The sequence below is a fragment of the Nocardioides malaquae genome, assembly GCF_015070385.1.
Lineage (GTDB): Bacteria > Actinomycetota > Actinomycetes > Propionibacteriales > Nocardioidaceae > Nocardioides > Nocardioides malaquae.
The window spans coordinates 145,117-200,397 of the sequence record NZ_JADCSA010000004.1; the positions used below are offsets into that span (position 1 = coordinate 145,117).

Consider the following 55,281-nt stretch of genomic DNA (forward strand, 5'->3'; position numbering starts at 1 on the left):
CCGGGCGAGGTCCTCGTCGAGGTGGTCGCGACGGCCGTCAACAAGGCCGACACGTTGCAGCGACGCGGCTTCTACCCGCCCCCGCCGGGCGCCTCCGACGTGCTCGGCCTCGAGTGCAGCGGACGGGTGGCGGCCCTCGGCGAGGGCGTCGAGGGGTGGAGCGTGGGCGACGAGGTCTGCGCGCTGCTCGCCGGTGGCGGCTATGCCAGCCAGGTCGTGGTGCCCGTCGGCCAGCTGATGCCGGTGCCCGCGGGTGTCGAACTGGTGCACGCCGCGGCGCTGCCCGAGGTGGCCTGCACGGTGTGGTCGAACGTCTGGATGACCGCCCACCTCTCCAGCGACGAGTCGTTCCTGGTGCACGGCGGCGGAGGCGGCATCGGCACGTTCGCGATCCAGCTGGCCTCCGCGATGGGTCACCGGGTCTTCACCACCGCGGGCTCGGCCGAGAAGCTCGCGGTCTGCGCCGAGCTGGGCGCCGACGTCACCATCAACTACCGCGAGCAGGACTTCGTCGAGGTGGTGCGCGAGGTCACCGACGGTCGCGGGGTCGACGTCGTGCTCGACAACATGGGCGCCAAGTACCTCGCCTCGAACGTCTCCGCGCTCGCCGACGACGGCCGTCTGGTCATCATCGGCATGCAGGGCGGCGTCAAGGCCGAGCTCGACATCGCCAAGCTGCTGACCAAGCGGGCGTCGGTGATCGCCACCTCGCTGCGCGCCCGGCCCCTCGACCAGAAGGCGGCGATCTGCGCCGACGTGGTCGCGCACGTCTGGCCGCTGGTCGCCGACGGTCAGGTGCAGCCGGTCGTGCACGAGGTCATGGCCCTCGAGGACGTGGCGAGGGCGCACGAGATCGTCGACTCCAGCGCCCACGTGGGCAAGGTCGTGCTGACGCTCTGAGCTGACGGCCCGGGTGACGCTGCGGCCGGTCCGGGCGTGCGGCAGCCCCCGATAGGCTGGGGCGCATGACTCAGCTCCCCTCCGAGACCCCGCAGCAGCCCGACGCCGAGACCGCAGCCCCGTCCGACGAGGTCGTGACCGAGGTCCAGGTCGAGGTGCCCGAGGGCCACGTGCTGGTGATCGGCCCGGACGGCGAGCCCGTCGGCACCGTCCCGGCCGCCGTCGTCGAGCAGGCCCGTGAGGACGCCGGCGACGAGGGCGACACCCAGGTCACCGACCTGGTCGAGCAGCCGGCCAAGGTCATGCGGATCGGCTCGATGATCAAGCAGCTGCTCGAGGAGGTGAAGGCGGCCCCCCTCGACGAGGCGAGCCGCGCCCGCCTGCGCGACATCCATCAGGCCTCCATCAAGGAGCTCGAGTCGGGCCTCGCCCCCGAGCTGATCGAGGAGCTCGAGCGCATCGCGCTGCCCTTCACCGACGACGCGACCCCGTCGGAGGGTGAGCTGCGCATCGCCCAGGCCCAGCTGGTCGGCTGGCTCGAGGGACTCTTCCACGGCATCCAGACCGCGATCTACGCCCAGCAGATGGTCAGCCGCGCCCAGCTGGAGCAGATGCGGCGCGCGCTGCCGGGGATGACGCAGGCGCCGCAGCAGGGACACCCCGGCGTGCAGGACGCAGCTGAGCCGCAGGCGCCGGGCGGCCAGGACCACCAGGGCTCCGGCGGGATGTACCTCTGAGCGAAGGGCGTCAGCGGCGGTTGAGGCGGCCCACGACGACGAGGCCGAGCAGGCCGAGCAGCACGGCCGCCGCTCCGGGAGCCGCCAGCCGGGTGAACTCCTCCGGCGGGTCGGACTCCACAGGCGTGAGCACCGCCTTCTCCGGGTCCGGCGCCGGCAGGCGCTCGCCGACGCCGAGCAGCGCCTGGACGCGCTCGAGGTCGCGCTGACGCAGGCGGCGGGTGCCGTCGCAGGGGGTGGTGGTGTGGTCGGGCCCGGTCAGGAAGAGCCACCGCTCTCCCTTCGCCACCGGGCCGAGCGCGCAGCTGCCGCTCCCGTCGGGGTTGGTGACGGTGAGCCGGGCGCTGTCGAGCTCGCCCTTGAAGAGCCTCTGGGCCAGCACCTGGAACTGCTCCGCCCCCTCGTCGGTGGTGGTGCTCGCCTGCACGACGCCCACGTGCACGATGGCGGCGGACTTGGTCAGCTTCTTCAGGTCCTTGGTCTCACAGGAGCATCCCTCGGCAGCCGAGGCGCCCACCGACGACAGCCCCCACGTGAGCGGCACGACCAACAGGAGCGCCACCAGCAGACGGACGGCTCGAGCGATCATGGGGGCGAGCCTAACGGAGGAGTCAGAGACCGAAGATCCGGGCGAGCGTGCGCGCCACCCCGTCCTCGTCGTGGCGGGGGGCGGTGCGTCGCGTCGCGACCCGCACCGACGGGTGGGCGTTCTCCATCGCGTAGGCCGTGCCGGCCCAGTCGAGCAGCGCCAGGTCGTTGGGCATGTCGCCGAAGGCGACCACCTCGCTGCGCTCGACGCCAAGCTCGGCACAGAGGTCGGCGAGCGTGGTGGCCTTGGTGACTCCGGCGCCGCTCATCTCCACCAGGGTGCCGACCGACGACCAGGTGGTGGTGACCGAGTGGCCGACCACCTCCTCGGCCAGCTGCCAGAACTCCTCCGGCCCCTGCTCCTCGTGACGGGCCAGGAGCTTGACGACCCGGTCGTCGACGAGATCCTCGAGCGGGGCGACCGGCACACCGGGCACCGCGCTCGTGTGCAACCGCGGCATGAAGTCAGGCTCGCGGGCGAACCCGGTGGTGCGCTCGAGGGCGAAGGTCGTGCCCGGCGCGGCTGCCCGCAGCAGCTCGCCCACGCGTACGAGGACGTCCGGCGCGATCGTACGCGCGCGGCGTACGGAGTGGGTCGCCACGTCGTAGACGACGCCCCCGTTGCTGAGGATCGCCAACCCGTGACCGCCGACGGACTCCCACAGCGACTCCATCCAGCGGATGGGGCGACCGGTGACGAAGACGACCGGCACGCCCTGCTCCTCGACGGCCAGCAGCACCTCGCGGGTGTACGCACTCACCTCGCCGCGGGCGTCGAGCAGCGTGCCGTCGAGGTCGGTCGCGACCAGCCGCGGCAGCACGTCCGGGGGCGGTGACTCGTCGGGCCGCACCGCGCTCAGCCCCGCGGGAACCAGCGGTCGAGCTCGACGGCCACACCGTCGTCGTGAACGGTCGCGGTCACGGCGTCGGCGGCCACCTGGACCTCCTCGATGGCCTGACCCATCGCGACCCCGCGTCCGGCCCACGCCAGCATCTCGAGGTCGTTGCGCCCGTCGCCGATCGCCAGCACGTCGGCCGGGTCGACACCGAGCTTGTCGCAGACGTGCTGCAGGCCCGACGCCTTGGAGATGCCCTCGGGCGCGAAGTCGATCCAGGCGCTCCAGCCGACCACGTAGTCGGTGCCGTGCAGTCCGAGCTTGGCCGCGGTCTCCATGAAGTCCTCGGCGGTCGACTCCGGGTCGCGCACCACGACACGGTTGACGGGCTGGCCGACGATCTCCTCGATGGGGGTGACGACCTGCTCGCCGGTCAGCTCCCCCTCGGGGAAGAGGCGGTTGACCAGGTAGCCGCCGATCGCCCGCTCCTCGGCCGCGACCAGGGCGTCGGGGTGGTGCTCCAGGATCGCCCGCACCGCCGGCGCCGCGTCGAAGGTCTCCTCGTGCACGACCTCGAAGGGCGGGTAGCGGAAGAGCACCGAGCCGTTGGCGGCGACCACCCAGAGGCGGTCGTCGTAGTCGGGCGTGGGGTCCTCGGGCGACCCCTCGAGCGGCAGGTCGAGCAGGTCGGCGATCGTGGTCATGCCGTGTGGGGAGCGACCGCTGGCCAGCACGATGTGGGCGCCGGCGTCACGGGCGCGGTGGATCGCGTCGTAGACCGCGGGGGTGATGGTCTCGTAGGGCAGCTCCTGGCCGTCGACCCAGGCCAGCAGGGTGCCGTCGATGTCGAGCGCGACGACCTTGGGCTGCCACCCGGGGGCAGGCTCGACCCCGGGGCGCAGCGACGACGGGCCGGGCGCCCCGGCCCCCATCGGGTCAGGCAACGGGGTTCACCGGCTCGAGGAGCTCGCAGCCCATCCACTTCTGCAGCGCCTTCGGCACCCGCACCGAGCCGTCGGCCTGCTGGTGGGTCTCCAGCACCGCGACGATGGCGCGGGTGATGGCGGTGAGCGTGCCGTTGAGGGTGGCGACCGGCGTGGTGGCCCCCTCGGCGTCGCGGGTGCGGATGTCGAGGCGGCGCGACTGGAAGTCGGTGCAGTTGGAGGTCGAGGTGAGCTCGCGGTACTTGCCCTGCGTCGGAATCCACGCCTCGAGGTCGAACTTGCGGGTGGCGCTCAGGCCGAGGTCGCCGGCGGCGATGTCGACCACCTGGTAGGCCACCTCGAGCTTGTCCATGAACTCGCGTTCCCAGGCGAGCAGACGCTGGTGCTCGGCCTCGGCCTCCTCGAGGGTGGTGTGCACGAACATCTCGACCTTGTCGAACCAGTGCACCCGGATGATGCCCTTGGTGTCCTTGCCGTGCGAGCCGGCCTCCTTGCGGAAGCAGGGGCTGAACGCGGCGTAGCGGCGCGGCAGCGACTCCGGCGGGAGGATCTCGCCCGAGTGGTAGGCAGCCATCGCGACCTCGGACGTACCGACGAGGTAGAGGTCCTCGCCCTCGATCCGGTAGACGTCGTCGGCGGCCTGGCCCAGGAAGCCGGTGCCCTCCATCGCCTCGGGCTTGACCAGCGACGGCGCGATCACCTGGGTGAAGCCGGCCTCGCGGGCCAGCTCCATCGCCATGTTGACCAGCGCCAGCTCGAGCTGGGCGCCGACACCGGTGAGGAAGTAGAAGCGGGAGCCGGAGACCTTGGCGCCGCGGTCGAGGTCGATCGCGCCGAGGATCTTGCCGAGCTGGATGTGGTCGCGAGGCTCGAAGCCCTCGGCCGCGAAGTCGCGCGGGGTGCCGACGGTCTCGATGACGACCGAGTCGTCCTCGCCGCCCTCGGGCACGGACGCGTGGGTCATGTTGGGGAATCGCTTGAGCAGCTCGACCCAGGTGGCCTCGGCCTGCTTCTGGGCCTCCTCGGCGGCCTTGACGTCGGCGGCGAGCGTCTTGGTGCGCGCCAGCAGCTCGGACTTCTCGTCGCCGGTCGCCTTCGGGATGAGCTTGCCGAGCTGCTTCTGCTCGGCACGCGCCGCCTCGAACGTGGCGATCGCCTCGCGTCGCGCGGTGTCCGCGGCCAGCGCCTCGTCGACGATCTCCACCGAGGCTCCGCGCCGGGCAAGGGAGTCGCGGACGGCGTCGGGAGTGTCGCGGAGCAGGCGCGGATCGATCATGGTTAAAGGCTAGCCGTTGGGCATACTCGACCGCGTGCTGGATCGAACCCGACCGAAGCTCCTGACCGCCGCCGGTCTGTGCGCCCTGCTCTTCGCGGCGCTCGCGCTCGCGGTGAACGGCGAGCGTACGCCCCTGACCGCCGTCGACGACCTCGGCATGGAGGCCGCGGGCTGGGTCGAGCAGCACTCGTTCCTCACCACCGTGCTGCTGCTGGTCGAGGACGCCTTCAACACCATCGGCATGACGGTGCTGACCGTGCTGCTGGCCGCCACGCTGTGGTGGAAGAAGCACCCACGGGCCGCGGCGATCACCGTCGTGGTCATGCTGGTGACCTCCCTGCTCACCACGGGACTCAAGCTCTGGCTCAGCCGGGCGCGACCCGACTGGCAGGAGGCCGTCGGGCTGCACGACTCGATGAGCTTCCCCTCGGGCCACGCGTCGTCGATCACCGCCTTCACGGGTCTGCTGGCGGTGCTGGCGGTGATCTTCGTGCGCAAGCAGACGATGCGACGTCTCGCGGTTTCGGGCCTGGCACTGCTGTGGCTGCTCGTGGTCGCCGACCGGGTGCTGCTCGGGCGCCACTACCCCACCGACGTCATCGCCGGCAGCCTGTTGGCCCTGTCGGTGCTCTTCGTGGCCCTGGTCTGGTTCGACCCGCGCCCGCGCAGCATCGCCGCCACCTCCGAGCCGATGCCGGAGGTCTACACCTCCGCCAAGCGGCTCGCGGTGGTGCTCAACCCGATCAAGGTCGAGGACGTCGGCGCCTTCCGCAACCTCGTCACCAACCTGGCCCGTGACGCCGGCTGGCAGGCACCCAGCTGGCACCTGACGACCGTCGAGGACCCGGGCACCGGCATGGCTGCCGCTGCGGCCGCCGAGGGCGTCGACCTCGTGCTGGTCTGCGGGGGCGACGGCACGGTGCGCGAGGTCTGCGCCGAGCTCGCCGGCACCGGCATCCCGGTCGGGATCATTCCCGCGGGCACCGGCAACCTGCTGGCGCGCAACCTCGAGATCCCGCTCTACATCCGCTCCGCGATCGACGTCGGCCTCAACGGTCAGGACCGCGCCATCGACATGGTCGAGGTGACCGGCGACGGCATCGAGTCGAGCCACTTCATGGTGATGGCCGGCATGGGCTTCGACGCCGCGATCATGGAGGGCGTCAACGACGAGATCAAGAAGCGGATCGGCTGGGTGGCCTACATCCTGGCCGGGCTGCGTTCGCTGATGTTCCCCGCCGTGAAGGTGGAGATCTCCGTCGACGGCGGCGAGCCCACCACGCACCGCGCGCGTACGGTCGTGGTCGGCAACGTCGGCTACCTCCAGGCCGGCATGCCGCTGCTGCCCGACGCCACGATCGACGACGGCCAGATCGACGTGGTCATCCTGCACCCCAAGCAGTTCTTCTCCTGGGTGCCGCTGGCCTTGCGTGTGGTCACCAAGAGCCAGCGCACCGACTCCACCATCGACCGGCTCACCGGCTCCCAGGTGACGATCCGCGCGGCCACCGCCACCCCGCGCCAGCTCGACGGCGACTCGATCGGCGCCGGCAAGGAGCTGACGATGACCTGCGTGCCGGGCCGGCTGCTGGTGCGCGTCCCGCGCTGACGCCCTGACCCTTGCGTCATCGGAGAGTTTCGGTCACCAGGTGACTGCAATCCTCCGATGACGCAACGCACCCGGGGCTCAGCCGCGGGCGTGGGTGACCGCCTCCTCCTCCTCGGGCGAGAGGGGGCCGTCGCTCGACCAGGCGCTGATCGTCTTGGCATACGTACGCGCCTCGCTGCGGCCGTGGATCGACGTGAGCACGACGCCGTCACCGGAGTCGTCGAGGAGCGCGACCGACCACGACAGGTGGCCGCCCACGTCGCCGAAGGCGTCGTAACGGACCACCGACAGGTGGCGCAGGGCGCCCACCGAGGCGGCCTGCAGGGCCGCGACCTCGCGACGCAGACCCACCACGTCCTCGGGCAGCGGCGCGGCCCCCGACGGCGCCCGGAGGCCGGTGGTGCGGCGCAGGGCGACGACGGCGAAGATCACCGCGACGATGGCGAGGAGCAGGGCGGGAACGGCGAGGTAGGACACAGGCGCAGCCTAGTGGCGGACGACGCGGACATCCGGGACGGCGATGCCGTGGGCATCCGTGGTGGCGACGCCGTGGGAAAGTGGGTCTCGTGAGTGCCACCGACAAGACCGGACGCATCGCCTACCAGGGCGAGCCCGGCGCCAACTCCCACATCGTCTGCGCCCAGCACTACCCCACGATGGCGGCGGTGCCCTGCGCCTCCTTCGAGGACGTCTTCGCCGCCGTGGAGAGCGGTGACGCCGACCTGGCGATGATCCCGATCGACAACTCGCTGGCCGGTCGGGTGGCCGACATCCACCACTTCCTGCCGGCCTCGAGCCTGCACATCGTGGCCGAGCACTTCCTGCGGATCACCTTCAACCTGATGGCGCTCCCCGGTGCCGACGAGTCGACGATCCGCACGGTGCACAGCCACGTGCACGCGCTGGGCCAGTGCCGCAACGTCATCCGCGAGCTCGGCGCCGCCGCGGTGATCTCCGGCGACACCGCCGGCGCCGCCCGCGAGGTCTCCGAATCGGGCGACATCACCCAGGCCGCGTTGGCCCCGCCGATGGCCGCCGAGATCTACGGCCTCGAGGTGCTGCGCACCGAGGTCGAGGACGAGGACCACAACACGACCCGTTTCGTGGTGCTCTCGCGTGACTACGTGCAGGCGCCCCGGGGCAACGGACCGGTCGTCACCAGCTTCATCTTCAACGTGCGCAACCTGCCGGCCGCGCTCTACAAGGCGCTCGGCGGCTTCGCCACCAACGGGGTCAACATGACCAAGCTGGAGAGCTACATGGTGGGCGGGGAGTTCGCGGCCACCCAGTTCCTGGCGGAGGTCGACGGCCACCCCGAGGACCCGGCCCTGGCCCGGGCGCTCGAGGAGCTGGCCTTCTTCACCACCGACATCAAGGTGCTCGGGGTCTACCCCGCGGCACCGGAACGGGCCCGCCGGGGCTGAGCACCTGGCTCAGCTCCGACGGGCCCGTCGGTGGTGGTCGTCAGCCCTGGCGGACGGCCGCGAGGCTGCGACGCCTCTTCTTCTTGTTCTTGCCCTTCTTGCCGCCGGCGGCCTTGCAGCTGCCGACACCGACGTCGTCGATGAACCAGCCGAAGGCGTAGACGTTGCGGGTGGCGTCGCTGGAGATCCGGAAGCGGACGAAGACCTTCTTGCCGCGCGCCCGCTTGGGGAACTTCTTCACGACGGTGCGGTAGCCACCGCTCTCACCGGCGAAGGCCCGCTTGCCCTTCAGCTTCGCGGAGCTGCCCTTGACGATGCGCTGCGGGTACTTGCCGTTGTAGAGGTCGAACCACTTCTTGCCGTTCATCGAGTACTCGATGCGACCGCCGTCGAAGTTGCGACCGCGGTAGTTGTCGAAGAAGTAGGCGTGGGAGAAGCGCAGGAAGGAGCTCTTGTGCTTCGGGACCTTCACCTTCTTCTTGGTGCGGATGAAGTAGTCACGCGGCTTGCCGTTCCTGGAGTCGGGGAACCAGTTGCCGGGACGGTCGAAGCCCCAGATGTTCTTGGTGCCCGAGGTGGCGTAGGTGGCGTCGTAACGCAGCGGGTTGGGGTTGGCCGGCGCGAACCAGGGACGCTGCGTCCTCCACTTCTTGCCACCCTTCTCCAGGTTGTCGCGGAAGGTGAAGCGGGCCTTCTTGCAGGTGCGCATGTCCTTGGCGTTGCGGCGCGGCACGTCCATCTTGGTGGCCTTGACCGCCCGGTCGACCTGGGCACAGTCGGCGGCGGTGATGCCCTTGGTGCCGGTCAGGTTGCGGCAGGCCTGCCGCAGGCCGCGGGCCAGGTCCTGGTAGTCGCTGGCTGAGGTGAGGAGGCCGGTGTTGACCTCGTAGAAGAGGGCGGCGGTCTTGCTCGCGCCGATCCCGGTCACCGTCTGGCCGTTGAACGATCCGCCGTCGACCATGAGCTGGGCGGCCTTGTTGCCCACGCCGCTGTTGATGTGGACGCCGCCGTTGTCGCCGGTGCCGGCGTAGTACTTCGAGTCCGTCATCGAGGCGGGGTCACCGAAGGAGTTGGGGTTGGCCATGTCGCGGATCGCACCGATGGGCAGGGACTCGCCCAGCTTCCAGCGGTCGCCGGCCGTGTCGTTGGGCGAGGCGGTGGCCAGGTCGACCAGCTCACCGAAGATGTCGGAGATCGACTCGTTGATCGCACCCGACTGGTAGTAGTAGTAGAGCCGCGACGAACGCTCGGTGACGCCGTGGCTGAGCTCGTGGGCGACCACGTCGTCGGCCACCGCGAAGCCCGGACCGTAGGTCATCTGACGGCCGTCCCAGAATGCGTTCTCGAAGGGGCACGGCTCGCTCGCCGGGCAGAAGCGCACGGTGGAGACCAGCGGCATGCCGCGGCCGTCGATGGAGTCACGGTTGAACTGGGTCTTGAACCAGTCGTAGGTGGCGCCGGAGAACGTGTAGGCCTGCACCACGTCGGCGTTGTGGCCGGACGTGGAGCCGCCCTCGGTGAGCACCGGGCTCTCGCAGGGGTACTGCCGCTCCGCGTTGCCGGCGTCGCAGACGCGGCGCGACTTGGCGGCGTGGATCTCGTCGAAGGAGGCCACGACGGCACCGACCTGGCCGTCGATGAAGACCTGCTGACGCACGTGGTCGGCGTAGGAGACCTCCACCGCGTGCACGGTGTGGGCGCCGGGCTTCACCGGACCGCCCAGGATGCGGGAGTCGAAGACCTTCAGGCCCTCGTAGGTGGAGCGCACCTCGCTGGGCTTCACGCCCTCGCCGCGCGCCACGTACGCCCGTGCGGAGCGCACGGCCTGCTTCTCGCCGACGACGGTGCGACCGACCACGGGGGTGCCGCTCTCGGGCAGTGTCTCGCCCGAGGCGGAGACGACGCGGTTGGCGTCGTCGAGCTGCACGGCCAGCTCACCACCGAGCACCTCGACCCCGTCGAGCACCTGCTGCAGCCGGACCGTGGTGTTGCCGGTGGGCAGCTCCTCGGCGCGACCCGACGCGAAGGTCGAGCGGGAGCCGAGGCCGAAGTCGGCGGCGTGGGCGCCGACGAAGGCGCGGGCGGCCTCCTGCGGCGACGAGGAGGCGGTGACGCCAGCCGGCTGGGCGAGCGGCTTGCCCGCCTCGGTGGCGACGAAGGTGACGGCGCCCGTGGTGGCGCTGCGGCTGACGTCGGCGCGGCCGCCGAAACCCTCAGCGGCGCTGGCGGAGCCCGCCGACACGGCGACGACGGCGCTGGAGGCGGCCAGAGCGAGGATCGTCCCCGCGGCTGCCGCCCTTCTCATCAGAACTGGGCGCATGGCAATCCTCTTCCCGAGAGTTCGTGGTCCGGACCGGGTTGCATCGTAGGCCTCATCGCCGACGACTGCATCTGTGAGACTGCTCCGGTGAATCTCTACCTGCGCCTGGCCTGGCTGCTGCTGCACACCCGCCGGCGCCCCCGCACCCTGCTGTGGGGCACCACGGTCTCGTCCTTCCGCGTCCTGCCCAGCGACCTCGACGCGCTCGGTCACATGAACAACGCGAAGTACCTGATGTTCATGGACTTGGGCCGGTTGGACCAGATGTTCCGCACCGGGTTGTGGAAGTTCTCGACCGCCCGCGGCTGGTACTCGGTGGTGGCCACCCAGACGATCCGCTACCGGCGTTCACTCAAGCCCTGGCAGAAGTTCGAGCTGCACACCCGGGTGATCGGCTTCGACGAGAAGGCGATGTACATCGAGTCACGCTTCCTCCAGCGCGGCGAGCTGGCCGCCCACGCGGTCGCCCAGGTGCGCTTCCTGCGCAAGCGCGGGGGCGACGTGGCTCCCGAGGAGGTGCGCGAGGTGATGCCCGAGGCTCCGGAGCTGGTGCTTCCCGAGTGGGTCGACAGCTGGGCCCGCGCGGTGCGCAGCGCGGACTGACCGGCGTCGAGGACAGTCGGCGGGGTTCGGCAGACTGCACCCCGTGCCTGCCGAGACCCTGCCCGGACGCCTGCTGCTGAAGCCGCGCGCGCTGGGCGTGCTGCTCGCGGCGCTGGCCTTCCAGCAGTCCACGATGCCGACGCTGATGGCGCGTGAGTGGTACCTGCAGGGAGTTGTCTCCGGCCTGGCCGTCGGACTCTCCTACGGCGCCGGGTCACTGCTGATGCGGCTGGTCTGGGCGCTCAACCGGGTGCTCGACGTGCACCCCCGCCGGCTGACCGCGACCGAGCTGCTCTGGGTGCGCGGGGTCTTCGCCGGGGTGCTGGTCGTGCTGGTCACCCTGACCACGCGCCAGGCGGTGCGGCAGCACCGGTGGACCGCCGAACGGCTCGGGGTGGAGCCCTCGTCGCCGTGGTGGACCGCGCTGGGCATCGCCCTGGTCACCGTCGTGGTGGCGGCCCTGGTGGTGCTGCTCGCCCGCGGCCTCTCCTGGCTGCGCCACTCGGTCACCTGGCTGGGCTCCCGGGTGATGCCGCGCTGGGCCTCGGCCACCCTGGCCACCGTGCTGGTGCTCTGGGTGGTGGCCTACGCCGCGCAGACCTGGGTCTACGCCGGCACGCTGCGGGCGCTCAACGAGGCCTTCACCCTGGCCGACACCCAGCTCGCCCCCGAGCACCCGCGGCCGGAGTCGGAGCGGCGTTCCGGCGGCCCGGCCTCCGCGGTGGCGTGGGAGGAGCTCGGCGTCGAGGGCCGGCGGTTCGTCGCCGAGGGGCCCTCGGTGCCCGACATCGTGCGTCTGGGGCGCCCCGGTGCCCGGGTGGTCGAGCCCGTACGCGCCTTCGTCGGGCGTCGCTCCGAGGCGGACGTACGCCTCCGCGCACGCCTGGCGGTCGAGGAGCTGGAACGCCTCGGGGGCCTGGAGCGCGGCACGCTGCTGGTGGCGGTGCCGACCGGCAAGGGCTGGGTCAACGAGCAGATGGTGCAGCCCCTGGAGCACCTGCTGCACGGTGACGTGGCCACCGTCTCCATGCAGTACTCCCACCTGCCGAGCCCGCTGGCGTTCCTGGCCGAGACCGAGGCCGCGCTCGACGCGGGGCAGGCACTGGTCTCCGCCGTGGAGGAGCGGATCGAGACCCTGCCCGAGGAGGACCGGCCCCGTCTGCTGGTGGCCGGTGAGAGCCTGGGCGCCTACGGGGCCAGCGCCGCCTTCGTGGACTTCGACGACCTGCTGGCCCGCACGGACGGCTCGCTGTGGGTGGGGTCCCCGTCGATGACGCGTCTGCGCCAGGTGGCCGAGGAGCAACGGCGACCCGGGTCGCTGCAGATCCGGCCGGTGCTCGACGACCACCCCGAGGTGCTCTTCGCCAACCGGCCCGACGACCTCACCGGTCGTCCCCGGGCGGTCTTCCTGCAGCAGGCCGACGACGCCATCGTGTGGTGGGACTGGTCAGTGCTGTGGAGGCGCCCCGACTGGCTGGCCGAGCCGTTGGACCCGTCGGTCAACCCGGCGATGGAGTGGTATCCGATGACCACCTTCCTCAACCTGGCGATCGACATGGCCGTCAGCACCGCCTTCGCCGAGGGGCAGGGGCACATGTACGGCACGCAGCCGACCCGGGCGTGGTGGGCAATGCTGCGTCCGGAGGGGTGGGACGAGCGGGCCCTGGCGGCGCTGCTGGAGGAGATGGCGGAGATCGAGCGCCCCCGCTGAGCAGGCCTGCGGAGGGGGGTGACGAGCGCGTCCGGGAGTGCGACGCTGGAGCGATGACGCCCGACCTGCGGGTGCGCCGCGCCGGCGCCGACGACGTCGACGAGGTCGCCACCCTGCTGCACGCCTTCAACGTGGAGTTCGAGACCCCGACGCCCTCGGTCGCGGAGTTCGCGCGCCGCCTCTCCACGCAGGTCCCGCGCGAGGACGTACGTGTCTGGCTCGCCGAGAAAACCGGCGCAGGCACGAGCGAGACGCTCGGCTTCTCGCTGGTGACACTGCGCCCCTCCCCCTACTACGACGTCGGCGTCGCGACCCTCGAGGAGCTGTACGTCCGTCCGCACCGCCGCGGCGCCGGAGCCGGCACGGCGCTGCTCGGCGCCCTCCTGGCCTGGGCCGAGGAGGAGCAGGTCGGCGAGATCCAGATCAACGTCGACGAGGTCGACGTCGACGCCCGGCGCTTCTACGAACGTCACGGCTTCAGCCACCTGGAGCCCACCGGCGACGGGGAGACCCGCATGTTTCTCTACCTGCGAGAAATGGGTGGGGGCTCCGCACCGGTGCGGCAGGATCGCTGACATGACGCGACCCGGAGCAGAGACCTACCCCCACGGCCACCACGCGAGCGTCGTGGCGGCCCACGGCGCCCGCACGGCGGCCACCTCCTGCGGCTACCTGCTGGAGCACCTCTCGCCCGGGACCTCCCTGCTCGACGTCGGGTTCGGCCCCGGCAGCATCACCGCCGACCTCGCGGCGATCGTGGCGCCCGCGCCGGTGGTCGGCCTGGAGTCGGCGTCCGGAGCGGTCGACCTGGCGCGGGCCCTCATGGCGGAGCGCGGGGTCGACAACATCACCCTGCGGGAGGGATCGGTCTACGAGCTGCCCTTCGAGGACGGCTCCTTCGACGTCGTGCACTGCCACCAGGTGCTGCAGTACCTCTCCGACCCGCCGGCCGCGCTGCGCGAGATGGCGCGGGTCGCGCGGCGGGTGGTCGCGGCCCGCGAGGTCGACTACGCCACGATGCACTGGGCCCCGCTCAACCCCGGCATGGAGGACTGGCTGGAGAGCTACCGCAGTGCCGCCCGGGAGTCCGGCGGGGAGCCCGACGCGGCCCGGCACCTGCGGGCGTGGGCCAACGCGGCGTCCTACGACCTGCTCGGCGAGGTGCGTCTGGAGGCCTCCACGTGGACGTACGCCACGGCGGAGTCGACCCGGTGGTGGGGCGACGTACAGGCCGCCCGCGTGCTGGAGTCGGAGCAGAACGCCAGCCTGCGCGCGATCGGCGTCGACGACGACCGCCTCGCCCGCATGGCCGCCGACTGGAAGGCCTGGGGCGAGCACCCCGACGCCTGGTTCTCGATGGTGCACGGGGAGCTGCTGCTCCTGAAGTGGTGACGCAGTCGGACGTCATCACCGGCGGTCGCGCGAGCGACCGCCCACGATGACGTCCGGCGACGTCAGACCCCGAGCATCCGGCCGATGATCTCCTTCTGGATCTCGGTGGTGCCGCCGTAGATCGTCTGGATCCGGCTGTCCAGGAAGGCCTTCGCGATCGGGTACTCCATCATGTAGCCGTAGCCACCGTGGAGCTGGACGCCGGCGTCGACGAACTTCTTCTGCAGCTCGGTGGTCCACCACTTCGCCATCGACGCCAGGCTCGCGTCGACGTCACCGGAGTTGAGGCGCAGGATGCAGTCGTTGACGAAGACCCGGGCGATGTGGGCCTCGGTGGCGAGCTCGGCCAGCAGGAAGCGGTTGTGCTGGAAGTTGCCGATGGAGCGACCGAACGCCTTGCGCTCCTTGGCGTAGTCGAGGCAGAGCTCGAGCACGTGCTCCATGGCGGCGACCGCGATGACCGCGATCGAGATCCGCTCCTGGGGCAGGTTCTCCATCAGGTGGATGAAGCCGCCACCGAGCTGGCCGAGGAGGTTCTCCTTCGGCACCACCACGTCGTCGAAGAAGAGCTCGGCGGTGTCCTGCGCCTTGAGGCCCATCTTGTCGAGGTTGCGGCCGCGGGTGAAGCCCTCCATCCCACGCTCGACCACGAGCAGGCTGATGCCCTGGTGGCCGGCGTCGGGATCGGTCTTGGCGACCACGATCACCAGGTCGGAGAGGATGCCGTTGCTGATGAAGGTCTTCGAGCCGTTGAGCACGAAGTGGTCGCCCTTGTCGACGGCATGGGTGGCGATGCCCTGCAGGTCGGAGCCGGCGCCGGGCTCGGTCATCGCGATCGCGGAGATCGTCTCGCCGCTGACCAGTCCGGGCAGCCAGCGCTGCTTCTGCTCCTCGGTGCCCAGTGCGGTGATGTAGGGGACGATGATGTCGCTGTGCAGGCCGAACCCCAGCCCGCTGGCGCCGCACCGGATGATCTCCTCGGCCAGCACGGCGGTGTAGCGGAAGTCCCTCACCCCGGCGCCGCCGTACTCCTCCGGCACGTCGAGGCAGAGCAGCCCGGCGTCCCCGGCCTTGCGCCACACGTCGCGGCCGACCATCCCGGCCTCCTCCCACTCGGCGTGGAAGGGCAGGACCTCCTTGTCGAGGAAGGAGCGCACGGTGGAGCGGAAGTCCTCGTGCTCGGTCTCGTAGATCGACGGCTTGCTGGGCATGGAGACCTCCTGCGGGCTAGGGAGCCCAGCGGCTGACTGTGACAGTAGGGGTGTCACAGTAGATCACGATCGTGTGGCTGTCATCACATGACGCGGCAGCCCTCAGAAATCGCGGTACTCCTCGAGCCGCTTGCGAATGTGACCCGCCAGCTCGACCGACGCCTCGATCTCGGCCTTGCGGATGGCCACCGACTCCACGTTGAAGCCGATCGGCACCTGCAGCCGGTCGGCGAACGCGATGAGTTCCTCCGCCGTGGCGACGCACTGGTCGTAGGACTGCTTCAGGGTGTCGGCGGAGTGGCGCAGGTCGTTCTGCACCCACCGGGGCACGTTGACCCCGAGCCACTCCAGGAACTCCAGGGTCTTCAGGGAGCCGCAGACCGAGAGCGTGAAGACGAGCGGCACGGGCTCCACGCCCGCGTCGCGGCACGCGTAGTGGTAGTCCGAGAGCAGGTCCTTGGCGGCGTTGACGTCGTAGACGACCTGGGTGACGAAGAAGGAGACACCCGCCGACTGCTTGGCCAACAGGCGCGCCTGCTCGTCGCCACGGGCGAGGTGGCGCTCGGGGATGGCGACACCACCCAGCAGCAGGTCGGGCTGCACCTCCTGGCGCAGGGTCTGCGCCTCGGGCAGCGAGACCGCCACCTCCTTGTCGCGCGAGGAGGCGCCGACGAAGACGGTCATCACACGCTCGGGGTCCTGGCTGCCGAGCCACTGGCCCAGGTGCTCGGAGGTGTACTTGCCGACGCATCGGTAGATGACGACCGGCTTCTTCCACCCCTCGAGCTGCTCGGCGAAGTCGGCCGGGTCCAGAGTCGCGGAGTAGGGGAACGGCCGCTCGGCGGGGTTGCGGTCGGACTCGTCGTCGATGTCGTAGAGCACCAGGGCGTCGACGTCGACGGGCTCGAGGCGCTGCATGGTGCGCTCGGCGACCTGGCGGACCGACTCGGCGGGGGTGCCCTGGCGGGGCGGGGTCATGCCGAAGAGGACGATGCCTCCACGGCGCTCGGCGATGCGCTGACGCAGCTCCACGACGACTCCTTCCGGTCCGCTCGGCCACCGGGCGGGCAGCCGGGCCAGTCTCCCACCGCCGGCACGGGGGTGAGGAAACGGCGGCCACCCTCCAAGACGCGCGCGATGCGCCGCCGTGTGACCGACCGGCCCCCTAGGGTGAGGCCCAGGCGCGGAGGGGTCGGGCCGGGGAGGAGTCCAGGATGCTCGAGCAGGTGCAGCTCCGCGACGGCGCCGAGGCCTGGGTCACCGACCTGCGGCGCGAGGATCGCGAGCGGCTCGCCAGCGGCTTCGCCGAGCTCTCCGAGGAGACCAGGCGCGCCCGCTTCCTGACACCGATGAAGCAGCTGAGCGAGTCGATGCTCAACCACCTCGTCGACGACGTGGACGGCATCGACCACGTGGCCCTGGCCCTGACGGTCGAGACCGCGCCCGACGTCTTCGACCCGGTGGCGATCGCCCGGATGGTGCGCTACGACGACGCGCCGGACGCCGCCGACGTCGCGGTCACCGTCAAGGACTCCCACCAGGGCCGCGGCATCGCCTCCGCCCTGCTCGACGTGCTGGTGCGCCACCGCCCCGAGGGGGTCGTACGCCTGGTCACCGAGGTGCAGGACGGCAACGAGGCCTCGTTGGCCATGCTGCGCCGGCTGGGTCCCACCGAGACCACGCCCAACGGCTTCGGCGCCCATGACGTGACGGTGCACCTGGCCGCCGCCGAGCAGGAGACACCGGCCGCACCGAGCGCCACGCCCACCGTGCCGCTGGTGCGCCCGGCCCGCGACCAGCCACGTCACCAGCAGCTGCACACCCGCGACCTGCTCTGCCCCTGGCTGAGCTGACCTCGCCGAGCGGGGGCGCGCGCCGCCGCCCCCTCCGTTAGTGTGCCGGCATGACGTGGGACACCTTCGGATCGACGGCCTTCATGGTGGGGCTGCCGCTGTTCGCGGCCATCGGCCTCGCCCTGTCCGTGCGAGGCCGAGGCGCGCCCTGGACCACGATCGTCCTGGTCGCCTGGCTGGTGGGCTCCGGGCTGTGGGCGCTCGCGGTGGCGGGTCCGCCGCTCGGGACCGGTCAGGCGGCGTGCGACGCCACCATGGTGGAGATACGCACCTCCGGCGCGCCCGACTGCGCCGACGCCGCACGCCGGCAGTTCACCCTCGCGACCATGGCCTACCTCGCGGTCACGCTGCTCGGCGCGCAGTACCTCGCCCGCCGTCCCCGCCAGGAGGACGGCGAGCCGGGGACGCCCCCGGGCGTCGGCACCGCGGCGATGCGCCAGCAGTTCCACAACAAGTAGCGGCCCGCCGCAAGCTGCGATCCGACGCCCGGGAGGACGTCACGCCAGGCAGCGCGGCCGCTCGGCGGTGAGGTTGCGGCGTACGGTCAGCTCGTCGTCGCGCAGGGTGACGACCGCGCGCACCGGTCCGGCGAGCGTGCGTACGTCCTTGGTCGCCGCCCGCAGCACCCACGGCGCCTTCGAGTCGACGGCGATCGCCCGGCCGTCCATGCGGAGCTCGACGTGGTCGATCGCACCCCGACCGTCGACGTCGGCCCGCACGACGCTGCCGAGCAGGCGGCAGGAGACCGCCATGCTCACGCTGCGGCCCTTGCGGCGCAGCGCGTCGAGGCGGATCTCCTCGACCGTGGTGCGGCGGGTCTTGGCCAGGGTCGCCACGACGTGGTCGGCGGCGGCGACCATGCCGGCGGCCGACGGGTGCAGGGGGGCGCCGTCGAAGTAGGTGGCCACGGCGCGGATCCACTGGTCGCGCGGCGCGGCGCAGGCGGTGTGGTCGGCGATGCCCGGGATCGTGCGGTGGTCGACGAAGTCGACGCCGGTGTCGGCCGCCACCTGCTCGATGGTCTCGGAGAGGCGGTTGATCTGGGCCTGCAGGTAGTCGGCCTCGCCCGAGGAGAGTCCGAGGATCTTCTGCGGGCAACCGCCCGGCGGCAGGTAGGTGCCGTAGCCGTGCATGAGGATCTGGGCCCGCGGTGCGCGGGCACGGGTGTCGGCGATCGCCTGCACGAGGTCGCCCTCGAGCTCCACGAACTCCTCGGCCAACGGGTCGGTGCCGGCGGCGGGCAGGCAGTTGCTGGTCAGGCAGCCGAGCGCGAGGCCGACCAACCCGATGTCGTTGCCGCCGAGCATGCCGAAACTCACCAGGGTGGTGTCGCGGGTGAGGGCGTCGAGCTGCGGCGGGTTGGAGCCCTGCGCCTCGTAGAGGTCGGCGACGACGGCACCGCTGCAGCTGGCGTCGACGAAGGAGTTCACGTCGAGCGTCTGGGCAACCAGCGTCGGGAAGTTGCCCTTGCTACGCAGGCAGGCGCCGGAGTCGAGGCGCATCGGGTTGACCAGCGGCCCGGCGACGAACGAGTCGCCGAAGGCGACCATCCGTTCGCCGCCCGGGCGGTCCCACACAGGAGTGAGGGCCTTGGCGCTGGCGGTGCTGGACGTGGCGACGCTGGACGTGACGACGCTGGACGTGACGGAGGCGGCGGTCGGACCGGCCGTGGCCGGTGGGGCGAGGAGTGAGGCGCTGAGGAGGCCGGCAGTGAGGGCCGTGGCGAGTTTCCCGAGAGGTGTCATGCGGCGACCGTAGTAGGTCATATGACCTACGTCACTGTCCGATTGCGACAATCTCGGCGCCGGTCGCCGGCCACCCGAACGCTCCTCAGCGACGGGCGCAGCGCGGTCGCGTCACCCGGAGGCCACGGGTGACCTTCAGCTCCGCGTCGCGCAGCACCACGCGTACGCGCAGGGCACCGCGGTGCCGCTTGACCTTCGCCGCCTTGACCGTCAGGACGTAGGGCGCCCGGACGTCGCGCGCCAACCACCGCCCGCCGACCCACAGCGACGCCCTGGTCACCGCGCCCTGGCCGCCACGCACCCGGACGCGGAGCCGGCGCCCCTCCCGCAGGCACGACGAGGACGCCCGCACCGTGGCCGCCTTCTGCTTGAGCGCCGCCCGGCGCTCCGCCCTCGTGGGCGGCTGCGGCGGACCCTCGGGCCGCACCTCACCCAGACGCTGGGTGAGGTAGTCGGCCGTGGCGCGCATGCCTGCCGTGGAGGGGTGCATCAGGATGCCGTCGCCGTAGGTCTCCAACCCGCGGATCCACTGCTCCTCCGGAGCCGCGCAGACCGTGTGCTCCACAGCGCCGGGGATGTCGCGCTGGTCGACGAACGCCACTCCCCGCTCGCCGGCGATGCGCTCGAGCAGGTCGGAGAGCCGGTCGATCTGGCTCTGCAGGTAGTCGGCGCGGTCGCCGGGCAACGGCAGCACGTCGGGGCAGCCCCCCGGCGGCAGGTAGGTGCCGTAACCGACCACGAGCACCTCGGCCTGCGGGGCGCGACGCCGCGTCTCGTCCAGGGCGGCCACCAGGCGGCCCTCGACGGCCGCGAAGGCCTCGGCGAGCGGGTCGTCGCCCGGAGCCGGCACGCAGTCACCGACCACGCAGGCGCCCGCCAGCTGCACCAGGCCGATGTCGTTGCCGCCCATGGTGCCGAAGGTGACCAGGGTGGTGTCCCGGCTGAGCGCGTCGAGCTGCGGGGCATTCGTGTAGTCGCCCTGGGGCTGCGGCTCGGTGAAGTGAACGGTCGTGGCGCCGCCGCAGCTGGCGTCGACGAACGAGCGCGCCTCGAGGCCCTGGGCGACGAGCGTGGGGAAGTTCTTCTCGCTGCGCATGCAGCCCACGTCGGTGCGCACCGGCTGGATCCCCGGGCCGGAGACGAAGGAGTCGCCGAAGGCGACGACTCGCTCACCGCCGGGGCCGTGGTCCCAGACCGGCACGTGCTCGGGGTCCGAAGCGGCAGCGGGGACCGAGGCCGGAGCGACCCCGGAGCCGGTGAGTGCCTGGGTGGGAAGTGCCTGGGCAGGGGCGGCCAGCAGGGCACCCACGAGCGGCACGATCGCCGCGGCGGAGAGGAGGGAGGTCGTACGGCGCATGCGCGCATCCAACCACACAGTGACCTGGGTCACACCGCAGCAGGAGCAACCCCGTCGGCAGTGACCTCCCACGACCGGTCGCCGTCGCTCACCACGATCCTCAACCCCTCCGCACCCGGCAGCGCGAAGAAGGCCGAGGGACCGTACGTCTTCAGTCGCAGGCCGCCGCCGCGGGCGACGGGCTCGCGCAGGGCCCCACGGAAGGAACGACCCTCCACCTCGATCTGCACCTTCAGGTCGCCGCTGCGGGCGGCCTCCCGCAGCGCCGCACTGGCCTGGGGGGCGTCGTCACTGTCGTAGTGGCGGAAGCGCAGGTCGACGAAGATGCCGTCGTTGGGCGGCACGTAGGTGGAGCGGTCGTTGAACTGCACCAGCGTGGAGGTGACGACCTGCAGCACGTAGTCGTTGCCGAGGAGCCGCACCCGGCCCCGGGCCAGGGGCTCGCGGAAGCTCTGGAGTCGAGGATGGGCCTCGCTCTGACCCGCGCGCATCACCTTGGGCCACCCGTCGGGCTCGGGCACCTGGACGTCGCGACTGCCCTCCTCGCCGTCTGCGCCGACGAGCCGTCGCGAGTTGAGGCCCGCCTCGGAGTCGTAGGGCATGATCGTGCCCGGGCTCATCCGCACCTGGCTCGCCCCGGCGCTGGAGGGCACGAAGGAGACCAGCACCCACTCGGGCGCGCGCGTGCCGAGGCCTCGGAAGGGGCCACAGATGCCGTGCGGGGCGATCTCGTCCTGCTCGTCGGCCAGCAACCAGCAGCGGGAGTCGTCGGGCACGGTGAGCACCTGGTTCCAGCTCTTCCACGTGGTCGTCCACAGCGCCGTGGCCTCGGAGAGGGTGGCCTCGACGTCGACGACCTCGTCGCCCAGGTAGGTCAACCCCGACGCCTCGGCGCGCTCCGACTCCTCCGAGCCGCATCCCGCCAGCCCGCCGAAGGCCGCGAGGAGTGCGGCTGCGCCTGCCACGGCCGTACGCACCCGCACACCGACCACCTGCCTCTCGAGGTCGAGAGTAGTGCTCCCCGAGCCCCGGCGTCGCGGGATCGGACGTGGTGACCGGAGTCACGTCCGCAAAAGTGGAATCCGAGATTCGTATTTGACTAGGTTCGTCCCCGTGCAGCTGACCCGTTTCACCGACCTCGGCCTGCGGATCCTTATGCACCTGGCCACCCCGGCCGGCGCCTCCGGCGCGACCACGACCGCCGTCGCCGACCAGGTGGCGGCCAGCCCCACCCACGCGGCGAAGGTCGTGACCCGACTGCAGAACCTCGGCCTGGTCGAGACCCGCCGTGGCCGCGCCGGTGGCCTCACCATCACCGCCGCCGGGCGCACCACCTCGGTCGGCTGGATCGCCCGCCAGCTCGAGGGGCCCGGCGAGGTCATCAACTGCGAGGGCGAGCGCCCGTGCCCCCTGGCCCGCGGCTGCCGCCTGCGCAGCCTGGTGCGCGACGCGCAGGAGGCCTTCTTCACCGTCCTGGACCCGTGGACCATCGACGACCTCGCCGTCGCGCCCACCCAGGACGTCCTGCTCCAGATCGGCGTCGGTGCGCCGCCGGAGCCCACGACCGCCCGGTCCGCCGGACCGAGCTGAACCCACCCGCACCCTCTCGGAGGAACCATGCTGTCGCCCACCTCAGCCGCTGTCATCCAGGCCACCCTGCCCGTCGTCGGGGGCGCCATCGGCGACATCACGCCGCTCTTCTACCGCAGCATGTTCACCGCCCACCCCGAGCTGATCCGCGACCTCTTCAACCGCGGCAACCAGGCCGCCGGTGAGCAGCCCAAGGCCCTGGCCGGCTCCATCGCCAGGTACGCCAGCCTCCTGGTCACCCCGGACGCCCCCAAGCCCCTCGACATGCTGCGCCGCATCGGCCACAAGCACGCCTCCCTGGGCATCCGCGAGGACCAGTACCAGATCGTGCACGACCACCTCTTCGGCGCGATCGTCGAGGTGCTCGGTGACGCCGTCACCCCCGAGGTCGCGGCCGCCTGGGACGAGGTCTACTGGCTGATGGCAGGAGACCTCATCACCCTCGAGAAGGAGCTCTACGCCGCCGCCGGCGTCACGGCCGAGACGGTCTGGCGTGACGTCGTCGTCACCGAGCGCCGCCAGGAGTCCCCCGACACCGTCTCGTACGTCCTCGCGGCTGCCGACGGCAGCGCCCTGCCGCCGTCGAGGCCGGGCCAGTACGTCTCGGTGGCCGTCCGCCTGCCCGACGGCGCCCGGCAGATCCGCCAGTACAGCCTGATCGGTGGTCAGGACACCGGCGTGTGGTCCTTCAGCGTCAAGGCGATCCCCGGCGGCCTGGCCGAGGACGGCACCGAGATCCCCGAGGGCGAGGTCTCCAACTTCCTGCACCGCAGCGTCTTCGAGGGTGACACCCTCAGCGTCTCGCCGCCCTTCGGCGACCTCGTGCTCGACGACTCCGACGACCCGCTCGTCCTGGTCTCCGCGGGCATCGGCACCACCCCGATCCTCGGGATGCTGCACCACCTCAGCCACTCCGGCAGCGACCGCCCGGTCACCGTCGTGCACGCCGACCGCTCCCTGGCTCGCCACGCCCACCGCCAGCAGCTCAAGGCGCTCGTCGACACCTTGCCTGCCGCCACCCTGCACCGCTGGTACGAGGACCTCGGCGAGCGCAGCGACGCCGACCTCAGGCCGGGACGCGTCGACCTCGGCGCCGTCGAGATCGCCGCGGGAGCACGGGCGTACCTCTGCGGCCCGCTGCCCTTCATGGAGTCGGTGCACAGCGCCCTGGTCGGGCGCGGCCTGACCGAGGACCGCATCCACTACGAGGTCTTCGGGCCCGACACCTGGATCGCCTCCTGACCCGAGCCGCCGGCAGCCTCTGCGTCCGCGCAGCGCCCCGTCGCCACCGTGTCCAGCACGTGAGGTGGCGGGGCGGGTGTGGTCACGGGGACTACGCTGCCGTGCACCGATCCACCACCGACCAGGGAGAACCATGCGTGCACTCGGTGCGCTCGCCGTCGCCGCCAGCCTCGTGATCACCGCCGCCTGCAGCGGCAGCGACGACGAGGCTCCGGACGCGGGCCCGGCCCCCGACGCCCTGGCGGAGGCGGTCGCGTCGCTGACCGACGCCAACGTGGGACGTCTCACCTTCCAGGTCGGGGACGACAACGACGCGCTCATCCGCACCACCGGCGCCTACGTCCTCGACGCGCGGCAGACGGAGTGGCAGATGACGCTGTCGAACGGTGAGCGCAGCGTCGTCACCGAGCAGCGACGCCTCGGCGACCGGGCCTGGCTGCGCAGCGCCCGCAACGGCGAGGCGCCGACGAGCTGCTGGCAGGCGTTCGGGGCCCGACGGGCTTCGGAGCGGACCAGCACCCAGTTCGAGCCGCCGGCCGACGCGTCGCCGGACCACCCCCTCCTGCCGCACGTGGCGGTGGCCACCACCGCCGAGGGCGAGAAGTGGGTCTCGCCGGGCAGCGTGGTCGAGGGCACCGCCGACCTCTACTCGGTGGCGGCGACCCTGGGCGAGGTCGTCGGAGAGCTCGACCTCAACCCGGCCACGCTGACGGGACGGGCTGCAGTCTCCTTCCTGCTCGACGACGGCGAGGTGCTCGCGTGGAACACCGACGTGGTCGCGGTGCTGGAGTCACTGGCCGAGGCCGGCGTGGAGCTCACCGACGACATGCAGGAGCTCGTCGAGACCGGCGCGGAGATCCGGATGGCCACCGGGTTCAGCGACCTCGCGGGCGACGTCGAGGTCGAGGCCCCGGGCCCGCGCGACATCTGCAAGGACAAGTGATGCGCGGCGGCGCGGGAGTCCGGGGCGCCGTCGGGGTGCTGGCCGGCGCCGTGCTGCTGCTGACCCCCGCCTGCTCCGACGACACCGGCGACGCTCCCCGTCCCGCCGAGGAGAGTGGCCCCACGGCCGAGGCCACCGGCACCGGCCACTCCGACGCAGCGCTCGTCGACGCGCTGCCCTCCGCCCCCGCGGAGCGTCACGGGTTGGCCGTCTTCGAGTCGTGCATCGACTTCGACGCCCCCGGCAACTGCCTGGGCCAGGAAGAGGGCACCGTGGTGCTCAACCTGAGCGACGGGAAGAACCAGGGCCTGCTCCTCACCGTGGCCCGCGAGCACACCGAGGAGAGCTTCGAGGAGCGAGGGGCCTCCTGCCCCGACGGCGCGATCGACGACCCGGCGCAGGAGCTCGAGTCGGGCGAGGAGATCCCCGGTCGCCAGGGCACCGGCGAGCGCACCCCCTGGGAGCACGGCGGTTGGTCGGGCTGGGTCTGCCGGGCCGACTACACGCAGAGCGACTCCGCCGGCGGTCCCGCCGACTCCTACTCCCTGACCCTGCTCCTGGCGACCGATGGACACCACCAGCTCAGCGTCCGCACCGCGGCCGAGGTGGATGTCGAGCTGTGGGCACGGGAGTACGTGGATCGCCTCGACTGAGGTCGCGTCTCGGTTAGCATCGAGCGACGGAGCCGTGCAGACGGCTGGGTGTCGAGGCGGAGGAGAGTCACGTGGCGACCACACCCCCCGTCCTGGCCGTGCGATGGACGCTGCTCGCCCTGGTCATCGGGCTCGCCGGCTACTTCGGCTGGCACACCCTGCAGGAGGATCCTGCCGACGACGCAGCCGCCGCGGAACGCGTGATCTTCCCGCAGCCCGCCTACACGCCCAAGGGGGCCGAGGCGCTCACCGCCGGTCCCTCGGCGGAGCCGTCCGCCACACCGGAGGCACCCGCCGGCCCGTCGGACGAGGTCTCGCCGACACCCGACGCAGACGGGTCGGACCCCTCGGCGACCTCCGGCGCGATGGACACCGACTCAACGGTGCCCGAGCACCTGCGCGGCGACAACCCGCTGCGTCTCGACGGCGTGATCGGCTCCTACTCGACGGCACCCGGCCCCGTACGCACCCTGGTGCGGCTCACCGACCGCAACGGCTACCTGCGGGGCACCGACGCCGACTTCCGGGTCAAGCACGCCGTCATCACCTGCGAGCGCGTGGCGCACCAGGGGTGGACCTGGGAGCAGCAGGTCAGCGGTGACGTCGCCAACGGCATCGCCGAGGCGACCGTCCAGGAGTTCGCCGACCTGCTGGCAAGCGACTTCTGCCCATCCCTGGGCCTCTGAGGACCGGACCGGGAGCAGACCCCCGGGCCAGGCTCACCAGGTCAGCTCGACCTCGATCTCGTTGTCGTCGCCGAGCTCGACCTCGACCTTGAGCTCGACCTCGTCGGGCACGGCCACGGTGAACCGCTTGCCGTCGCGCTGGAACTCCACCGAGTTGTGCCGCGACAGGCTGTCGGCCAGGGCGCGGAGCCGGTCGGCCGCCGCCTCCCGGGTGAGGCGCTGCTTGTCGTCGATCTCGAACAGGTCCATGGGATCTCCTCCGCAGATGTGGGTCTGCCGCACACCGTAGCGACCGGGGCGGCCGTGGTCGGCGGTGCCCACCCCAGGTGGCTGACAGCGTCAGGGGGCGCCGCCGGTCGGCGACACCCCCTGACGGTGGAGCTCAGGCGCTGGTCAGCGCCCGGTCATCTGGGCCTCCCGCAGAGCCTCACGGATCACGGCGGGCAGCCGGTCCGCCGGGGCGCCCCGGAACCCTTCCGGAGCAGACGGCTCCGGAGCCGGCACCGGGTCGCACTGCTTGTCGCTGCGGTTGGCACCGCGCTTGCGAGTGGGCAGCACGCCGGTGTCGAGGTAGGCGGCGATGGTGTCGTCCACGCACGCGATGCCCGACAGCGAGCCCGAGTGCGTGGTGCCGCCGACGCCCTCGACCAGGAAGGACGACGGGAACTCACGACGGGTCGCGAGGGCGCCCGAGTAGGGCGTGGCGGCGTCCTTGGTCTCCGAGATCAGCAGGATCGGAGCCTTCACCCGCTTGCCCTTCACGTCGATGGCCTTGCGCGAGGCAGCCGGCCAGTCGATGCAGGGGCGGTTGTACCAGGTGTTGTTCCAGGTCAGGAACGGGTGCTTCTTGTGCAACCGCACCGCGTCGGCACGAGTCTTCTTCCAGTCCGGCCACTGCGCGTCGGTGCACTGCACGCCGAGGTAGACCGCGAAGCCGTTGTCGTCGCCCGGACCGCCGTACCAGTCCAGGATCGGCGCACCGTCGCCGTCCTTGACCAGGGCGGCGTAGGCCTCACCGATCTCCACCCAGTAGTTGACGTAGTAGCCGGCCGTCAGCATGGCGTCGTTGAGCTCGTTGGGCCCGAGCTTGCCCTCGGCCTTCGGCTTGCGGTCGAGCTTGCGCAGCTGGCGGTAGTAGCCCTTCCTGATCGCGCGCCAGTCGGAGCCCAGGCCGAAGTGCGCGTCGCGCTTGGCGAGGTAGCGCCAGTAGACGTTCATGTTCTTGTCGAACTGGACGTTCTGCCCCAGGTTCGACTCGTAGAACGCCTTGTCGGCGTCGAGCACGCCGTCCCAGATGAAGCGACCGACCTTCTTCGGGAAGAGCGTCGCGTAGACCTGGCCGAGGTAGGTGCCGTAGGAGAAGCCCAGGTAGTTGAGCTTCTCCTCCCCGACCGCGCGACGCAGGGCGTCGAGGTCCTTGGCGACGTCGACCGTCTTCATGTGGGGCAGCAGGCGCTTCGCCTCCGAGCGGCCGCACGCACGGGCGTACCGGCGGGTGGTGCGCTTCCACCACCGCTCGTCGGCCTTGCGCTTCGGCACGTAGTTGGGCCGGTCGTAGCCGGCGCCACGGTAGTTGGGGTTGCAGCTCAGGGCGGGCTCGGAGCTGCCGACGCCGCGCGGATCGAAGCCGTACCAGTCGTACTTGTGGCCGACGCCGTCGGGGATCGCGCCGGCGAGCAGCGGGTAGATGAGGCCGGAGCCGCCCGGGCCACCGGGGTTGACGGCCAGCATGCCCTTGCGGTCAGGGTCGGTCGCCACCTTGCGGCTGACGGCCATCTTGATCTTGCGGCCCTGCGGCTTCGACCAGTCGAGCGGCACGACCAGCATGCCGCACTCGGCGTCGATCTCCGCCAGCCGCGGGTTGTCGCACGGACCCCACTCCGGCGCCGGCGGGGTGTAGCCGGGGGCGGGTCCACTGCGTCGGTCGGACGCTGCGGGTGAGGTGGGTGAGGTGGGTTCTGCCTGGCTCATGGCGACCGGCGTGAGCAGTGCTGCCGCCGCCACGAACGAAGCCACCCGGATGAGTGGATTTCTCACGTGTCTTCCTCCCGAGAAGAACTGGGGACGTCCCAGCCACTCCGAACCTTGCGTCATGGAGGGGGGGTCCGTCCAGACCCTCAGGCACAGAAATTCCTCCGGCCAGCAAGCCCCTCAGGCGCAGGACGTACGCCCCTCGAGGGCTTCGAGGATCTCGCTCACCGCTGCCTCGGCGGTGCGACCGACGCCGACCAGCGTGGCCGAGGCAGGTCCGGTCCAGTCGCCGTAACCCACGAGGTGGAGCCGCGGCTCGAGCACGCTGCGGGTGCCGTCGGTGTCGACCGTGCCCTCGGCGTTGCGCACCCGCAACGGGCGCAGGTGGTCGAGGGCGGGCCGGAAGCCGGTGCACCAGATGACGGCGTCGGCCGGGGCACGGCGGCCGTCGGCCCAGACCACGTGACCGGGCTCGAAGTGGTCGAACATCGGCTCGGCGACGAGCACTCCGCGCTCACGCGCCGCCCGCACGCTCGGCACCATCACGATGTCGCCGAGGGCACTGACCCCGGTCGGCACCACGTCGGCTCCCTGGGCCAGGGCCTTGGCGCGTCGGGTGGCGACGTCGAAGAGGGCCCGTCCGTCGACGTGGTCGGGCATGAACCGGGGAGGTTCGCGGGTGACCCAGGTGGTCTCCGCGACGGTCGACACCTCCGCGAGGACCTGGGCCGCGGTGTTGCCACCGCCCACCACGACCACGCGCCGGCCCGCGAACTCCGCCGCGTTGCGGTAGGAGACGGAGTGGATCTGCAGGCCGCCGAACTCGGCGGCCCCGGGGCGGATCGGCCAGAAGGGACGGCTCCAGGTGCCGGTGGCCGAGACCACGGCGTCCGCCCGCAGCACGACGTCGGCCGCGCCCACCAGCAGGCGCCCGTCTGCCTCGTCGCGGGTCACGCCGGTGACCCGCACCGGACGGCGCACCTCGAAGGCGTAGCGCTCCTCGTAGGCCGCCAGGTAACGACGCACGTGCTCGGCGGTCGGGAAGCCGTCCTTGCTGACCGGCATCGGCCACCCCGGCAACGAGGAGTGGTCGGAGGGCGAGAAGAGTCGCAGGCTCTCCCACACGTGCGACCAGGCGCCGCCGGCAGCCCGCGCGTCGTCGAGGATCACGAAGTCCTCCAACGCCCGCATCCCGGCGCGACGCAGGTGGTAGCCGGTCGCCAGCGCGGCCTGCCCACCCCCGATCACGACGACCGGGACGTCGAGCACCTCGGCGTCACCGGGGTCGACGGGGGGTGGGGCGACACGCGACGCGCGCCTTCCGCCGGAGGCGTGCTGCTGCACTCCGGCCCGTCTCTTCCCCATCCCCCCATCATGGCCCGTGGACGGTGTCGGCGGGTGGGGAACGACGAGGATCACACCGCCGTACGACGAGCGGTCAGTTCGTGACGGTGGGTCTGCATGAAGTCGCCGCGACGCGGGCAAGGGACAGCCATGACCGAGAACGCTGAGCACACCTCCGACAACCAGACCCCCGACCAGGACCAGGCGCGCGCGGAAGCGCTCCAGCGCGTCGTCGAGCGCGTCAACGCCTGGCAGGAGACCGCTACCGACGGCACCATCGCCGACGAGCTCGACCGCGGGCTGCAAGAGGCGGGGCTGACGCTCACCGACGACCAGCGCGAGCGGCTGGTGGCCCAGATCTCCGACGGCGCCGACGTCGACGTGAGCGACTACAACGAGACCGGGGGCGGCCCGGCCTGACGGGCCCCCACCGTCAGGTGACGCGCCAGCCCGTCGCGGCAGCCCTGCATCATCCGGTGGTGGTTCCAGTGCAGCACCGGGCGGAGGGGCCGCGAGGCGGCGCCGAGCCAACCGGTGGCGACGACCTCCTGGTGGAAGTCCAGCAGCGTCCCCTCCGCCGTGCCGCGCGGCCCCGGGTCGGGCACCAGGTCGAACCGCACCCAGCCCTCCAGGTGGCCCTCGACCGTCACCTCGAGCCGCGGTGCCTCCCGGGTGACCGCGGTCAGCACGAGGTCGAGCGTGTAGGGCAGCCGCGAGCGGCAGAGCACCCGGGCGCTGTCGCCGCCCAGGGCCGCGACCGCCACCACCTCGGGCCACCAGGACGGGTAGCCGGCGAGGTCGGAGAGCGTACGGGCGACCTGGTCCGGGGGCGCGGCGACGTGCCACGCCTCGTGGAAGCGGTGCACGACGGCCATGCGCTTCAGCCTAGGTCGCGCCCGCCTACGTGACTGGCGCTGAATCCTGCCGTCATCGGAGGATTGCGGTCACCTGGTGACTGCAATCCTCCGATGACGCTAGGTCAGGACTCGGCGCTGGCGCGGATGCCCTCGAGCGTCTGCCGCATCCCGGCGCGCAGCTGCGCGGTGAAGGCGTCCTGGCCGCCCATGAAGCCGTCGGTCAGCTCGACCGAGGTTTGCGACAACCCCTCGGGCACCTCGCGGCGCTGGCTGAGGCGGGTGCCCCCGGTCTCGGTGGGCTCGAGGTGGAACGACCACACGACCCAGTTCTCCTCGATCCGGAAGGCGATCTCCTGCTCCGGCACGAGGCGTACGACCTCGCCGGTCGTCTTCCAGACCAGCTCGCCGTGGCTGTTGCGGCTGGTGAACTGCACCCCGACCGCCGGCGCGGTGGCGTCGCCCCGCCACCTGGTCGAGTCGACCTGCGGGCTCCAGTCGCCCATGCGGGTCAGGTCACTGACCAGCGCCCACACGGCGGCCGGCGGGGCGTCGATCTCGACGCTGTCCTCGATGAGCGGCTCGTAGGTCTGGCTCATGGTTCCCTTCCGTGGCGACCCGGGCGGTCGCGACGCGCCCACAGTAGGCGGCGCGCCGCGTCCGTCCCGGATCGTGGTCGAGGTGTCGGAGGATGCTCAGTCGCTCGGCGGGAAGAGCCGCGCCATGCCGTCGATGGACTCCGGGCCGTAGCCCACCGAGCCGACCGGCACCGCGCCGTCGATGGCTTCGATGATGCGGCCGGTCCACACCGGGCCGAAGCCTCCGCACAGCTCGATGAGCTGCACACCGTCGGCCACCATCGCCCGGGCGACGTCGACACCCTGGTCGGCCGACGAGCAGCCCACGACCACGGTGCGGAAGTCTCCCTCCTCGATGACGCTGCGGTGGGTGGCGGGGTCCATGCCCCGGCCGGTGAAGATGAAGCCGAAGTGGTCCAGGGCCATCAGGTGTCCTCCAGTGTCGAGATGCGGGTTGCGAGGTCTGCCAGCGTCTCACTGGCGAGGGCCTCGTCGGGGTCGATGATCAGTCCGTTGCGCCGGGCGAGCTTCTCCACGAGGCGCATGATCGTCACCGAGTCGAGGCCGTAGGCGCTCGCCGGCACGTCCAGCTCGATGTCCTCGGGGTCCATCTCCAAGGTCTCGGCGAGCAGCTCGCGCACGCTCTCCTCGATGCGACCGCGGGTCAGGGTCGGCGTGCCGGTGCTCATGCCGGGGCCCACGTCGCGCGCACGGGCAGGACGCCGGCCTCGGCCCGGGCGGCGCACTCGCCGCGCCGGATCTTGCCGCTGGTCGTCTTCGGCAGCTTGAAGAGCGGCAGGACCAGGACCCGCACGGGGGCGGGCACGGCCTTGGCGACCGCGATGCCCGCGGCCCGGGCCGCCTTCGCGAGGGTCTCCTCGTCGGCGTCGGGCGCCTCGATGGCGACGGTCACGCCCGTACGCCCTCCCACCTCGCTCTGCCACGCGCCGGCGCGCATGTGGGCGAAGAGGGGGTGTGCCGCAGTTGCCTCGGCCTCGAGGTCCTGCGGGTAGTAGTTGGTGCCGGCGATGATCACCAGGTCCTTGGTGCGACCGGTGATGAAGAGGTTGTCCTCGTACAGGAAACCGAGGTCTCCGGTGCGCACGTAGGTCGGACCGTCGGGGTCCGCGCCGACGGGGCGGGCCTCGAAGAGCTCGACCGAGACCTCCGGGCGCTGCCAGTAGCCCTGACCGTTGCTCGGGGAGTGCACCCAGATCTCGCCGACCCTGCCGTCCTCGAGCGGGCGAAGGGTGTCACGGTCGACGACCAAGAGGTGCATGCCGCCGAAGGCGCGACCGTTGCCGACCAGCTCGACCGAGTCGGGCCCCTCCTCGGCCACCGCGACACCTTGGGCGAGGGAGTCACGTCGGAAGCCCAGCATGGGCGCCTCCTCGCCCGAACCGCCACCGGCCACCGCCAGCGTGCACTCGGCCAGGCCGTAACCCGGACGCATGGTGCCGAGCGTGAAGCCGACGCCCGAGAAGGTCTCGACGAAGCGACGGATGGTGGCGCCGCTGACCGGCTCCGAGCCGTTGACGGCCAGGCGCCAGCCCGACAGGTCGAGCCCGGCACGCTCGTCGGCGCCGATGCGGGTCACACACATCTCGTAGGCGAAGTTGGGCGCGGCGGAGAAGACGTCGTCGTAGCGCGAGATCTGCTGCAGCCACACCAGCGGGTTGCGCACGAACGACCACGGCTGGATCAGCACCGTGTTGGCGCCGGAGACCACCGGCAGCACGAAGCCGGTGCACAGCCCCATGTCGTGGAACATCGGCAGCCAGGTGACCACTGTGGTCTGCGGGCCGATGCGACCAGCGTCGGCCATCGCGCTCTGGTTGGAGACCAGGTTGCGGTGCGTGATGACCACGCCGCGCGCGTCGGCGGTCGAGCCGGAGGTGTACTGCAGCATCGCCACCGTCGACGGGGTGACCTGCTCGGGCTCGAGTCCCGCCCCGTTGGGCTGCTCCACGCTCACCCAGGGCACGTCAGGCAGGTCGGCGGTCGCCGCCTCGGCGCCCTGCGCGTCGGAGACCAGCACCGCGACGGGGGCGCAGTCGGTGATGATCGAGGTGAGACGGGCCAGGCCCTTGCCCTTGCTGCCCTTGCCCTCGAGGGCGGGCACCGGCACGGCGACCATGCCGGCGTACAGGCAGCCCAGGAAGCCGACCTGGAAGTCGACCCCGCCCAGCAACGGCACGATGACGCGGTCGCCGGCCTCACCGTGCGTACGCAGCGCTGCCGCGACGAGGCGTGCCTTGCGGTCGAGGTCGGCCATGGTCAGCGTCGCCTCGACGACGCCCTCGGCATCGACCGCGGTGAAGACGGGGCGGTCGGGCTGGCTCGCCAGCCCTCGGGCCACCAGGGAAACCAGGGTCTCGTGGGTGGTGGTGTCGAGGAGGCTCTCGACGACGGTGTCGGTCACGGGTTCACTCCAGAGGTTCGGTTCTTCAACCACAGCTCGAAGGCAGCCAGGTCGGGAAGGATGACGTCGGCGCAGGCGAGGAGCGCCAGGTTCTGTCGGTTGGTCGAGATCGCGACCACCTGCTTGCCGGCCCGGTGGGCGGCGAACATCTCGCAGGCGGTGCCCATGCTGGCCTCCTGGCCCGGGAGCCAGACGACGCAGACGTCGCAGTCGGCGGAGATGTCGACCAGGCGGTGGAAGACGTCGACGAGCTGCACGAGCCCGGGTCCGTGCTCGTCGCGGCGCACCTCGACGCGGTCGGTCAGGGCCCGGTGCTCACCGCGGATCACCGCCTCGTCGGCGGCCAGCCACTCGATCATCAGCATGCCGGGGTCCTGGACGACGGCGTCCGGCTCGTGGCGCCGGATGACCTCGGTGAGGGTGGCCCGGTAGCCCTGGTCGGCCATCTGGTCACCGGTGCGGTCGCCCTGCATGATGCCGGCGAGGAAGTAGGACGTCATCATTCGTCTCCTGCGTGGTAGGCGGGGAGCTCCTGGCCGGGAGGAGCCACGCTGTCGTAGAGCTCGGCGGCCTCGAGGAGGTGCTCGACGACCTCGGTGGGCTTGTGGTCGACGGCCGCGGCCACCCGCTCGACGATCCGGTCGAACTCGGTGGAGCCCTCGTGGTGCACCGCGCCCTGGTTGTCCCGGGCGATGAGCCGCCGGTCGGCGAGCGGCAACGCCACCTCGCCCATCTCGTCGGAGTCGGCCAGCACGGCGCGGATGGAGAGGTTGTTCTGCTCGGGGTGGGTGAGCAGCGGCAGGATCAGCTCTCGCTCGGGCGGGAAGCCGGGCAGCTGCGAGTCGAGCCTCAGGGCGAAGGCCCGCGACATCACGTTGTGACCCCTGGTGGGGCTGAAACGCGTGTACTCGATGTGCAGGGTCTGCGTCTGCTCGTCCCACTCCGCACGCGTACGCCCCGGCGCCGGCGTGCCGTCGGCGCGACGTCGCAGCGGGAAGGCGTCCACGCTCTGGCGCGCCCGGCTCGGGTCACGCCGGTCGAGCCGGAAGGCGGTGCGGTGCATCAGGTAGGGGTCCACGACCGTGACGTCCTCGTCGCTGACGAACAGCGCGGCCACGTGGCGCCCGTCGACGACGTAGCGGGCCTCGTGCCCGGTGAGCTCGGCGATCCGGTCACCGGCGTGGGCGGCCTGCCACGGGCACGCGCCACCCCACTCGGGCCCCTGCTCGGTGAGGCCGATGAACTGGTGGAACTGCACGGCGCTGTTGTAGGGGAACTCCCGCAACGTCTCGGTCAGGACGTCCTGGACGACCTGGAGGTCGGGCCCGGTGGCGGGGCTCATGCGACCGGCTCCAGGTCAGGAGCGGACCCGGGGACCGTCTCGGCCACCGCAGCGGCCGGCAGCGTCGCGAGGCCGTCGGGCTCGAGGATGTCGAGGTGCTTGCTCAGCTCGCGCCGGAAGGTGATGAGCTCGAACTGGGTGAGGCTGCGCTGGGTCTTGAGGAATCGAATTCCTCCGGTGATGTCGGTCTTTCCGGAGCGACGCACCTGGTCGAATGCAGCAATTCTCTCGGGATTCTCGTGCTTGGCCACGATGTAGGCGGCAATCACCTGCGACTGCTGCTCGGCGGTCGGGAAATGGCCCCCGGTTCCGTCGGTCATTCCGGAGATGAAGAGATTGTCGTGCGTGGGCGAGAATGCCAGCAGGTAGAACTCCGGCCGACCATTGGTCCAGTCGAGGTCGGCCGGGTCCATGAAGGGAATGTCGATCGTGAATCCGGTCGCGAAGACCACGGCGTCGAACTCCGCCGAGGTGTCGTCGGCGAAGAGGACCTTCTCACCGTCGAAACCGACGATGTTCTTGCGCACGGTGATGCGTCCGTGCGAGCAGTAGTAGGGCAGCAACGAGTTGACGATCGGCGGCGACTCGAGCGGCTTGTGGTCGGGCTCCGGCAGGCCGTAGCGCGAGGGCGGCCCGACCATGAGACGCAGCATCGCGCGGTAGCCCAGGCGTACGAGCCACAGCGGCAGCGGCATCGACTGGCTGGCCTCACCGACCTGGTCGGCCGGCTTGCCCAGCAGGAACTTCGGGAAGAAGTGGTAGCCGCGGCGCATGCTGATGCTCACGTCCTTGCTGACCTGGGCCAGCTCGACGGCGATGTCGCAGCCCGAGTTGCCCGCGCCCACGACCAGCACCCGCTGGTCGGTGAACTCCTCGGCGCTGTCGTAGTCGCGGCTGTGCAGGATCCGGCCGCTGAAGGTGCCGGCGACCTCGGGGATCGACGGCGACCAGTTGTGGCCGTTGGCGATCACCACGTCGGAGTGCCACTCGCTCGACCCGTCGGCGGTGGTCACCTGCCAACCGCCGTCGACCGGCTCGACGGCGGTCACCTCGGAGTTGAACCGGATCAACCCGATCAGGTCGTTGGCGCGGGCGTAGTCCTCGAGGTAGGCGAGCACCTCGGTGTTGTGCGGATAGACCGGCAGGTCCGACGACATCGGGAAGTCGGAGTAGGCGGTGATCTCGCGTGACGTGATCGTGTGGGTGTTGCGGTAGACCGAGCTGCGCGGGTTGGACCTGTTCCAGATCCCCCCGAGCTCGGAGTGCGACTCGTGCACGACGCACGGAATGCCTCGTTCGGTCAGGCACTTGGCGGCGGCCAGGCCCGAGGGCCCGGCTCCGATGACGGCCACAGACGTGGCTCTGCTCCTGGTTGACACTTCTTCCCCCGTGTTTCGACGGTCCGACTTGTCGGACCACCCTTTTTCGCTGGCTTCAGGCACACCGAGGAAACCCATTCCAACTCGTTGAAATGGGTTCTTCCCCCGTACGACCGTCGCGCGTTGAATTCGGCAGGTCGCGCCGACTCCCCGCTCTGACATGAGCCAAGTTCTGGGGCCCAACAAGTCGGGAAGCAGCCGCGACGGCGACGCCGACGGTAGCAATGCGAGACCGCACCACCAAACCACATAGGGGGGGCTGCGGACCGAATACCCACAAGTGGGTGTGGTGGTTCGAAACCAGTCGAAAGAACGCCCTCTACCCAACTTTCGACAGGTGAATGAATGTTGTTCGAAGTGCTTGGTCAGAATGTGACGAGCACCGCCGGAACACGCCCCGCGACCGTGCACACAACCCCCATATCGGGGTCGGACCGGTCCGTGAGCATGACCTGGGACACGTCACCGACCACGTCACCCGTCACGGCCTCCTCGACCCCGGGCACGACCCACGTTGTCCCCCCGGGTGCGGTCGGCCAGGTCAAGGACCAGCCGGTCGCCGTCGTCAGGGTGGCCAGCCCGACCTTCACGCAGGCCTCCGCGCGGGTCCACGACAACCACTCGGTGGTCGGGTCGTGAGCCGTCGCAGGTGCGGCGTGCCGGGGCGTACGCCCGACCAGTGGCGGAGGGACCCCAGCGACGTGCTCGACGTCCACACCCACGGGGCCGCGGCCCACGGCAGCGGCGACGACGTCGCGCTTGTGCGACCACGAGAGTCCGAGGTCGGCGCGGCCCACGACGTATGGCCGCCCGTGCGGTCGCTCGCACCGGCCACACCGCTGGCGTACGTCCGGCGCGCGCAACGCGCCCTCCGTGAGCGGGAGGCCGTCGTGCACGACCAGCAGCAGGCGCGTCAGCGCCCGGGCCGCCACGAAGGAGCGACGGTCCGCCTCGAAGTGCAGCTGGTCGTGACGGGCCCGGTCCTCGACGCTCAGCAGCTCTTCCGGCGAGGCGAGCTCGGCGACCCGGGCCAGGACGTCCTCTGTGCGCGCCACGCTGAAGAGGAGGTGCGGGGTCGTCAACGGATCGGTGTCACTCGCACGACCACTGCCAGTTGCCCGCGACCTCGTCGAGCCAGGTGGCGAGCGCGGCGTCGCCACCGGTGGAGAGGCAGTGCTCACTGCCCAGGTCAATGTTCGTCAGTCCGGGGCTGTTGTCGTGCAACGGTCGCATCCAGGGCGAGATGTCACCCCTGAGCTCCGTCATGGGGGACAGGTCGAGGATCTCCAGCTTCGTCAGCGCGCCGAACTCCACGGGAATCGTGGTGAGCAGCGTCCGCTCCGCCCTGAACGTCCTGAGCTCCGACAGCTGCCCGATCTCCGGCGGCAGGGAGGTGATGGCGTTCCCCGAGATGGTGAGATCCGACAGTCCGGTGAGGCGGCCGATCTCGGCGGGCACCGGACCGCTCACGTTGTTGTTGGAGTAGTCCAGCCTGCCCAGCGTGGTCTTCTCCCAGACCCACGACGGGATGCTCGTCAGCTCGTTGCGCTCCGCGCGGAGGGACCACAGGTGCGGCAACTCCGCGAGCTGCGGCGGCAACGACGTCAGCTTGTTGCTGCCCACCTCCAGCTCCAGCAACGTCGACACGTTGCCGAGCTCAGCCGGCAGCGCCGTGATGTCGGTGCCCATCACGGTGAGCAACCGCAGCGAACCCAGAGTGCCGATCTCGGGAGGCAGGGCGGTGATCGGGGTGTCGAAGATCTGGATGCTCCTCAGGGTCCCCAGCCGGGCGACCAGTGCTCCCGGCAGGGAGGTGACGCCTGTGTCAGAGAGCCCCAACCGGGACAGCGCGGTCAGGTCGCCGATCTCGGGGGCCAGCGTCGTCACCGCCGGACCCTGGAGCTCGACGTCGATGACGCGTCCACCGCTGCACGTGACCGCCTTCTGGGAGAACACGTCGCCGGGATAGATCCACGTACAGGGGTCCTCGCCTTCCCACGGCAGGGTGGGGTAGGTGTCACGGATCGCGAGCATGGCCCGGCAGTCCGCGGCCGTCAGCGTGCTCGCGCCGCACGAGGCCGACCCCGTCTGGGTGACGACCAGGGTCAAGGTCTTCGTCGCGGTCTTCCCGTTGGCCGCGGTGAACTGGACGGTGAAGGTCGAGGTGCCGGCCGTCGTGGGGGTTCCGGTGAGGCGTCCACCGACGTCCATCGTGAGGCCCGGAGGCAACGAGCCGGACGTACGCGCCCAGACACCCGAGACGTCGCCCTGGGTCTCCAGGTCTGCCGTGTAGGGGGTGCCCACGACCCCGTCGGGCAGGGAACTCGTCGTGATCACCGGGACCACGTCAGGATCGAGGTCGGTGCCCGGCGGACACAGGTTGGGGGTCTGGACGTCGAGGAAGACCTCCCAGCTCACGCTCCCCGCGAGGGAGCCGCCGGTCAGCTTGTCGAGGAGGTCGGAGGTCTGCAGCCCCACCTCGGCGTAGGGGCCGAACCCCAGCACGCACGACGTGCCCGCCGACGACGACCACGAGGCGGTGAACTCTGCCTTCGCGCCCAGCCCGACGTAGGGCCCGGCCAGGCTGTAGGCGTCGAGCTGGACCTCGGCGCCGACGCCGGCGAACACCTTGCCCGCCGCGGTCACGGACGTGACCTCGTTCTCGGACGGGGCGCCGGACTGGTAGAGCGTGGGGCTGAGGTCTCCCGAGGCCTTGTTCTTCACCCCGGCGGCGTCACGGCCCACCCGTTCCTGGACGAGGCTCACCCCGCCTGATCCCTCGACGCCGACCGTGGTGACGAGCGAACCGGACAGGTCGCCCCAGACCGGGACGATGCCGAGGAACCCCCGGAACGTGCGTGACACCTGGGCCAGGTCGAGCTTCTCGATGGTCTCGGCCTGCGCGGTCGCCGACGCCTCCACGGAGACGGTGGTCGAGTTGTTCCAGTCGACCCCCGCCCCGGCGCGATAGCTCTTGACCTGCCCACGCCAGTTCGTGCCGACACCCAGCTCGAGGAAAGGGGCCGCGGCGACGACGCCGCTCACGGTGTAGCCGAGCCCCAGCCCGCTGTCCGAGGACAGGGTGCCGCGCTGCGCCAGGCCCAGGGAGATGGTGGGGGCGGAGATCTCGATGGTGCCGGTCGCCCGGGCCGTACGATCCAGCCGGCTGCCAGTGGCCGGGGGCGCGGCGCAGTCGGGGTCGTCGGGCTCGACGCCGCGCAAGGTGGTGCCTTCGGCCACGTCGGACACGGTCGTGGCGATCGAGCACATCGCGATGCCACCCTCGGTCTCCGGCATCCGCTCCACGACGTCGAGGAGCGTGGCCTCCGACGTCACCGCGCGGAACAGGCCGGAGACGGTGCTCACCGACGTGACGCGGCGCAGTGCGCCGCTCGGGGCGCCGGTCGTCGGCGCGATGCTGATGACCTCGCCACCGGTCAGGGCTGGGGCGCCGTTAGCCAGGAAGGTGACCACGCCGTTGGTGAGGTCGACGCTGCGGACGCTCTCCTGCTCGGCTTCGGTCAGGACCACCACGTCGTCGTGGATCTCCACGTCGAAGGCGTCGATCCGCATGCTCCGGGCCTTGGTGTGCTTCTGCTTCGCACCCTTGGCGCGCACGGCGGTGGCCCTGTACTGGAACGTGCCGATCGTGCTCGCCACGGTGGTGAAGGTGACGCGTCCCTTGCCGTCCTGGACGCCGCGCGCGACCTGGGTCCACGACGCTCCCGACGTCGCGGTCGCTCGACCCGAGAGGGTGACCTTGCGACCGGGACGCGCCGGCGTGAAGCGCGCCGTCATCGTGGCCTGCTGGCTCTGCAGGACCACGCTCGGCACCGTGAGGCGCCCGGACTGGCCGACGACCTTGAACCGCCGCGCGGGCGAGGTGAAGGCCCGCCTCGGCCCGGTTTTCGCGGCCGTGATGCGCAGCTTTCCACCGCGCCTGGCCCTGAACGTGGTGCGGAACGTGCCGTTCTTCCTGCTCGCCGTCGTCGAGACGGTCCTCCACCGCTTCTTCGTCCTGAGCTGCACCGTGACCCGACGGGCCTTCCCCGCCTTCGGCACCCTGCCGGTGACCTTCACCTTCTCGCCGGCGATGGGCGCTCGACCCCACCGGAAGGCGCGGGCCTTGCGTGAGGCACGGGCGGGGGTCGTCGCGGCCTCGCCGGGCAGCGACGGCGCGGCGACCTGGGGCGCTGTGCGCGGGGCGTACGCCTCACTCGTCGCCGCGGGAGTCGCCAGGGCGGCGGGCGTCCCCGACAGCAGGAGCGTCAGGGCGAGGATGATCGAGGCGCGCATGAGGGGCAGAGTAGGGGGTCGATCCGGTGCTGCCCTGGACGTTCCACGGCCTGGGGGAACCAGAACGGCGCCCGCGGCGTCGGAGAGGCATGAGGTTCCACGACGCGGCGAGGATCGCGGCCGGTCTGTCCCTGATGGCGCTCGTGGCGTGCACCAGCTCCTCCACCACCCCGAGCAACGTGGCCGGAGCCGACGGATCCGCGACACCGCCGCTCGAGCTGGCGGTCGGAGAGTGGACGCGCCTGCCCGACAGTCCCCTCTCGCCCCGCCACCTGCCGGTGGCGGCGCATGTCCCCACCGTTGACGGCGATCTGGCCGTCTTCGTGGGCGGACAGGTGAGCGGACCGTGCCCGCCCTGGGCCGACTGCGCCATCCCGCCCGGCCGCCCGGCCCGCGACGGGGCGGCCCTCGACCTCACCACCGGCACCTGGCAACCCATCGCGGACGCACCCCGACCCGTGCCGGGGCACTCACCCACCGCCGTCGTCGACGACACCCTGTACGTCCTCACCGAACGCCGCCTGTTGGCCTGGGAAGCCGCCGGGGACGCCTGGACGGAGGTCGACCTGCCCAGGCGGGTGCTCGGAGCCACGATGGTCGCCGACACCCACGCCGGGCGGTCGCGGTTGGTCATCACCTCGGGCAGCGACGAGAACGGGATCCGCCCGGACCTGGTCCACGACCTCGAGGCGGGCACATGGTCCCGACTGCCGGCCAACCCCCTGCGTCCGTCGTTCGACCGGACCGTGGTGGCGACGCCCGAGGGACTGGTGCTCCTCGCCAAACCGATGGCGCCCGACGGCGGTCCCGAGGACCCGGCGCTGGTCCGGGCCGCCGTGCTGCCTCCCGGCGCCACCGACTGGGAACTCGTCACCTCCGGCGGGGAGCAACTCGGGGGCTGGTCGTGGACGTGGACGGGCACACGGGTCCTCGACCCGACGCCGGGCGGCTCGGACGGCGGCCAGGTCAACAACTATGGCCGCGAGATCCCCTACGGCGGCGCCTTCGACCCGGCCACGCGCGAGTGGATCTCACTGGAGGGGACCCCGAAGGCCTTCACCGGAGGGTGGCCGGTCGAGGCGCCGGGAGGCCGGTTCAACGCCCTGTCGGGGTGGGTCCACGACGACGGAGAGGTCGGGCGAGCCGGCTGGACCCGTCTGCGTCGACCTGAGGGGGCGCCCGAGGAGCCCGGGCGAGGGGTGTGGGTCGGCGCCGTCCTGGTCGTCCACGGGGGTGGCGACTGGGAGGACGTCAAGGGCGTCGACGAGTGGACGCCGGAGAACGTCTGGTCGACCGGGGTGTGGGTCAGGCTTACGGGCTGACGACTTCCCTAGGTTGGGTCCATGACACTGAGACTCGGATTCATCGGCATCGTCACCCACGACATGGCGGCCTCCCTCGCCTTCTACCGTGCGCTCGGCGTGCCCGTCGCCGACGGCCAGGACGACGCACCGCACGTCGATGCAAAGCTCGACGACGGCACCAACCTCGCCTGGGACACCGTCGGCACCATTCGCAGTTTCGACCCCGGTTACGTCGTGCCCACCGGCGGCCACCACATCGCGCTGGCCTTCGACCAGGGGTCACCCGAACGCGTGGACGCCGCGTTCGCCGCACTGGTCACAGCCGGGTACCCCGGTCACGTCCAGCCGTGGGACGCCCCGTGGGGCCAGCGGTACGCCACCGTGCTCGACCCCGACGGCAACTCCGTCGACCTCTACGCTGCGCTCGCCACGGACTGATCCGGGTCCCACGCCAACGCAGACCGACAGAACTCCTGACGCAACCATCTCCCCGCGGCGTACGTCACCCTTCGTAGAGAGGCAGCGATGCTCGACCTCGGGAAGGACATGTGATGACGCGCAGGGACGAACAGGAGTTCGTGGAGTTCGTCTCCGCCCACCAGGGACGCCTGAGACGAGCCGCCTTCCTGATCACGGGTGACTGGGCGGCGGCTGACGACGTCACCCAGGAGGCCCTGGTCCGGCTGTACGTCGCGCTGCCCCGGCTGGGCTATGTGGAGAGCCTTCTGGGGTACGCGCGTCGCACCGTGGTCAACGTGGCCATCGACGCGGCACGCAAGCGCGGCACGCGGGAGCGCTACGAGTCCCGCGAGCCCGTGCCGGCGCCCTCCCCGGACGTGTCGGGCCGGCACGCGGACCGGTCGATGATCCTGACCGCGCTCGGCACGCTCGGGCCACGCCAGCGCGCGGTGGTGGTGCTGCGCTACTTCGAGGACCTCAGCGTCGAGCAGGCAGCGCAGGTCATGGGGTGCTCGCCGGGCACCGTGAAGAGCCAGACCGCACGCGGGCTCGAGACCCTGCGGCGATCGCTGGTCGAGGCGGGTTGGCACCACGAGGTGGAACTGGAAGTGAGTGAGTGATGGTCGATCTGCGCACCCTGTTGGACGACGCCAGCCTCGAGGACGGGCCGCCCGCCGACCCCCTGGACCTCGTCCTGGCCGGTCGCCGCCGCGTACGACGCCGCGGGCTCGCGCGTGGTGCCGCCGCACTTGCGCTGGTGCTCGTCGTCTCCGCCACCGCCCTCGCGTTCCGTCCAGGGGCGACGGACCCCGCCCGCGACCCCGAGCCCGCTGCACCGTCGAGTCCGACGCCCACGCCCGAGCCCTCCGAGACCGCCGAGGTCGACGAGACCCTCACGCCCCCGGGCACACAGCTCCGCCTGGGCGGGATCGCCACCGTGCCGGTGAAGCACATCAGGACCGGTCGCATCGAGATCACCGTCACCGCCGTACGCCGCGGGGACCGCGCCGACCTCCTCGCCCTGCCCGACCTGGACCCCCGCCTTCGGTCGGACGCGTCCAGCGGCGACTTCTGGTACGTCGACGCCGAGGTCACCCACGTGTCAGGAAAGATCGGCGGCTACTACGTCCATCCCGATGTCGAGCCCGTCGTCCGTGGCGGGAAGAGGGCCAACAGCTGGGTCATGGGTCCGGACTTCTCGCCGTGCCCTCTGGGCAGCCTTTCCCGACCCCCGGCGACCGGGGAGAGCGTGGAGACCTGCTTCGTCTACCGCACCGAGCCGGGCTCGGAGGTCGTCGGTCTCCGGTGGGGCCCGTTCGAGTCCGACTACGACATCACGCAGGGCGACCCGGTGACCTGGCGCCAGTGATTCCCCCCAGTTCAGGCGCCGAGCGTCTCCGGGACATACAGGTGGATGGTGCGATTTCACCGCGCGCTGCCCCGAGAAGGGGTTTCATGGCCGACGTGAACTCCGGCTGTCGGATGCCGGGGTCAAGTGCCGGGGGGTTGGTCATGAGCGGCGTACGGCGTGGGTTGACTGCGATGGCGAGCGTCGCCGTGATCGTGGCCTCGACGATCAGCCCGACTGCCGCAGCGGACCCCCTCGACCCGGCCCGCCCCTCCGGCCAGAGCGCAGCCTCGCGGGCGGCCACGAGCTTCACCCTGTCTCCGACCACCACGACACCCGGCGGGAAGGTCACGGCCAAGGGCAAGGTGCCCACCAAGGTCAAGGGCAAGGTGCACCAGGTCAGGCGACCGGTGATCGTGCAGACCGCCTCGGGCCGGAAGTGGACCAAGGCCGCCACGGGCAGGACCACCAAGAAGGGCACCTACCTCGTCACGTTCACTGCCCCCGTCACCTCCGGGGTGTGGAAGGTCCGCGTCACCGCGCCGAAGAAGAAGATCAAGGGCAAGGTCCTCAAGAAGTTCACCACCACCTCCCGCACCTTGACCATCACCTCCCCGACGCAGCGGGGGTGTTCGGTCACCGGCGAGTTGCCGAGGGCTGAGTGCGAGGCACTGGTCGCCATCGACACCGCCAACCCCACCGCCAACCTCGGCTCCGGGTGGGGCACCGGCACCGACCCCTGCACCTGGGACGGCGTGACCTGCGAGACGGGTCATGTCGCCGGCCTCGACCTCAACGGCACCCAGCTGACTGCCCTGCCGGCCGAGGTGGAAGACCTCACCCACCTCACCCACCTGGACCTCTACGACAACCAGTTGGTCGCCCTGCCCGCTCAGATCGGAAGCCTGAGTCACCTCATCTACCTGAGCCTTGGCGGCAACCAGCTGGCTGCCCTACCTGCCGAGATCTGGAACCTCACCCAGCTCACCAGCCTGGGCCTCGACGGCAACCGGCTCGCAGCCGTGCCGGCCGAGATCGGGAACCTCGCCGACCTCACCTACCTGGACCTCTACGGCAACCAGCTGACTGCCCTGCCCCCAGAGATCTGGAACCTCACCGACCTCACCCACCTGTTCCTCGGCGACAACCAGCTGACCGCCGTGCCGCTCGAGATCGCGAACCTCACCCACCTCACCGGCCTGCACCTCGGCGACAACGACCTGGCGGGTGACGTGACGGAATGGGCACAACCCCTCATGGCAGCAGACACGATCAGTGAGCTCGCGCTGGACGGCAACGGGTGCTTGACGACGACCGACCCGGCCGTGGCGGAATGGTTGACCGACCTCGAGTCCGGCTGGGACGACGGTTGCACGCCCTGAGTCACGCGCCGAGCGGCATGGCCTCGGTGAGGCTGGCGTCCGTCAGCCCTCGCAAGCTCCCATCGCCTCGCGGGCGGCGGCCACCACGACGGGGTCCTCACAACCGCGGGCGAACCCCGCGATCCGCGATCGAATTTCTCGGCTGAGCACCCAGGTGCCGAGGCGCTCTGCGACCGGGGCCAGCCACGCCGGCCGACAGGCGAAGTTGTACTTCCAGACGGCGAGCGTGCCGTCGCCCTCCGGGGTGAACCGCCAGCCACCGCCCAGCTTGGCGAAGAACCAGGAACCCGTCTCCATCGTCATCCCGACGTTCGTCGGGGGCGCGTAGGAGACGTAGCGACTCACCATCGAGAACCCGAGCCGGTGCCGCGTGAACGTGCGTACGCCCTTGGCCGGCACCTGCGCCCCGTCGAGGAAGTACTGCTCCCGGATGAACGGGTCCCAGCGACGACGCACGTCACCCGTCGTCTGAGAGACGGCGTACGCCTCCTCGGGAGGCAGCGGCACGTGCACCGAGGCCTGGACGACTGGCATGGGTTCGAGCGTAGCGGCGGTTGGGACCGGCGAACTGCACAGCAGCACTGGTCGATCACGCTCAGCTTCGCCGGTTGCCAGCGACGTTGTCGAGATGCAGCGAAGATTGACGAGCAGCCCGAGGGGAAGCTGGGCGAATCAGGAGCGTCGGTCGGCTCTCGTCGAAGTACACGCGGCAAGTCAGTTACCCGGAGGCGGCCGTGGTCAGAACGGCGGCTCTTCGTCGGCCCATGGGTCTGGCGCGGCGTCCCACGGCGACGGATCCCTCCACGGGTCGTCAAACTGCTGGGGCTCGGACCCTTCGTCGGGGTCGTTGCCCCTGATGGCGCGAACCAGCGCGTCGATCCGACTTGCTGGATCTCCTACCCAGTCAAACTCGTCCAGCCGCTGGGCCGCATATCGAGCTCGAAGCGGCTTTGACTCTCCGACAGAGGCGACGGCCTCCTCGTGGAGTCGGGTCCACTCGTCGCCGAAGAGGGTGGTCATTGCGCCTTCGAAGTTGGGGTCGAGCGTGGCGTAGCTGGTGCTGACGTGGAGCGGGTCACCGAGAAGGGCAGCTGGCTCAGCGGGATCACCGCTCAAGCCGAGGGCGGCCGCGATGTCCTGCCGCTTCGCCAGCAGATCGGCGGCCTCCCTTCCGTTCTTGTTCGAGTCTGTGTCGAACAGGCAGAAGCACTCGATGCCGAGTGCGGTGTACAGCCGGAACCACTTGGCGATGTTGCCGACGCCCTCCACAGCGACTCCCTCCTTGAGAACGTCGAATCCACGGGCCTTCAGCAACTCCGGCAGCGCGAGCGCTTCGGTGGGCCCTTCGACCAGAACGCATCGGCGAGCAAAGAGTCCACTGATGATCTCCGTGGTCGCGCCAGCCGCATAGAACGGCCCGATGGTGTCGGGCTGGGTACGGACAGAGTCGGCGCCGCGGGCGACGAGCTCATCCCGAAGCTCCTCGCGGGATCGCTGGACAATCCTGGTTGCGCCCTCTTCCCCCTTGGTGACCATGACCAAGTTCTCCGGGCGGGCGAGGTCGACGAAGTGAGGGGAGTGGGTTGTGATCACCACTTGGAGACCTGGGGCCGCGAGTTGGTTCAGCCGTGTCGCCAGCCACCGCTGCGCCAGCGGATGCAGGTTCGCCTCAGGCTCATCGATGACAAGGACCGTTCCCTCGGACTGTCCGTAGGCAATCGCGTACGCGTATGCGAAGGCGAGCGCCAGAACCTGCGACTGTCCGGTGCCTAGTTCGTCGAAGCTGCGGACCTCTCCGTCCAAGGACGGGTGGATGCGAAGCGAGCGGAAGTAGTTGCTCGGATCATAGGCACTGAAGTCGACGTCGAGACGGTAGGGGAGGTTCTGGCCGAAGTCCTCCGCGGTGGATGCGAGGAGTTCTTTGAACCTGGCGAACTCTGGCACTGCTCCGAACTGCTGAAGGAGTCCATCGAAAACCCCGGCAAGCTGCGCCTTCCGCTGGGGGTCGCGGAGCAGACGTTCGTGGAACCGGTGCATGAGCTTCGAGAGCATCGTGTACTTGCTTGCGTAGCTGAGCTGGTAGTCGAGGCGACGGTCGGCATCCAAGACGGCCGCCGCGAGGGCGGTCCGCATCGTGTTGTTGGGCCATGTCTTGCCGCAGTACTGGTTACTGCATGTGAACGTGTAGCCGACCGGGTTGCCGTCCCTGCCGGGGTTGTCCGGGTCGCATGTCCACTTGAAGTGGACCGCCTCTCCGCCAGTGCAGTACGGACACGGGATGCCCGACACGGCTGCGCCGACCTCGATGGCAATGCCGTCGCTATCGCGCCCGTGAAAGTCGTGGTCCTCTAGTCGACGTGTGCCGGGCCATTGGTCTCCGAAGAGGATCTCAAGCCCACGAGTGATGTTGCTCTTCCCAGCGTTGTTCTCCCCGAGAAGAACGAGCGCGCCCACGTCGGGGAATCGAACGGTCACGCGATCGTCGCCGATCGAGCGCAGGTTCTTGACGCTCAACTTCTCGATCCGCGGCGCTGACGACGGTTCGCTCATGCGTGGCAGTTCTAGGACCAGTAGGGCGGTCGGGAGTACGAACCGTCCGCCGAAGTGACGGTCTCAGGTAGCTGAGCCTGCCTGACCTTGGCATTGCCCAGGCGGAAGCTCGAGTGGACCGCGCCCTTGAGTTCGGCAGAGAAGCGGCGGGGCGGAAAGACGGCGATGATTCTGATCGCGCTGTTCATCGCTCGTACCGCTCGTACGGCCGGCACCATGTCCGAATCTCCCGACACCACCAGCGCGACGTCGAACTGGTGCTGATGTGCACCCTCCATGAGGGCGACGCACAGGTTGACGTCGCTCTCCTTCTCTTCGTAGGTGCGCCACGACTTCTGGCATCCCTTGCAGGTCATGGTCTTCTCTTGGAAGCGACCCTCTACGACCCGTACGCCGGTGGCCTTGAGCGCACCGATGTACTGGGCCTGGCGCGCTGCCCCTTCTGGTTGGTTCCGCACGCGCGCGGTGAAGTAGTTGACACCTACCAGGCGCTGATCAGGCTTGAGGAGACTGGTTGCCAGCGCGTGCAGGTCAAGCCAGAGGTGCTTCCGTCCGGTGTTGTCGTGCAGGCCGTAATACAGGTTGAACCCGTCGACGAAGACCGCGACTCGCTTGGTCGCAAGTTGTCGCGGGCTCGGAGTCCGGCTACTATCGGCCGCATACCCCGCCGTTGGCTTGTCCAGCGGCTCGACGGCCCCCTCGCGGGGGCCGTTTCTTTTTTCTGCTTCGCCCGGACTCATTTGGTCTCCCGCGCCGATTCGCCCGTCCCGCGCCGGTTGCTCGAGACCGGCTGGCCCTCGACCTTGAGATCGAGCGTGAGGATGCCGTCCTCCACCTGCGGCACCCAGCGCTTCGCCTCGGTCGTGTCCAAGCCGATGTACCGAGTGAACAGGCTGCCGGCCACCAAGATTGGCCCGCGGTTGGATTGTGCGCTCTGAGGACGTGCGGGATAGGCGTCAGGATTCGCGAGGTCCGTCGCTCGCAGGCCGACTACGCGACGGTCGGAGTCCCACAGCAACTCGACGGCTTCCGGCGACCCGATCAGCTCGTAGGCAGCACGGTTCAGCGAGATGAGCCCTCGCTTCTGGATCGTCACGCTAGGCACAGTCGAAACGGGAGCACTCGACTTCTTGAAGACCTCGAACGCCACCGTGATCTCTCCACTCCATGAATCGTTGCCGAACCCGTGTGGAGACTGTAGCACGCTGGATGCACTCAGCGATGCATTAGAAACGTTGGCGTCGCATTTGGGATCTCTCTGGTGACCTGCTCGCGCCCTCTCCTGTTCGGCCCAACCTGGACCGGCGGTCTAGCAGGCACTCGACCAGATTTCCGTGCGTGCCCAGATGTGTCGGAGGCTGATGGAAGCATGGCGATGTCCGTCTGTCGTCCAGTAGTGCAACTATCAGAGCGAGATCGGAGTTCATCGTGAACTTGGTAGGCGAGACGCAGTCGACGTTCGAGGCGCTACAGAAGTTCGTTGGCTTGACGTGGTCGCGCTTGATCGCCCTCGTTGGTCCCGCGATAGCGTCGACTTGGTTCTACTGTGCACTTGCCTTGTCCGCGCAGCGCGGAGCACTTGCGTCGCCCCTGAGTGTGGTGTCAGATCTCGCTGCACACTTTGATGCGAACTTCAACTGGCCTGCCGACGCGGCCGCCTGGCTAGATCTGCACGGGGCTCTCTACGCTCCGACCCTCGCCGCAGCAACCGTGTTGGCGTGTCTCGCCGCTGCGCCATCGGAGGCCTCTGGTGCTTGGTCAAGTCTGTCGACCCTACTCCTCCTGGTCGCGGTCCAGATTGGCGGCCTCGGCTCGATTGCCTGGTTCTTGGCGATGACGCTGTTCGTCATGAGCGTCGGGATCGTTCTGGACCTCCGAGCCGAGCGGTCCGCCGACGACCGTTGGATCTCGATTCCAAGTCTTTCGTTCAAACGATGGGTCACCGGCCCAGGCGCAGTGGTCGGGTTGCCTCCGCTCCTGCCGCTCCTCGTCATCGCGGGAATGGTTCAGGCATTCCGGATAGAAGAACAGGCGTACCTACCGCCGGCGACAGGTGCGGTCGTGGGCCGCTCGGCCCCGGCCGGGCGCACCGAGGGCACTACCGGCGACAACGGCGGTGGCGTATGAGCAGCACCTTGGTGACGGCCGCGGTATCAACGTTGGCGGTGGTCGCGACGGCGATCTACAACACTGGCGGGCGCGGGGCGCTGGAACGCCGCGTGATGCGTCAGGAGCTTGAGGTAGCTGCGCTCCTTCCCACCGGCAGCGAGCGCGACGAGATGGAGCGATCAGCTCGGGATCGCGCAGCGGTCTATGCCTCGCGCCGTCTCGGCCAGGAACCGTTCAAGCCCCGCCAGCACGCCGTCCTGCTTGGGTTCACGGCGGTGAGCCTGGTGGTCGGTTATGCCGGCGGCGTGCTGACACGAACCGTCCGGGCTCACACTGCGATCCTGACGATGCTCGACAGCCTCGCGCTGCTGATGATGATCATGGGATTTACCCTCGCCGCTACAGCTTTCACCGCGTGGTGTTCGGGCGTCTTCCTCGCTCAACGCACGCGAAACCGACGAGCTGCTATCGCTGAGCATCGGAGGCGTCTCGCCGACAACGCTTCACGGAGGGTAGGCAGCCTTGAGCAGGCCTCACTATGGCCCGTGGGCACTCGAGTTCATTGGGTGTCCGACGGCGCGGGCGAGTGGTGACAGGTGGGGCGCCTGCAGTCGTGGCCTATCGACATCGGCTGCTTGTTGTGGTGGAACGGCGCGGTCACTCGTGGCGCCCACTGTCCGACCTCCGAGCGTCTCCAGGCCGGAGCTGGCCGAATTGGGGTGACGTGGGAAGTCAGTCGCAGGGTTGGTACGCCGTCGGAGCGGACCTGGACGAGGAAGCAGCCGGTGTCGCCGACGCGGGCCTCGATGACCCGATGCAGGAGCAGGGACTCGTGGTCGTGCCGGAGGGCACGTAGCTCGGGGACGCGGGTGATGACACGTTGATCGAGGTCGACGACGTAGGTGCTCCCAGTCTCGGTGGTGATCTGCCATCGTCCTTTGGCGTCGTCGTCGATGCTGGCGACCAGAGTCGACGGTTCGCCGCGCTCGTCAGCCATGACCGTCCTCTTGATGCCGTGTGGCGGGGCACGCGGCGAACGCGCGAGCGGCCGCGAGCACACTCGTGCCGGCGATGGTCGTACCGCCCTCGCGGATCAGACGTGCTGGCGCGAAGTCGTCGAGGTACGGGTTGCGGCCTTGGAACCATGCCTGGATGACGGTGACGGAGTCCTTCAGACCGAGTAGCAACGCGGCCTGGTGGGCGATGCGTAGCCGGTCGACGACGTCGTCCGGCGGCGAGCGGGGATCGGTCTGGTCGGCCCAGGCTCGCACGGTGCCCGTGTCTGCGACGGAGCTCAGGTAGGCGACCAGCTTGGCGCCGAGCAGCTCACACAGGGTCGTGACGAGCTCGGGCGTCGCCATGCCGTTCTCGCCCGGGCTCTCGCGCCCAGTTGCCACCGATGGCTCGAGCTGCACCTCACCCCGGAAGCAGATCGCCCGGCGGAAGGTGGCGATAGCGGTCTCGTAGGCGGCGGTGTTGAGCCGCGAGAGCGGGAGGCCGTCGTGGTCGTAGGTGCGCCATATCCTCCCGGTCACGAACACCCAGAGGTGACTCGGCGGAACGGTGAACGACGTGCGCGGGCGTCGGCAGCTGATCCAGACCAAGTCAGTAACACGAGGCGAAAGGACGACGGTGTCTCCGCTCTCGTCGCTGTGCTCGTGATCCACCGGCAGGAAGTTCATGTCCGCGAGGGGCTCGATGCCGCGGGACAGGAGGTCGGCGAAGTCGTTCTCCGACCTGGTGGTGACTGCACAAGTCGAGTTGAGTGGTCGGGGCGAGCAGGCCGACCCCAGCTCTACTGCACTCCGTCATGTCGGCAACGGGCGCTGAGCGCAGCGGCGCGTCTCCAGGCGGAGGTCAAGCGGCTCGAGGCGGAGCTAGAGCACCGCCACCTCACTCACCGAGCCCGACGCGCGCTCTCCGCGGATCTGGCCAGGACCAAGTGGCTCCTCAGCGCCTTCTCGGAGTCGACTCGACTCCGGATACAGGGGTCTGGCTAGAGTTGCCGCCAACTCATTGCCTGGCATCGGTCAGTAGTACTCCCGGACGTAGCCGAGGGCCTTCTCGAAGACGTCGTTGTCGCGGATCTTGAACTGGACGTACAGCGTCTTCCTCAACGCCTGGCGCACCTCTTGGTCCCCGCGAATGGTGGACTGCCAGCCTTCGAACCGAACGCCCCGGACGACCTCGTCGATCCGGTCGACCACGTTGGACACGATGATGGGCGTCTCCTCGCCCTTCAGCGCTTCGAAGAGCTCGGTCAGCGCGGCCTTGCCCTGCTCCTCGCGAGGGGTCTCGTCCGCGGCCTTCTCGGCGGCGACGGTGTCGCGGGCGAGCTCGAGGAGCTCGCGCAGGAAGTCGAGGCTGGACTGTTGGATATCGGCGTATCGCTCCCGCAGATCGTTGAGGCGCTGTCCGAGTTCGATGAAGACCGGGTTGTTGAGGTGGCGCGCGATGCGAGCCGTGATCTGCTTCTCGATCTCGTCGATTGGCACGTCTTTGCGCTTGCCGGTCATCAGGTCCTCGATCGTCTGCGCATCCAGAACGATGGTGTCGGCACCCTGCGGGATCTCAACCTGGACATGCTCGTTGATCAGATCGATGGTCTTGGCTCCGAGTGCGTGCCAGACCAAGCGACCTGCGATATCAGAGGGACGAACGGACTCGTACACGTCGGTGATCCACCGGTAGTCGTCGCGGAATCCGGCCAGCATCGGGTCCGGGCTCAGCGCCTCCCAGAGCTGCGAGACCACGCTGTACGCCGCACCGAATGCGTCCTTCGTGACGTCGTCGGCGATCGCGGACTGTGCCTGGACAAGACCTTCGTAGCCGCCGACGGTGCGGTCGACGCCGGGGAAGAACGCGAGGGCCGTAGCCATCGCCGGGGCGAGCTGCTTCTTGAGCTCCTCGATGTTCGACACGACTTCCTGGACGGCGTGCTCGTCGAAGGCGAGCGACTTGGCGACGTCGTCGAAGATGCCGAGGTAGTCGACGATCAGGCCGTGCGTCTTGTCCGGCGGGTACACGCGGTTGGTGCGGGTGATTGCCTGGAGCAAGGTGTGCTCCTTGAGCGGCTTGTCAAGGTACTGGCAGTAGAGGATCGGCGCATCGAACCCGGTCAGGAGCTTTGCGGTGACGATGATGATCTTGAGCGGGTCGGCGGGGTCGTTGAAGCGAGCGACGACCTGCTCCAGCTCCTCGGCGCCGGGGGTCCATTTGGCCCAGTCTGGTGAGTCGCCACGGGACTTCGACATGACGATGGTCGATGCCTCGGGGCCGAGGTGCGCGTCGAGTTCGTTCTTGTAGGCGACACAGGAGGCCTTGTCGTAGGCGACGACCTGGGCTTTGAAGCCCTGCGGCTCGACCTTCGCCTGGAAGTGCGCCGCGATGTCGGCAGCGATCTTCGCGATGCGTGAAGGCGTCTTGATCAGAACCTCGATCGAGGCCGCCTTCTTCGACAGCGTGATCTTGTCGCTCTCGGAAAGGCCGCGGTCGCGAGCGAGTTCCTCGAATGCCGCGTCGATCGCCTCTTGGTCGATGTGGATCTCTGACAGGCGCGGTTCGAAGTGCAAGGGCAGGGTTGCGCCGTCGCGGATGGAGTCGTGGAAGGAGTACCGCGACAGGTAGCCGCCCTCGTCTTCGGGGGCACCGAACCACTTGAAGGTGTTGCGGTCGCGCCGGTTGATCGGGGTGCCGGTCAACCCGAAGAGGTAGGCGTTGGGCAGCGCCTCGCGCATCTTCTGCCCGTAGTCGCCCTCCTGGGAGCGGTGGGCCTCGTCGACCATCGCGATGATGTTCTGTCGAGCGTCGAGTACGCCGGGTGCTTCGCCGAACTTGTGGATCGTGGTGATGATGATCTTCCGGGCGCCCTGGCTGAGCAGCGTCTGGAGCTGCGCCCGGGAATCGGTGGACACCAAGCCTGGCGCGTCGGAGGCGTTGAAGGTGCCCGTGATCTGGGTGTCCAGATCGATGCGGTCGACCACGATCAGGATCGTCGGGTTGGTCAACTCGGCCATAGCACGCAGTTTGAGTGCAGTGAAGACCATCAGCAGCGACTTCCCCGATCCCTGGAAATGCCAGATCAGGCCCTGCTTGACCTTTCCGAGCAGCACCCGGTCGACGATCAGGTTGGTTGCCTGGAACTGCTGGAATCGCGCGATGATCTTGATCTTGCGGTGCTTCTTGTCGGTCGCGTAGAGGGTGAAGAAGCGAAGGAACTCGAGCACCGCACGCGGGGTCAGGACGCCCTCGACGGCCTCGCGGACCGCGGCGAGCCCGATCTTTGCTGGTGCGTCCTCGTCGGTCGGGTCCTCCCGCCAAGGTCCCCACAGCTCGACCGGCATGCCGATGGTGCCGTAGCGGAAGTCCTTGCCCTCAGTCGCGAAAGAGAACACGTTGGGCACGAAGAACTGCGGGACGCTCTGCTCGTAGTCGTCGTGGATCTGCGCGGCACCGTCGATCCAGGTGTACGCCGGTCGGATCGGCGTCTTCGCTTCGCCCACGACCAGCGGCAGGCCGTTGCACCACAGCACCAGGTCGAACCGCTTCTCCAGGCGACCCTGCTTGTAGGTCACCTCGGTCGAAACGATCCACTGGTTGGACGAGTCCTCGTCGAGGTTGTCGAAGTCGATCAGCCGGACCGTGGTGTGCTCTCCGTTCGGACCGAACGGCATCGACTTCTGCCCGGTCAGCCACGCCATGAATTCCTCGTTGGCGACCACCGGGTGAGGGCTGTTGCGAGCCGCGATCAGGACCGCGCGCAGGTTGTAGATGACCTCATCAGCCTTCGCTGGGTCCGCCTCGATCTCGGGGTTGAGGTTGATCAGCGCACTCTTGAGTACACCTTCCAGCAGCACCTCGTCGGTACGACGCGGCAGCTCGTTGCCCGGCACGAACTGGACGTCGATGGACTGCACCAGGTCACGGAGGAAGTCGCGCACGGAGTTCGCCTCGTTGAACTGCGCCATCAGTTGCCCCCGAAGACTTCCGCCAACACTGACGCACATGCTTCAGTCACGGCATCGCGCTCGGTGCGGAGACGATCGGTGAGCGACTCCAAACGCTGGCTCTTCTCGATCATTGACGATTGCTCGGAGTCGTCCAGTGCGGGCACCGAGATCGTCTGCAACGAGCGCTCATTGATTCCTGGCATCGTCGTTCCCGGCGCATTCCTCAGCAGCGTGGCCATGGCGGTCGGCGCCGAGAGCGCGAGCCGAAGGAACTCCGGACTCAGGCTGGCATCCTCGGAGAGACGAATGGAGATGCAGTCGGAGCTGATGATCCACCCAGCCTGTTCCGGTGTGATGATCGCCGAGCGACCAACGTCTCCCTTTCGCATCATCACGATGTCACCGGCGGCCACCTGCCACCGTTTCAGTTCCTCAGCGCGGATTGGCGGCAGCGTGCTCCTGGGATCGGCCGTCGCGCGACCCTCGCGAATGTGCGAGGGATGGATGACCGGGATGCCGCCCTCGATGAACTCCTTCGCGCTCAGCGTGCTTCCGAACGGTCCTGTCAGCAGCGTCAGTTCCTTCGCGGCGATCAGCTCACCGACGGTCCGATGCCGCGCCTTGTCGAGGCCTTTGATCGTCTCGTCCAGCCAGACTCGGTGCGCTGCGAGCGCAGCGTCTCGCGACTCCCACAGGGCACGCTTGTGGCGCTCCATGGCCCAGAGGAGATCAGCGATGCGCTTCTGCTCGTCGAGGGGCGGGAGGTCGAACTCGTACCGCTGGAATGGTCCCCAAAGCAGTCGGGGGTTCATCGAACCAGTGGCCTCAGCGGTGGCGTACGCGATGAAAGCGTCGGAAGCGAGGACGAAGGGGAGAAACTCTTGGAGCAGCCCCGTCTCAGGGATGGCATCGAGGACGTAGGTCTTGTCAGCTACGACTCCTGAGAAGTCGACAATGCCGCACTTGCGCAGGTAGGGGCGTGCGGAAACGAAGAGGACCTGTCTGGCCTCGAAGACGTAGCGGAATGTGGAACCCATCTGGCCGTCGCCTGCGTCGCCCCAGCGGTCGATGGTGATCGAATCGCCGTCGATGTGGCCGCCGGCGACGTACCTTTCGACGCCGACTTCGAAAGGGTCGACCTGCCTGCGGGAGCGGCGGATGACGTCGCCGAGGCGGACGCGCTTCCAGGCAGACTTGTCGAGGTTGAGGCTCACGCGGTGACCTCCACGCGCAACTGCGCGAGGACGGCCGTGACCGCTGAGTCGACGTCAGCAGAGGCCGCGCGCCAAGCGTCCACCGCGGCGATCGTGTCGGAGGCCGCGGTTCCGTCGCCGGCTACCGGAGTAGTCGCCTCGACTTTCACATAGGCAGGGA

At 70.0% G+C, this 55,281-nt stretch carries 58 protein-coding genes (2 of these 58 cut by a window edge); 24 read left to right on the forward strand and 34 right to left on the reverse strand.

Translation table 11 applies throughout. The features are described 5' to 3' along the window. Both IEQ44_RS16820 and IEQ44_RS05665 read left to right on the forward strand, forming a co-directional pair. Positions 1–900: the 3' portion of an NAD(P)H-quinone oxidoreductase gene (locus IEQ44_RS16820; RefSeq protein WP_227487012.1), read on the forward strand. The gene continues 78 nt to the left of window position 1, outside the view; 900 of the gene's 978 nt are visible here — the last part of the coding sequence; its start codon lies off the left edge, out of view; its stop codon occupies positions 898–900. Between the two features lie 65 nt (positions 901–965). After that, on the forward strand, positions 966–1,637 hold the full coding sequence (locus IEQ44_RS05665; protein ID WP_193637464.1) for a bacterial proteasome activator family protein: 672 nt from the start codon (positions 966–968) through the stop codon (positions 1,635–1,637). A gap of 10 nt (positions 1,638–1,647) precedes the next feature. On the opposite strand, the gene IEQ44_RS05670 is transcribed toward IEQ44_RS05665, so the two are convergent. Genes IEQ44_RS05670 through serS form a run of 4 tightly spaced genes read right to left on the reverse strand, consistent with a single transcriptional unit; the run spans position 1,648 to position 5,281 of the window. Continuing rightward, a complete protein-coding gene (locus tag IEQ44_RS05670) occupies positions 1,648–2,226 on the reverse strand; it encodes a hypothetical protein (protein ID WP_193637465.1) in 579 nt (192 codons plus the stop codon). 22 nt (positions 2,227–2,248) lie between these two features. Further along, on the reverse strand, positions 2,249–3,076 hold the full coding sequence (locus tag IEQ44_RS05675; protein ID WP_319804514.1) for an HAD family hydrolase: 828 nt from the start codon (positions 3,074–3,076) through the stop codon (positions 2,249–2,251). 5 nt (positions 3,077–3,081) lie between these two features. Next, positions 3,082–3,993, reverse strand: a complete 912-nt coding sequence (locus IEQ44_RS05680; protein ID WP_193637569.1) for an HAD family hydrolase — start codon at positions 3,991–3,993, stop codon at positions 3,082–3,084. A 4-nt stretch (positions 3,994–3,997) separates the two neighbouring features. Beyond that, the gene (serS, locus tag IEQ44_RS05685; RefSeq protein WP_193637466.1) at positions 3,998–5,281 is read right to left on the reverse strand and encodes a serine--tRNA ligase; all 1,284 of its coding nucleotides are present in this window, start codon (positions 5,279–5,281) and stop codon (positions 3,998–4,000) included. Positions 5,282–5,315: 34 nt separating this feature from the next. Between serS and IEQ44_RS05690 the strand changes: the two genes are divergently transcribed. Then, positions 5,316–6,890: a bifunctional phosphatase PAP2/diacylglycerol kinase family protein gene (locus tag IEQ44_RS05690; protein ID WP_319804515.1), complete on the forward strand. Its 1,575-nt coding sequence runs from the start codon at positions 5,316–5,318 to the stop codon at positions 6,888–6,890. Between the two features lie 78 nt (positions 6,891–6,968). On the opposite strand, the gene IEQ44_RS05695 is transcribed toward IEQ44_RS05690, so the two are convergent. Further along, positions 6,969–7,367 carry a DUF4446 family protein gene (locus IEQ44_RS05695; protein WP_193637467.1) on the reverse strand — a complete coding sequence of 133 codons (399 nt, stop codon included), beginning with the start codon at positions 7,365–7,367 and terminating at the stop codon, positions 6,969–6,971. A gap of 89 nt (positions 7,368–7,456) precedes the next feature. On the opposite strand from IEQ44_RS05695, the gene IEQ44_RS05700 reads away from it, so the two are divergent. Next, on the forward strand, positions 7,457–8,314 hold the full coding sequence (locus IEQ44_RS05700; RefSeq protein ID WP_193637468.1) for a prephenate dehydratase: 858 nt from the start codon (positions 7,457–7,459) through the stop codon (positions 8,312–8,314). Between the two features lie 40 nt (positions 8,315–8,354). On the opposite strand, the gene IEQ44_RS05705 is transcribed toward IEQ44_RS05700, so the two are convergent. Continuing rightward, positions 8,355–10,634, reverse strand: coding sequence for a M4 family metallopeptidase (locus IEQ44_RS05705; RefSeq protein ID WP_193637469.1), 2,280 nt, complete (start codon positions 10,632–10,634; stop codon positions 8,355–8,357). A gap of 87 nt (positions 10,635–10,721) precedes the next feature. On the opposite strand from IEQ44_RS05705, the gene IEQ44_RS05710 reads away from it, so the two are divergent. Genes IEQ44_RS05710 through IEQ44_RS05725 form a run of 4 tightly spaced genes read left to right on the forward strand, consistent with a single transcriptional unit; the run spans position 10,722 to position 14,340 of the window. Then, a complete protein-coding gene (locus tag IEQ44_RS05710; RefSeq protein WP_193637470.1) occupies positions 10,722–11,237 on the forward strand; it encodes an acyl-CoA thioesterase in 516 nt (171 codons plus the stop codon). Positions 11,238–11,280: 43 nt separating this feature from the next. Continuing rightward, the gene (locus tag IEQ44_RS05715) at positions 11,281–12,948 is read left to right on the forward strand and encodes an alpha/beta-hydrolase family protein (protein ID WP_193637471.1); all 1,668 of its coding nucleotides are present in this window, start codon (positions 11,281–11,283) and stop codon (positions 12,946–12,948) included. Between the two features lie 53 nt (positions 12,949–13,001). Further along, positions 13,002–13,523: a GNAT family N-acetyltransferase gene (locus IEQ44_RS05720; protein ID WP_193637472.1), complete on the forward strand. Its 522-nt coding sequence runs from the start codon at positions 13,002–13,004 to the stop codon at positions 13,521–13,523. Between the two features lies 1 nt (position 13,524). Further along, positions 13,525–14,340 (forward strand): class I SAM-dependent methyltransferase, encoded by an 816-nt coding sequence (locus IEQ44_RS05725; RefSeq protein ID WP_193637473.1) that lies wholly within the window; start codon positions 13,525–13,527, stop codon positions 14,338–14,340. A gap of 62 nt (positions 14,341–14,402) precedes the next feature. Here the strand turns inward: IEQ44_RS05725 and IEQ44_RS05730 are convergent, their stop codons facing one another. Together IEQ44_RS05730 and IEQ44_RS05735 are read right to left on the reverse strand one after the other, a co-directional pair. Beyond that, positions 14,403–15,551 carry an acyl-CoA dehydrogenase family protein gene (locus IEQ44_RS05730; RefSeq protein WP_193637474.1) on the reverse strand — a complete coding sequence of 383 codons (1,149 nt, stop codon included), beginning with the start codon at positions 15,549–15,551 and terminating at the stop codon, positions 14,403–14,405. 102 nt (positions 15,552–15,653) lie between these two features. Next, the gene (locus IEQ44_RS05735; protein ID WP_319804516.1) at positions 15,654–16,583 is read right to left on the reverse strand and encodes a methylenetetrahydrofolate reductase; all 930 of its coding nucleotides are present in this window, start codon (positions 16,581–16,583) and stop codon (positions 15,654–15,656) included. A 182-nt stretch (positions 16,584–16,765) separates the two neighbouring features. Between IEQ44_RS05735 and IEQ44_RS05740 the strand changes: the two genes are divergently transcribed. Together IEQ44_RS05740 and IEQ44_RS05745 are read left to right on the forward strand one after the other, a co-directional pair. Further along, positions 16,766–17,404, forward strand: coding sequence for a GNAT family N-acetyltransferase (locus IEQ44_RS05740; protein WP_193637475.1), 639 nt, complete (start codon positions 16,766–16,768; stop codon positions 17,402–17,404). Positions 17,405–17,454: 50 nt separating this feature from the next. After that, positions 17,455–17,862 (forward strand): hypothetical protein, encoded by a 408-nt coding sequence (locus tag IEQ44_RS05745; RefSeq protein WP_193637476.1) that lies wholly within the window; start codon positions 17,455–17,457, stop codon positions 17,860–17,862. A gap of 39 nt (positions 17,863–17,901) precedes the next feature. Here the strand turns inward: IEQ44_RS05745 and IEQ44_RS05750 are convergent, their stop codons facing one another. From IEQ44_RS05750 to IEQ44_RS05760, 3 genes are all read right to left on the reverse strand, one after another. Then, positions 17,902–19,149, reverse strand: coding sequence for an SGNH/GDSL hydrolase family protein (locus tag IEQ44_RS05750; RefSeq protein ID WP_193637477.1), 1,248 nt, complete (start codon positions 19,147–19,149; stop codon positions 17,902–17,904). A gap of 85 nt (positions 19,150–19,234) precedes the next feature. Then, positions 19,235–20,506 carry an SGNH/GDSL hydrolase family protein gene (locus IEQ44_RS05755; protein ID WP_193637478.1) on the reverse strand — a complete coding sequence of 424 codons (1,272 nt, stop codon included), beginning with the start codon at positions 20,504–20,506 and terminating at the stop codon, positions 19,235–19,237. A 29-nt stretch (positions 20,507–20,535) separates the two neighbouring features. Continuing rightward, entirely contained in the window at positions 20,536–21,489 is a 954-nt protein-coding gene (locus IEQ44_RS05760; protein WP_193637479.1) for a hypothetical protein, read from the reverse strand. Between the two features lie 130 nt (positions 21,490–21,619). On the opposite strand from IEQ44_RS05760, the gene IEQ44_RS05765 reads away from it, so the two are divergent. Together IEQ44_RS05765 and IEQ44_RS05770 are read left to right on the forward strand one after the other, a co-directional pair. Beyond that, a complete protein-coding gene (locus IEQ44_RS05765; RefSeq protein ID WP_193637480.1) occupies positions 21,620–22,096 on the forward strand; it encodes an RrF2 family transcriptional regulator in 477 nt (158 codons plus the stop codon). Positions 22,097–22,123: 27 nt separating this feature from the next. Further along, entirely contained in the window at positions 22,124–23,338 is a 1,215-nt protein-coding gene (locus IEQ44_RS05770) for a globin domain-containing protein (RefSeq protein WP_193637481.1), read from the forward strand. On the opposite strand, the gene IEQ44_RS17605 is transcribed toward IEQ44_RS05770, so the two are convergent. Next, positions 23,299–23,424 (reverse strand): hypothetical protein, encoded by a 126-nt coding sequence (locus IEQ44_RS17605; protein WP_264674437.1) that lies wholly within the window; start codon positions 23,422–23,424, stop codon positions 23,299–23,301. The two genes, IEQ44_RS05770 and IEQ44_RS17605, sit on opposite strands and share 40 nt — an antisense overlap. A 47-nt stretch (positions 23,425–23,471) precedes the next feature. Between IEQ44_RS17605 and IEQ44_RS05775 the strand changes: the two genes are divergently transcribed. From IEQ44_RS05775 to IEQ44_RS05785, 3 genes are all read left to right on the forward strand, one after another. Further along, the gene (locus IEQ44_RS05775) at positions 23,472–24,281 is read left to right on the forward strand and encodes a hypothetical protein (RefSeq protein WP_193637482.1); all 810 of its coding nucleotides are present in this window, start codon (positions 23,472–23,474) and stop codon (positions 24,279–24,281) included. Continuing rightward, entirely contained in the window at positions 24,281–24,934 is a 654-nt protein-coding gene (locus IEQ44_RS05780) for a hypothetical protein (protein ID WP_193637483.1), read from the forward strand. The genes IEQ44_RS05775 and IEQ44_RS05780 overlap by 1 nt, the downstream gene beginning before the upstream one ends. 71 nt (positions 24,935–25,005) lie before the next feature. Beyond that, complete coding sequence (locus IEQ44_RS05785; RefSeq protein WP_193637484.1) at positions 25,006–25,620, forward strand: hypothetical protein; 615 nt, start codon at positions 25,006–25,008, stop codon at positions 25,618–25,620. 33 nt (positions 25,621–25,653) lie between these two features. On the opposite strand, the gene IEQ44_RS05790 is transcribed toward IEQ44_RS05785, so the two are convergent. From IEQ44_RS05790 to IEQ44_RS05800, 3 genes are all read right to left on the reverse strand, one after another. Continuing rightward, the gene (locus tag IEQ44_RS05790) at positions 25,654–25,941 is read right to left on the reverse strand and encodes an amphi-Trp domain-containing protein (RefSeq protein WP_319804517.1); all 288 of its coding nucleotides are present in this window, start codon (positions 25,939–25,941) and stop codon (positions 25,654–25,656) included. Positions 25,942–26,013: 72 nt separating this feature from the next. Next, on the reverse strand, positions 26,014–27,636 hold the full coding sequence (locus IEQ44_RS05795) for an alpha/beta hydrolase (RefSeq protein WP_193637485.1): 1,623 nt from the start codon (positions 27,634–27,636) through the stop codon (positions 26,014–26,016). Between the two features lie 135 nt (positions 27,637–27,771). After that, on the reverse strand, positions 27,772–28,956 hold the full coding sequence (locus tag IEQ44_RS05800; RefSeq protein ID WP_193637486.1) for an ArsO family NAD(P)H-dependent flavin-containing monooxygenase: 1,185 nt from the start codon (positions 28,954–28,956) through the stop codon (positions 27,772–27,774). Positions 28,957–29,085: 129 nt separating this feature from the next. On the opposite strand from IEQ44_RS05800, the gene IEQ44_RS05805 reads away from it, so the two are divergent. Further along, complete coding sequence (locus IEQ44_RS05805) at positions 29,086–29,355, forward strand: hypothetical protein (protein ID WP_193637487.1); 270 nt, start codon at positions 29,086–29,088, stop codon at positions 29,353–29,355. Here IEQ44_RS05805 and IEQ44_RS05810 read toward each other — a convergent pair. The 10 genes from IEQ44_RS05810 to IEQ44_RS05855 form a co-directional block, all read right to left on the reverse strand. Beyond that, on the reverse strand, positions 29,325–29,810 hold the full coding sequence (locus IEQ44_RS05810; protein WP_193637488.1) for an SRPBCC family protein: 486 nt from the start codon (positions 29,808–29,810) through the stop codon (positions 29,325–29,327). The genes IEQ44_RS05805 and IEQ44_RS05810 overlap by 31 nt on opposite strands. Positions 29,811–29,914: 104 nt before the next feature. Further along, the gene (locus IEQ44_RS05815; protein ID WP_193637489.1) at positions 29,915–30,388 is read right to left on the reverse strand and encodes an SRPBCC family protein; all 474 of its coding nucleotides are present in this window, start codon (positions 30,386–30,388) and stop codon (positions 29,915–29,917) included. Between the two features lie 96 nt (positions 30,389–30,484). Beyond that, complete coding sequence (locus IEQ44_RS05820) at positions 30,485–30,793, reverse strand: DUF6506 family protein (protein WP_193637490.1); 309 nt, start codon at positions 30,791–30,793, stop codon at positions 30,485–30,487. Next, positions 30,793–31,056: an acyl carrier protein gene (locus IEQ44_RS05825; RefSeq protein WP_193637491.1), complete on the reverse strand. Its 264-nt coding sequence runs from the start codon at positions 31,054–31,056 to the stop codon at positions 30,793–30,795. Before IEQ44_RS05825 ends, IEQ44_RS05820 begins: the two co-directional genes overlap by 1 nt. After that, on the reverse strand, positions 31,053–32,789 hold the full coding sequence (locus IEQ44_RS05830) for a fatty acyl-AMP ligase (RefSeq protein WP_193637492.1): 1,737 nt from the start codon (positions 32,787–32,789) through the stop codon (positions 31,053–31,055). Before IEQ44_RS05830 ends, IEQ44_RS05825 begins: the two co-directional genes overlap by 4 nt. After that, on the reverse strand, positions 32,786–33,289 hold the full coding sequence (locus IEQ44_RS05835) for a hypothetical protein (protein WP_193637493.1): 504 nt from the start codon (positions 33,287–33,289) through the stop codon (positions 32,786–32,788). The genes IEQ44_RS05830 and IEQ44_RS05835 overlap by 4 nt, the downstream gene beginning before the upstream one ends. Further along, positions 33,289–34,131, reverse strand: coding sequence for a hypothetical protein (locus tag IEQ44_RS05840; protein WP_193637494.1), 843 nt, complete (start codon positions 34,129–34,131; stop codon positions 33,289–33,291). Before IEQ44_RS05840 ends, IEQ44_RS05835 begins: the two co-directional genes overlap by 1 nt. Then, positions 34,128–35,483: a flavin-containing monooxygenase gene (locus IEQ44_RS05845; protein WP_193637495.1), complete on the reverse strand. Its 1,356-nt coding sequence runs from the start codon at positions 35,481–35,483 to the stop codon at positions 34,128–34,130. The genes IEQ44_RS05840 and IEQ44_RS05845 overlap by 4 nt, the downstream gene beginning before the upstream one ends. A gap of 392 nt (positions 35,484–35,875) precedes the next feature. Beyond that, positions 35,876–36,592: a 4'-phosphopantetheinyl transferase family protein gene (locus IEQ44_RS05850; protein WP_193637496.1), complete on the reverse strand. Its 717-nt coding sequence runs from the start codon at positions 36,590–36,592 to the stop codon at positions 35,876–35,878. Between the two features lie 10 nt (positions 36,593–36,602). Next, positions 36,603–39,806, reverse strand: a complete 3,204-nt coding sequence (locus tag IEQ44_RS05855; RefSeq protein ID WP_193637497.1) for a putative Ig domain-containing protein — start codon at positions 39,804–39,806, stop codon at positions 36,603–36,605. A 26-nt stretch (positions 39,807–39,832) separates the two neighbouring features. On the opposite strand from IEQ44_RS05855, the gene IEQ44_RS05860 reads away from it, so the two are divergent. The 5 genes from IEQ44_RS05860 (at position 39,833) to IEQ44_RS05880 (ending at position 44,299) form a co-directional block, all read left to right on the forward strand. Further along, positions 39,833–41,128, forward strand: coding sequence for a Kelch repeat-containing protein (locus IEQ44_RS05860; RefSeq protein WP_193637498.1), 1,296 nt, complete (start codon positions 39,833–39,835; stop codon positions 41,126–41,128). Positions 41,129–41,149: 21 nt separating this feature from the next. Next, the gene (locus IEQ44_RS05865) at positions 41,150–41,548 is read left to right on the forward strand and encodes a VOC family protein (protein WP_193637499.1); all 399 of its coding nucleotides are present in this window, start codon (positions 41,150–41,152) and stop codon (positions 41,546–41,548) included. A 113-nt stretch (positions 41,549–41,661) separates the two neighbouring features. Then, positions 41,662–42,189 (forward strand): RNA polymerase sigma factor, encoded by a 528-nt coding sequence (locus tag IEQ44_RS05870; protein WP_193637500.1) that lies wholly within the window; start codon positions 41,662–41,664, stop codon positions 42,187–42,189. Then, entirely contained in the window at positions 42,189–42,938 is a 750-nt protein-coding gene (locus IEQ44_RS05875) for a hypothetical protein (protein WP_193637501.1), read from the forward strand. The genes IEQ44_RS05870 and IEQ44_RS05875 overlap by 1 nt, the downstream gene beginning before the upstream one ends. Positions 42,939–43,024: 86 nt before the next feature. Further along, positions 43,025–44,299 (forward strand): leucine-rich repeat domain-containing protein, encoded by a 1,275-nt coding sequence (locus IEQ44_RS05880; protein ID WP_193637502.1) that lies wholly within the window; start codon positions 43,025–43,027, stop codon positions 44,297–44,299. 42 nt (positions 44,300–44,341) lie between these two features. On the opposite strand, the gene IEQ44_RS05885 is transcribed toward IEQ44_RS05880, so the two are convergent. From IEQ44_RS05885 to IEQ44_RS05900, 4 genes are all read right to left on the reverse strand, one after another. Further along, positions 44,342–44,833: an SRPBCC family protein gene (locus IEQ44_RS05885; RefSeq protein ID WP_193637503.1), complete on the reverse strand. Its 492-nt coding sequence runs from the start codon at positions 44,831–44,833 to the stop codon at positions 44,342–44,344. 204 nt (positions 44,834–45,037) lie between these two features. Next, positions 45,038–46,849 carry an ATP-dependent nuclease gene (locus IEQ44_RS05890; protein ID WP_193637504.1) on the reverse strand — a complete coding sequence of 604 codons (1,812 nt, stop codon included), beginning with the start codon at positions 46,847–46,849 and terminating at the stop codon, positions 45,038–45,040. A gap of 11 nt (positions 46,850–46,860) precedes the next feature. Next, positions 46,861–47,589 carry an NYN domain-containing protein gene (locus IEQ44_RS05895; protein ID WP_193637505.1) on the reverse strand — a complete coding sequence of 243 codons (729 nt, stop codon included), beginning with the start codon at positions 47,587–47,589 and terminating at the stop codon, positions 46,861–46,863. Continuing rightward, on the reverse strand, positions 47,586–47,945 hold the full coding sequence (locus IEQ44_RS05900) for a hypothetical protein (RefSeq protein WP_227486982.1): 360 nt from the start codon (positions 47,943–47,945) through the stop codon (positions 47,586–47,588). Before IEQ44_RS05900 ends, IEQ44_RS05895 begins: the two co-directional genes overlap by 4 nt. Before the next feature lie 332 nt (positions 47,946–48,277). Between IEQ44_RS05900 and IEQ44_RS05905 the strand changes: the two genes are divergently transcribed. Together IEQ44_RS05905 and IEQ44_RS05910 are read left to right on the forward strand one after the other, a co-directional pair. Then, entirely contained in the window at positions 48,278–48,976 is a 699-nt protein-coding gene (locus IEQ44_RS05905; RefSeq protein ID WP_193637507.1) for a hypothetical protein, read from the forward strand. Next, on the forward strand, positions 48,973–49,551 hold the full coding sequence (locus IEQ44_RS05910; protein WP_193637508.1) for a hypothetical protein: 579 nt from the start codon (positions 48,973–48,975) through the stop codon (positions 49,549–49,551). Before IEQ44_RS05905 ends, IEQ44_RS05910 begins: the two co-directional genes overlap by 4 nt. Here IEQ44_RS05910 and IEQ44_RS05915 read toward each other — a convergent pair. Next, positions 49,518–49,955, reverse strand: a complete 438-nt coding sequence (locus IEQ44_RS05915; RefSeq protein WP_193637509.1) for a hypothetical protein — start codon at positions 49,953–49,955, stop codon at positions 49,518–49,520. The two genes, IEQ44_RS05910 and IEQ44_RS05915, sit on opposite strands and share 34 nt — an antisense overlap. After that, positions 49,948–50,640 carry a hypothetical protein gene (locus IEQ44_RS16825; protein ID WP_227486983.1) on the reverse strand — a complete coding sequence of 231 codons (693 nt, stop codon included), beginning with the start codon at positions 50,638–50,640 and terminating at the stop codon, positions 49,948–49,950. The genes IEQ44_RS05915 and IEQ44_RS16825 overlap by 8 nt, the downstream gene beginning before the upstream one ends. Here IEQ44_RS16825 and IEQ44_RS05925 point away from each other — a divergent pair. Continuing rightward, entirely contained in the window at positions 50,639–50,788 is a 150-nt protein-coding gene (locus tag IEQ44_RS05925; RefSeq protein WP_193637510.1) for a hypothetical protein, read from the forward strand. The genes IEQ44_RS16825 and IEQ44_RS05925 overlap by 2 nt on opposite strands. A 200-nt stretch (positions 50,789–50,988) precedes the next feature. Here the strand turns inward: IEQ44_RS05925 and IEQ44_RS05930 are convergent, their stop codons facing one another. The 3 genes in view from IEQ44_RS05930 to IEQ44_RS05940 are tightly spaced (each overlapping or abutting the next) and all read right to left on the reverse strand, a layout consistent with a single transcriptional unit that may run on beyond the window. Further along, on the reverse strand, positions 50,989–53,925 hold the full coding sequence (locus IEQ44_RS05930; RefSeq protein WP_193637511.1) for a type I restriction endonuclease subunit R: 2,937 nt from the start codon (positions 53,923–53,925) through the stop codon (positions 50,989–50,991). After that, complete coding sequence (locus IEQ44_RS05935) at positions 53,925–55,121, reverse strand: restriction endonuclease subunit S (protein ID WP_193637512.1); 1,197 nt, start codon at positions 55,119–55,121, stop codon at positions 53,925–53,927. Before IEQ44_RS05935 ends, IEQ44_RS05930 begins: the two co-directional genes overlap by 1 nt. After that, positions 55,118–55,281, reverse strand: partial view of a type I restriction-modification system subunit M gene (locus tag IEQ44_RS05940; protein WP_193637513.1) — the 3' end only. It continues 1,342 nt past the right edge of the window; 164 of the gene's 1,506 nt are visible here — the last part of the coding sequence; the start codon falls outside the window, past its right edge; its stop codon occupies positions 55,118–55,120. The genes IEQ44_RS05935 and IEQ44_RS05940 overlap by 4 nt, the downstream gene beginning before the upstream one ends.

Bases quoted from the DNA above. Each gene is read 5' to 3' on its own strand.
- IEQ44_RS05665 (WP_193637464.1), top strand. From the start codon at position 966: ATGACTCAGCTCCCCTCCGAGACCCCGCAGCAGCCCGACGCCGAGACC.
- IEQ44_RS05670 (WP_193637465.1), bottom strand. From the start codon at position 2,226: ATGATCGCTCGAGCCGTCCGTCTGCTGGTGGCGCTCCTGTTGGTCGTG.
- IEQ44_RS05680 (WP_193637569.1), bottom strand. From the start codon at position 3,993: ATGGGGGCCGGGGCGCCCGGCCCGTCGTCGCTGCGCCCCGGGGTCGAG.
- serS (WP_193637466.1), bottom strand. From the start codon at position 5,281: ATGATCGATCCGCGCCTGCTCCGCGACACTCCCGACGCCGTCCGCGAC.
- IEQ44_RS05705 (WP_193637469.1), bottom strand. From the start codon at position 10,634: ATGCGCCCAGTTCTGATGAGAAGGGCGGCAGCCGCGGGGACGATCCTC.
- IEQ44_RS05720 (WP_193637472.1), top strand. From the start codon at position 13,002: ATGACGCCCGACCTGCGGGTGCGCCGCGCCGGCGCCGACGACGTCGAC.
- IEQ44_RS05725 (WP_193637473.1), top strand. From the start codon at position 13,525: ATGACGCGACCCGGAGCAGAGACCTACCCCCACGGCCACCACGCGAGC.
- IEQ44_RS05730 (WP_193637474.1), bottom strand. From the start codon at position 15,551: ATGCCCAGCAAGCCGTCGATCTACGAGACCGAGCACGAGGACTTCCGC.
- IEQ44_RS05740 (WP_193637475.1), top strand. From the start codon at position 16,766: ATGCTCGAGCAGGTGCAGCTCCGCGACGGCGCCGAGGCCTGGGTCACC.
- IEQ44_RS05745 (WP_193637476.1), top strand. From the start codon at position 17,455: ATGACGTGGGACACCTTCGGATCGACGGCCTTCATGGTGGGGCTGCCG.
- IEQ44_RS05750 (WP_193637477.1), bottom strand. From the start codon at position 19,149: ATGACACCTCTCGGGAAACTCGCCACGGCCCTCACTGCCGGCCTCCTC.
- IEQ44_RS05755 (WP_193637478.1), bottom strand. From the start codon at position 20,506: ATGCGCCGTACGACCTCCCTCCTCTCCGCCGCGGCGATCGTGCCGCTC.
- IEQ44_RS05770 (WP_193637481.1), top strand. From the start codon at position 22,124: ATGCTGTCGCCCACCTCAGCCGCTGTCATCCAGGCCACCCTGCCCGTC.
- IEQ44_RS05775 (WP_193637482.1), top strand. From the start codon at position 23,472: ATGCGTGCACTCGGTGCGCTCGCCGTCGCCGCCAGCCTCGTGATCACC.
- IEQ44_RS05780 (WP_193637483.1), top strand. From the start codon at position 24,281: ATGCGCGGCGGCGCGGGAGTCCGGGGCGCCGTCGGGGTGCTGGCCGGC.
- IEQ44_RS05800 (WP_193637486.1), bottom strand. From the start codon at position 28,956: ATGGGGAAGAGACGGGCCGGAGTGCAGCAGCACGCCTCCGGCGGAAGG.
- IEQ44_RS05805 (WP_193637487.1), top strand. From the start codon at position 29,086: ATGACCGAGAACGCTGAGCACACCTCCGACAACCAGACCCCCGACCAG.
- IEQ44_RS05810 (WP_193637488.1), bottom strand. From the start codon at position 29,810: ATGGCCGTCGTGCACCGCTTCCACGAGGCGTGGCACGTCGCCGCGCCC.
- IEQ44_RS05815 (WP_193637489.1), bottom strand. From the start codon at position 30,388: ATGAGCCAGACCTACGAGCCGCTCATCGAGGACAGCGTCGAGATCGAC.
- IEQ44_RS05820 (WP_193637490.1), bottom strand. From the start codon at position 30,793: ATGGCCCTGGACCACTTCGGCTTCATCTTCACCGGCCGGGGCATGGAC.
- IEQ44_RS05825 (WP_193637491.1), bottom strand. From the start codon at position 31,056: ATGAGCACCGGCACGCCGACCCTGACCCGCGGTCGCATCGAGGAGAGC.
- IEQ44_RS05835 (WP_193637493.1), bottom strand. From the start codon at position 33,289: ATGACGTCCTACTTCCTCGCCGGCATCATGCAGGGCGACCGCACCGGT.
- IEQ44_RS05840 (WP_193637494.1), bottom strand. From the start codon at position 34,131: ATGAGCCCCGCCACCGGGCCCGACCTCCAGGTCGTCCAGGACGTCCTG.
- IEQ44_RS05855 (WP_193637497.1), bottom strand. From the start codon at position 39,806: ATGCGCGCCTCGATCATCCTCGCCCTGACGCTCCTGCTGTCGGGGACG.
- IEQ44_RS05865 (WP_193637499.1), top strand. From the start codon at position 41,150: ATGACACTGAGACTCGGATTCATCGGCATCGTCACCCACGACATGGCG.
- IEQ44_RS05870 (WP_193637500.1), top strand. From the start codon at position 41,662: ATGACGCGCAGGGACGAACAGGAGTTCGTGGAGTTCGTCTCCGCCCAC.
- IEQ44_RS05875 (WP_193637501.1), top strand. From the start codon at position 42,189: ATGGTCGATCTGCGCACCCTGTTGGACGACGCCAGCCTCGAGGACGGG.
- IEQ44_RS05880 (WP_193637502.1), top strand. From the start codon at position 43,025: ATGGCCGACGTGAACTCCGGCTGTCGGATGCCGGGGTCAAGTGCCGGG.
- IEQ44_RS05885 (WP_193637503.1), bottom strand. From the start codon at position 44,833: ATGCCAGTCGTCCAGGCCTCGGTGCACGTGCCGCTGCCTCCCGAGGAG.
- IEQ44_RS05890 (WP_193637504.1), bottom strand. From the start codon at position 46,849: ATGAGCGAACCGTCGTCAGCGCCGCGGATCGAGAAGTTGAGCGTCAAG.
- IEQ44_RS05895 (WP_193637505.1), bottom strand. From the start codon at position 47,589: ATGAGTCCGGGCGAAGCAGAAAAAAGAAACGGCCCCCGCGAGGGGGCC.
- IEQ44_RS05910 (WP_193637508.1), top strand. From the start codon at position 48,973: ATGAGCAGCACCTTGGTGACGGCCGCGGTATCAACGTTGGCGGTGGTC.
- IEQ44_RS05915 (WP_193637509.1), bottom strand. From the start codon at position 49,955: ATGGCTGACGAGCGCGGCGAACCGTCGACTCTGGTCGCCAGCATCGAC.
- IEQ44_RS05925 (WP_193637510.1), top strand. From the start codon at position 50,639: ATGTCCGCGAGGGGCTCGATGCCGCGGGACAGGAGGTCGGCGAAGTCG.
- IEQ44_RS16825 (WP_227486983.1), bottom strand. From the start codon at position 50,640: ATGAACTTCCTGCCGGTGGATCACGAGCACAGCGACGAGAGCGGAGAC.
- IEQ44_RS05930 (WP_193637511.1), bottom strand. From the start codon at position 53,925: ATGGCGCAGTTCAACGAGGCGAACTCCGTGCGCGACTTCCTCCGTGAC.